Raw genomic sequence first — 57,671 nt, forward strand, 5'->3', positions numbered from 1 at the left:
GCGCGAACGAGGGGTCGCGCAGCGTGATCTCGGGCGGCAGCGTCTCGCGGTCGAGGACGACGATGCGGGCGGGGCGGCTGAACATGGCATGGTCCTTGGCGGCGCGACGGGTCAGCCATGCTAATCACTTATTTCACCGGGGCGTATAGCGTTTCGGTTTCGCTCCACGCCACGGCGTTGTCCGGGTCGGCGGCGGAATGACGGGGCCGTCGCCGAAGGCCCGGCGGGACGGCACGGCGGGGCTGCCGCCGTGCCGTGGTCCGTCAGTTGGACAGACCGGCGGCGCCGCGGGCGTCGCGAACCATGTCCAGGCACTTCTGGTACTCGCCCTGGATTCCGGCTTCGCCGGCTTCGGCAAGCATCGTGGCCAGCTCGTCCGACTTGTCGTCGTTGTTCTGCAGGTTGCCGTCGTTCTCCGCATCGGCCTGGGTCTGGCGGATGGCGGCCTCGCAGTCGGCCTCGGTCTGCGCGAACGCGGCGGTGCTGGTGACGAGGGCGGCGGCGACGGCGGCAACTTTGAAATACTGGAGCATGGTATGCACCTTATTTTGAGAGTGGCCGGAACAATAGATCAAAAGATTTTAAGTTCAATGACAGCGGGCCATCACAATTTCTGCGGGACGCGTCCGCCGGCTCGGCAAGATCAACGCAAGTATAGGTAGCGCCTCGGACATTCGAGGCGGCGACCGGCGCGGCGTCGGTCAGGGCGCGGCACCGGTCAGGGGGAAGTGGCACGCGCTCCGGTGCGCCGCCGTGGCGCCGTGGGCGGCCAGCGGCGGCTCGGTCTCGCGGCACACGTCCTGCGCCCTGGGGCAGCGCGCGGCGAAGGCGCAGCCGGGGGGCGGGTCGTAGGGGTCCGGCAGGGTCGCGTCGGCCTCCTCCGGCGCCTCCAGGGCGCGGCCGGGGGCAGGCGCCGAGGCGAGGAGCAGCGCGGTGTAGGGGTGCTGCGGGCGGGCATAGACCTCGCGGGCGGGCCCGATCTCGGCGAGCTTGCCGAAATAGAGGATCGCCACCCGGTCGCTCACGGCCTCGATCACCGACAGGTCGTGGCTGATGAAGACGTAGGTCAGCGACAGCCGTGCCTTGAGGTCGGCGAGGAGCTGAAGCACCTGCGCCTGCATCGAGACGTCGAGCGCGGAGACGGGTTCGTCGAGCACCAGGAGGTCCGGCTCGGCGGCCAGCGCCCGCGCGATGCCGATGCGCTGGGCCTGTCCGCCCGAGAGCTCGTGCGGGTAGCGCTCCAGGAAGGCGGGGTCGAGGTTGACGATCTCCATCAGCTCGCCGAGCCGGGCCTCCCGCTTCGCGCCGCCGAGCCCGGCGAGCTTCGTCAGCGGGACCGAGAGCGCCTCGCGGACCCGCTTGCGCGGATTGAGGGAGGCGACCGAGTCCTGGAAGACGTACTGCACGGCCGAGAGGCGCGCCGCATCGTCGGCGGCGCCCGCGACCTCGATGGTGCCGTCGGTCGGCGCGTCGAGGCCGACGATCATCCGCGCGAAGGTCGTCTTGCCGCAGCCCGATTCGCCGACGACGCCGAGCGTCTCGCCGCGCTCCACCGCCAGCGAAATCCCGCGCACCGCGTGCACCACCGGCCGATGGCGGCCGAGGAGGGTGCGCCCGCCGCCGAAGAGGCGCGTGACGTGGTCGATCCGGAGCATCGGGGCGGTCATGCCGGCGTCTCCAGCGGGTGGATGCAGCGGGCGGTCCGCGCCGGCCCGATCTCGGCGAGAGGGATCGGCGCAGCGCGGCAGGCGGCGTCGGCGCGCGGGCAGCGGTCGGCGAAGGCGCAGCCTCGCGGCGGGTCCACCAGCGACGGCGGGCGGCCGGGGATCGCGCTGATCTCGCGGTCAGGCTCGCCCAGAACCGGCACGCAGGCGATGAGCCGCTCGGTGTAGGGGTGGGCGGGCGCGGCGAGGACCGCACCGGTGGGGCCGGTCTCCACCACCTCGCCGGCGTACATCACAGCGACGCGGTCGGTTACGGCGGAGACGACGCCGAAATCGTGGGTGATGAAGACGACGGCGACGGTCTGCTCGCGCCGCAGGCGGTTGATGAGGGTGAGGATCTGCGCCTGCACCGTCACGTCGAGCGCCGTCGTCGGCTCGTCCGCCACGAGGACGTCGGCAGCGTTCGCGAGGGCCATGGCGATGCCGACGCGCTGGCGCATCCCGCCCGACAGCTCGTGCGGGTAGGCGTCGAGGCGGCGGGCCGCCCCGGGAATGCGCACCAGCTCCAGCAGCTCCAGCGCGCGCTCGCGCGCCGCCCGCCGCCCGACCGGGGCGTGCGCGCGGATCGCCTCGGCGAGCTGCTGGCCGACGGTGAACTGCGGGTGCAGCGTGGAGAGCGGGTCCTGGAAGACGTACGCGACGGCGGCGCCGCGCATGGCGGTCAGCGCCTTGTCCGGCAGGTCGAAGAGGTCCCGGCCGCGGAAGTAGGCCGCGCCCTCGGTGATGACACCAGGCGGCGAGGGGACGAGGCCCATCACGGACATGCCGGTGACCGACTTGCCGGACCCCGATTCGCCGACGATCCCGAGGCACTCCCCCTCCGCGACGTGGAGGTCGACGCCGCGGACCGCGTGGACCCGGCTCCTGCCGACGCGGAACATCGTGCGCAGGCCGACGATGTCGAGGAGTGCACCGTCGCGGGCCGGCGCAGGCGGGGCGCCGCGGTCGACGCGGGTGCGGGCGCCGGGCCGCGCGAGGGCGCCGGACTTGAGGCGCGGGTCGAGCACGTCGCGGACCCCGTCGCCCAGCAGGTTGATGCTCATGACGAGGATGAAGATCATCACACCCGGGATGATCGCGACGTGCGGGGCGTTGAAGAGCACCGTGCGCCCGTCGCCCAGCATCGAGCCGAGGTCGGCCTGCGGCGGCTGCGCGCCGAGGCCGAGGAAGGAGAGGCCCGCCGTCTCCAGGATCATCCAGCCGACGGTGGTCGACATGGTGATGACGATGACGGGCAGGACGTTCGGCAGCACCTCGAACAGCAGAATCCCTGTTCCGCCGCGACCCGAGAGGCGCGCGGCGTCCACGAACTCGCGCCGCGACAGGCCGAGGGCGAGGCCGCGCACGTTGCGGGCGAAGAAGGGGATGTTGACGATGGCGATGGCGTAGAGCGCATTTATCAGCCCCGGCCCGAGCGCGGCGACGATGGCGAGGGCGAGGAGGATGTAGGGGAAGGCGAGCACCATATCGATGCCGCGCATCAGGACGGCGTCGACGCGTCCGCCCACGAACCCGGCCACGAGGCCGATGGTGGAGCCGGCGAGCGCGGCGATGGCGGTCGCCGTCAGGCCGACCGCGAGGCTCACCCGTGTGCCCCAGACGAGCCGCGAGAGGATGTCCCGGCCGAGCGCGTCGGTGCCGAGGAGGAAGCCGTCGGTCAGCGGCGGCGTCAGGCGGGCGGCGGGTGCGGTGGCGTTGGGATCGGCGAGCGGCAGCCATGGGGCGAGGAGCGCCAGCGCCAGGATCAGCGCGATGACGACGAGACCGCCCGTCGCCAGAGCGTTGTTGAAGAGAAGCTGCCAGGAGGTCGGGCGGCTCGGCTGCGCAGCCGGCGCGATGGTGTCGGTCACGGCCATCAGCGCAGCCTCGGGTCGATCGCCATCTGCATCACGTCCGCGGCGAGGTTGAAGAGGACGTACGCCGCCGCGACCACGAGGACGCCGCCCTGGACGAGGAGGATGTCGCGGGTGGAGATCGCCGTCACCAGCATGGAGCCGATGCCCGGCCACTGGAACACCGTCTCCACGTAGACCGCGCCGCCGAGCACGAAGCCGGCCTGGATGCCGATCACCGGGATGACCGAGACCAGCGCGGCCTTGAACGCGTGCCTGGCGATGACCTTGCGCTCGGCAACGCCCTTGGCTCGCGCGGTGCGGATGAAGTCCTGGCGCAGCACCTCCAGCATGGCCGTGCGGGTGAGGCGGGCGATCACCCCCGTCGCGACCACCGCCAGGGTGAGCGCGGGGAGGACGAGATGGTGGGCGACGTCGAGCGGCCCGCCGCCGCCGTAGATCGCCGTCATGCCGCTCGCCGGGAAGAGCCGCCAGCGCACCGCGAAGCCGAGGATGAGGAGAAGGCCGAGGAAGAAGGCCGGCATCGAGATGCCGATGAGGACCAGCAAGGTCAGCACCTTGTCGGCGATCCCGTACTGCCGGACGGCCGAGACGACCCCGGCGAGGAGCCCGGCGATCGTCGCGACGACCAGCGCGGTTCCGGCGAGGAGCATGGTGGCGGAGAGACGCTCCAGCACCTCGTCGATGACGGGGCGGTTCAGCGAGTACGAGCGGCCGAAGTCGCCGTGCAGGATATTGCCGAGCCAGATGACGTACTGCTCCGGCAGCGAGCGGTCGAGGCCGAGCTGGGCGTTGAGCCGCTCGACGTTCTCCGGCGTCGCGTAGGAGCCGAGGATGGCGGTCGCGGGGTCGCCGGGGATCATCGCCATGATCGCGAACACGATCACGGTGAGTCCCAAGAGGACAGGGATTGCGGTGAGAAGCCGCCACACAATCGTCGAGGCCATCAGGGCGCCTTCTCCTGAAGGGTTCGAAGCAGTCGTCCGGGAGCAACTAGGGCGGAGCTGCGGATGACGAGGGTCCTGACGTCGTCCCGGTCCGGATCGCCGCCGAGCCGGACGCCCGCGCAGTGCCGGTGTCCGGCAAAAAGCGGGGCGGGGACGCGGCCCGGATCGGCACCGAGAAGGATGTCGCGGCTCCCCTCCGGCACGTTACCCCGGACCGACGGCACGTCCACCCGGAACGACGGGCGGCCACCGAGCGCCACGAGCAGCGCGAGGGGGGTGCCGCGGACGCGGAGGGCGGGATCGTCCCGGGCCGGGCGGCGCACCGCCTCGGGGAGCGCCGCGCAGATCGCCGCGAGGCGCGCCGGCGGCGCCAAGGCCGGGGTCCCGTCCGCCCTCAGTTCTTGGCCACCTCCTGCAGCATCAGGAAGAAGGAGGGCTGCAGCTTGAAGTTCTCGACGCGCGCGCTCGTCACCGCGTTCTGCTTCCAGTTGGCGATGAAGGCCCAGGGCGCGTCGTCGTGCACGATCTGCTGCATCTCCTTGTAGAGCTCGGCGCGCTTGCCCTGGTCGGTCGCGGTGCGGGCCTCCTCCAGCAGCGTGTCGACCTCCGGGTTGGAGTAGTAGCCGGAGTTGAAGCCGCCCTTGTCCGGCATGGCGTCGGTGCGCAGGGCGAGGAAGGGGAGCGTGTCCGGGTCGTTGGTCATCCAGGCCATCTCGGCCATGTCGGCCTTGCCTTCGAGGCCCGGGTTCACCTGGCCTAGGAAGGTGTTCCACTCGTAGGTCTCGATCCTGGTGGGCATCCCGACCGCCTCGAGGTCCGCCTGGATCGCGGTGCCCATGGCGATCGGATCCAGCATGCCCGAGCCGCCCTCGGTGACGTAGAAGGTCAGCTCCTTGCCGTCGTAACCGGCTTCCTTCAGCAGCGCCTTCGCCTTGTCCGGGTCGTAGGGATAGGGCTCGAGGCTCTCGTCGTAGGCCCAGGCGAAGGCCGGCGGGGTCGGTCCCGCGGCGACTTCGGCGGTGCCCTGCAGGATCGAATCGACGAGCGCGCCCTTGTTGATGGCGTAGTTGATCGCCTGGCGCACCTTCTTGTCCGCGAACGGGCCCTCTTTGGTGTTGAGGATCAGGAACCAGAGGTGCGGGCCGGCCTGCTCGTAGACCTTGAAGCTCGCGTCGTCCTCGAACTGGGCGAGCGCGTCGGGCGGGGTCTCGACCATGACGTCGATGCCGCCGGACAGCATCTCCGCGAGGCGGGTGTTCCCGTCGGTGATCGGACGGAAGACGATCGCCTGCAGCGGCGGCTCTCCGCCCCACCAGTCGGCGTTCTTTTCCACCACGACGCGGGAGTTGGATTGCCATTCGACGAAGTGGAACGCGCCGGTGCCGGAGGGATGGCGGCCGAAGTCCTTGCCGTATTCCTTGACGGCGGCGGGCGAGACGATGAGTCCGGTCGGGTAGGCGAGGTTCGACAGGAAGGGTGCGTATGGCTCCTTCAGGGTGAAGGTGACCGTCATCGGGTCCGTCGCCTCGACCGTGTCGACCGCGGAGAAGAAGAACGACAGCGGGAAGGGGCCGGTGTCGTGGAAGGGGTGGTCCTCGTTCAGCATCCGCTCGAAGTTGAAGACCACGGCCTCCGCGTCGAAGGGCGCTCCGTCGTGGAAGGAGACGCCCTCGCGCAGCTTGAACGTATAGGTGAGGCCGTCGTCCGACACCTCGTAGCTCTCCGCGAGCGCCGGCTCGACGTCGAGCGTGCCGTCGGCGAACCGCACCAGCCCGTCGTAGAGGTTGACGAGGATGCGGAAGTCGTTGACCGCGGTCACGGCGTGGGGGTCGAGCGACTTGGGCTCGGCCACCTGGCCGACCACCAGCACGCCGGGCGGTGTCTGCGCCGACGCCGGTCCCGACGGCAGCACGGTCGTTGCCATCACGGCAAGTGACAGGGCAATTGCGCCGGTGAGCGCGGCGAGAATGCGGGTCATGCCGTCGTCCTTTCGGTGCGAACGGCGGCAACTAACCATCAATAGCTGGCAGGGACAACCTTATACCCGGTCGGAGTGTTTTGCGCTCCGGCCGGATTCATCGAACGGCATGCCATCCGCCGGCGCGGATATTCAGCCGGCTCGCCATTGCAATATCGGCGAAATCTAGTCAGGCGACCAGGAATACACCGTGTCGACGCGCTTCAGGATCGCGCTCGGGCCGAGGCGCCGCATCGCCGCGTTCCGGATCCGGTCGAGCGGGAAGGCCATGTGATAGATGCGGCCCTGCTGCTCCGACATCGCTGCGAGGCGCCGGGTGCGGGCCTGCCGCATCGCGCCGTAGCGCGACACCGCCTCGGGCGTCGCCCCGTGGTCGGCGACGGCGCGCTTCAGGCAGGCGGCGTCCTCCAGTGCCATCGCGGCACCCTGGGCGAGGAAGGGGAGCATCGCGTGCGCCGTGTCGCCGGCGAAGGCGACGCGGCCGGCGCCGAACACGTGGTTCGGCCGCACCGAGATCGGCCACGGCGTCCACTGGGTGACGTCGGCGATGGCGGCACCCATCTGCGTGCCGGCGATCGCCGCCGGGCCGCGGTCCTTCTCGTGGGCGACGAGCACGCAGTTGGCGTCGGCGTCGTTGAGGCCGTAGCGGACGAGGTGGTGGCCGGCGCCGAGGATGAGCTCGGTCGACTGTCCGGAGCGGCTGCCCATGCCGCGCCAGGCGATCCACCCGGTGGCGACGGGCGCGTCCCCCGTGAGGGCGTGCCGCGTGGCCGAGTTCACGCCGTCCGCGGCGACGACGAGGCTCGCCTCCACGGCGGCGCCGTCGACGGTGCAGTGGTCGGCGGTCTGCCGGACGCTCTGGATCGGCCGGTCGTAGCGCACGACGACGCCGCGGCGCAGGCACGCGGTCAGGAGCGCCTTGTGGAGGGCGGAGCGGGAGAGCGTGAAGTACGGCGCGCCGTAGCGCTCGACCATCGCCTCGCCGTAGGGAAGGCGCACGAGCGGCCTGTCCTGCCCCGCCGCGCGCACGACGAGCGCGTCGGGACGGGTACCGACGGACGCGACGTCCTCCTGCGCGCCGAGGACGGTGAGCGCCTTGAACGCGTTGGGGGCGATCTGGATGCCCGCGCCGGCGTTGGCGGCTTCCTCGGCGCGGCGCTCGAGCACGAGCACCTCGCCGAAGTCGGCCAGCGCCAGCGCCGCGGCGAGGCCCGCGATGCCGGCTCCGATGACGACGAACAAGGTTAGACGCCGACCCCGCGGGCGATCTTCGCGTCGGTGATGCACTCGGACGGGTTGGCGTCATGCTCGCCGAGCGAGGGGTCGTAGGCGTAGACGGTGGAGCAGTACGGGCAGATCGCTTCCGTGTCGCCACCCATGTCGAGGAACTCGTGCGGGTGGTCGAACGGCGGCAGGGCGCCCATGCACATGAAGCGCTTGGCGCCGATCGTCACCTTCCGGACACCGATCGTGTTGTGGAAGAGCGGGGTCGCGTGATCTGCCATCGTCGTTCCTTAAGGCCTACATGCCGAGGTAGTTCGGGCCGCCGCCCCCCTCGGGCGGCACCCAGGTGATGTTCTGGTTCGGGTCCTTGATATCGCACGTCTTGCAGTGCACGCAGTTCTGCGCGTTGATGACGTAGCGCGGCTCCGTCCCCTCCGTGTCCCACTCGTAGACACCCGCAGGGCAGTAGCGCGCCGAGGGCCCTCCGTACACATCGAACTCGGATTTCTTTTGCAGTTCCATGTCCTGGACCTTGAGGTGGACCGGCTGGTCCTCCTCGTGGTTCGTGTTGGACAGGTACACCGACGACGCCCGGTCGAAGACGATCACGCCGTCGACCTTCGGGTACTCCTTCTTGCGGCACTTCGCGGCGGGCTTCAGCTGCGCGAAGTCCGGCCCCCTGTGGCTGAGCGTGCCGAGCGGGGACGTGCCGATGAGCTGGTTGACCCACATCTCCGCCCCCGCGACGGCGACGCCGAGCGCGGTGCCGAGGCGGGACCACAGCGGCTTCACGTTGCGCACCTTGTAGAGCTCGCGGCCGACCGGCGAGCCTCGCCAGGCGTCGTCGTAGCTCTGCAGCGTGTCGTTGGCGCGGCCCTCGGCGAGCGCCGCGACGATGTGCTCGGCGGCCATCTTGCCGGTCAGCATCGCGTTGTGGTTGCCCTTGATGCGCGGCACGTTGACGAAGCCGGCCGAGCAGCCGACGAGGCAGCCGCCCGGGAAGGCGAGCCTCGGCACCGACTGGTAGCCGCCTTCGGAGATGGCGCGGCCGCCGTAGGCCTCACGCGTCGCACCCTCGAAGTACTCGGCCATGTCGGGGTGGGTCTTGAACTTCTGGAACTCCCGGAAGAGGTCCAGATTCGGGTTCTTGTAGTTGAGGTGCACCACGAAGCCGACGGCCATCAGGTTGTCGCCGTAGTGGTACATGAAGGAGCCGCCGCCGGTCTGGTTGTCGAGCGGCCAGCCCATGGTGTGGACGACGAGGCCCTTCTGGAACACCTCCGGGCGGACGCGCCAGATCTCCTTCATGCCGAGGCCGTACTTCTGCGGCTCCCGGCCCTCGTCGAGCTTGAATTCCTTGATGATGCGCTTGGACAGCGATCCGCGCACGCCCTCGGCGAGGACGACGTACTTGCCGCACAGCTCCATGCCGGGCGTGTAGCCGTCCTTCTCTGAGCCGTCCCTGGCGACGCCCATGTCGCCGGTCACGACGCCGATGATCGTGCCGGCCTCGTCGCGCACCACGTCGGCGGCGGCGAAGCCGGGATAGATCTCGACGCCGAGCTCCTCGGCCTTCGCGCCCATCCAGCGGCACAGGTCGCCGAGCGAGCCGACGAAGTTGCCGTGGTTGTGCATGAAGGAGGGCATCGCGAAGTTCGGCAGCGACAGGCTGCCGGCGGGGCCGAGGTAGCGGAAGACGTCGCGCGTCACCTCGGTCTTCAGCGGGCAGTCCGGATCCTCGCGCCAGCCGGGCATCAGCGCGTCGAGGCCGGACGGGTCGATCACCGCGCCCGACAGGATGTGCGCGCCGATCTCCGAGCCCTTTTCCACCAGGACGACGGAAAGCTCTTCCTCGCGTTCGGCGGCGAGCTGCTTTAAGCGGATCGCTGTGGAGAGCCCGGACGGGCCTCCGCCTACGATCACAACGTCATAGTCCATGCGCTCGCGCTCGATAGCCATGGGCTCCCCTTGTCGTCGGCGCGGTTTGGAGGCCGCGTCATCATGCTTTAGCTTTGTCTACGTCGAAGGTAGGCCGCGATGGAAGAGCCTCAACACACTCGCGATCCGCTCCGTGGCTTCTTCAGCGCCTGCGGTGTGACGGTCATGCTCGCCGAAACGCCGCAGAACCGCTTCGCCGAGGGCGTCGCGGTGGAGGAACCGTCGTTCGACGATATGCCGCTGGCCGACAGCGACGACTGGGTCGACGAGCCGGCGCCGGCGGTGGAGGACGAGGCGGTCCACGCCGCCCGCGAGGTCGCGCGGACCGCCCCGGATCTGGCCGCGCTGCACCAGGCGCTGGCGCGTTTCGACGGGTGTCCGCTGAAGGCTCTGGCGCGCTCCACCTGTCACGGCGAGGGACCGGTGGGGGCGCCGATCATGTTCGTCGGCGAGGCGCCGGGGCGGGACGAGGACGAGGCCGGGCGCCCCTTCGTCGGCCGCTCGGGCCAGCTCCTCGAAAAGATGCTCGCGGCGATCGGGATGACGCGCGAGGCTGTGTATATCTCCAACGTCATTCCCTGGCGCCCGCCCGCGAATCGCACGCCGAGTCCGATCGAGACGGCGACGTGCGAGGTGTTCGTGCGCCGCGAGATCGCGCTGGTGCGGCCCAAGGTGCTGGTGGCGCTGGGCGGCGCGGCGGCGAAGACGCTGTTTTCCACCGATACCGGCATCATGCGTCAGCGCGGCAACTGGGTGCGGTTCGACACCGGCGACGGCGAGGTCGACGCGGTGGCGATGTTCCACCCCGCCTACCTGCTGCGAACACCCGGCGAGAAGCGGCGCGCCTGGCAGGACCTCCTCTCCATCCGCCGCAAGCTCAAGGAGCTCGGCGCACTCTGACGCCGCGCGGGGGGCCGGACCCGGAGCCGGCTCAGCCGTGGGGCACGCTGAGGAAGCGGTGGCGGCGGCCCGCCTCCAGCACGATCGCCGTGAGCGCGCCGCCGTAAACGGCGCCGGTGTCGACGTTGGCGCGCCAGGGCGTCACCTCGGGCGCGTCGACGGGCGTGTGCCCGTGGACGACGAAGGCTGGGAACGGGCCGGAGTGGGTGAGGAACTCCTCCCGGATCCAGATCATGTCGGAGCTCGACTGCTCCTCCAGCGGGACGCCGGGGCGGATGCCGGCGTGGACGAAGATGACGCCGCCGATACGGTGCGAGTAGGCGAGGCGCGTCAGCAGCTCGAGATCACGCCGGGGCAGCACCGACTGGACGATGGGCTGGAGCGCCTGCGGGTCGTGCTTCCAGTCGTTCGGCTCGATGCCGTAGGAGCGCAGCGTGGCATCGCCGCCGAAGGCGAGCCAGCGGCTCATCATGGTGCCGTCGGCGAGGGCGGCGATCATCGCCTGCTCGTGGTTGCCCATCAGGCGGACGCGCTCGCGCCCCGGCACCTCCTCGCCGACGCGCTTCAGGACCGCGGCGCAGTCCGGTCCACGGTCGACGTAGTCGCCGAGGAAGACCTCGACGACGCTCGTGGCGGGGTCCGCGGCGAGATCCTCGTCGATCAGCGCCAGCAGGCGGTCCAGCATTTTGGCGCAGCCGTGAACGTCGCCAATGGCATAGACACGGACGCCCTCAGGCAGGTCGGCGTTCATCGCCGGGATCCAGCAAATCGGTCCGGGACGCTTGCACCTTGGCGGGGTCCGGCGCACAAGGCCTGAGCCCTGCCTTTGAGGTCCATGTGCTCGATCTTCTCTTCTTCGCTGTCATCCTTGCAATCGCCGGCGCGATCGGCGGCATCATCGCCGGCCTCCTCGGGGTCGGTGGCGGTATCGTCATCGTGCCTGTCCTGTTCTATCTGCTCCCCGTCGCCGGTGTCGACGGCGAGATTCGGATGCATCTGGCCGTCGCGACCTCGCTGGCCACGATCATCACGACCTCCATCGTCTCCGCCCGGTCTCACTACAAACGCGGCGGCGTCGATGTGGATCTGTTGAAGCAGGTCGGCGGCGGCGTGGTGCTGGGCGTGGCGATCGGCGTCGTCGCCGGCACGGCCGCCAGCGCGCAGACGCTGACGGCCATCTTCGGCTCGGTGGCGCTGCTGGTCGCGATCCACATGGCCTTCTTCAAGGGCCGCCAGCTCGCCAGCCACCTGCCGGGCCAGCCCTGCATCACCGGGATCGGCATGATCATCGGCGGCGTCTCGACGATGATGGGCATCGGCGGCGGCTCCCTGTCGGTGCCGATCTTCTCGCTGTGCGGAGTTCCGATCCGCCGCGCGGTGGGCACGGCGGCGGCCATCGGCCTCATCATCGCGGTGCCCGGCGTGATCGGCTTTGCCATCGGCGGCTGGAACGTGCCGGACCTGCCGCCCGGCAGCGTCGGCTACGTGAACCTCATCGGCTTCGCGCTGATCGCGCCGCTGTCGATGCTGTGCGCGCCGATCGGGGCGAAGCTGGCGCACACGATCCCGCAGGAGTGGCTGAGCCGCATCTTCGCGATTTTCCTCGCGGTTACCGCCGTCCGGATGCTCCTGAGCCTCCTCTGAGGCTCTCCGGTCCGCCGATAGCCCCGCCGGGGGCTGCCGTCGGGGGACCCGCCCCCCTGAGGCGGCACCGGCAGAACGCCGCGATGGCCGCCTCAGGCCGATCCGGAACCGCCCCATGAAAAAGCCGGCCCGCGAGGATGCTCGCGGGCCGGCTTTTTCGTTTCCCGGCGTCCTGTGGGGCCCGGATCCCGCCAGTTGTCCGGCGGCACGTCGCGGGTCGCCCCGCCGCGGGGCCCCCCCGTGGGGGCCCTAGAAGCCGTCCTTGTTGGCATCGCCGCCGCCGGTGACCTCCTCGATGGCGTCGCCGATCCACTCGTTGTTCTCGCGCTGCGGCTCCCTCTGCGGGACGACGTCGACCGGGGTCCCGTCCTGCGCGAGGGCGACCGGCTTGGGCGCGATCATGTGCACGTCGCGTTGCGGGAACGGGATGGTGATGCCGTTCTGGGCGAAGCTCTTCACCACGCGCGTCAGCACCTGCGACTTCACCGTGAAGCCCGAGAAGTTGCCGTAGAGGTCGATGTAGTAGCAGACGCGCAGGTTGATCGAGTTGTCGCCGAACTCCTCGACCGTCACCATCGGCGCGGGCGACTTCAGGACGCCCTCGTGCTCCTGCAGCGCCTGATAGACCAGGTTGATCGCGAGCTCCGGATCGTCGTCGTAGGCGATCCCGACCATCAGGATGACGCGCATCACCGAGTTGGTGCGCGTCCAGTTCGTGAACGTGTCCGAGATCAGTGCAGAGTTCGGCACGATGAGGTCGAACTCGTCGAACGTCTTCATGCGCATCGAGCGGATGCCGATCTGCATCACCGTGCCGGAATTGGCGCCGACGGTGACGATGTCGCCGATCCGCAGCGGCCGCTCCACGAGGAGGAGGAGGCCGGAGATGAAGTTGTTGACGACGTTCTGCAGACCGAAACCGATACCGACACCCAGCGAGGCGGCGAAGACGGTGAGGGTGGTGACGTCGAAGCCGATGGCCGACAGCGTGAGCAGCACGCCGAGGACGACCACCACGTACTGGGCGAACACCGACAGCGACTGGCGGATGCCGATGTCCTTCAGGCGCCCGAAGATGATCGTGTAGGCGACGCGGCGGCTCCAGCCCGCGACCCAGAACACGAACGCGAAGGCGAGGACGGCGAGGATGACCTTGCCGATCGTGTACTGCGTGCTGCCGACCGTGAAGACGGTGGTGCGCCAGACCTGGACCGCTTCGTGGATGATCGGGGTCTCGACCGTCCAGTCGAACACCTCCATGCAGATCCAGGCGGTGATGACGACGAGGCCGAGCTGGGCCGCACGGTTGAGCGGCACCAGGAAGTTGGCGCGGGCGAAGTAGGCCCGGGCCGGGTCCCTGGCGCGGATCCGCGCGGTGACGCCCTCCATGAGGTCGTTCATGATGCCGAGCACCAGCGCCATCGCCGCCACGATGGTGATCGCGAAGGCGAGGTTCTCCAGCATCACCAGGGCGAGGCGGGTGTAGCCGAGGAGGCCGGTCACGCCCGTGGCGATGAGCGCCGTCGGCGGCAGTAGCGACAGGAAGGCCGCGACGATCCGCCGGATGCGCCCGTACGATCCGCCCCCGCGCGACGCGCTGAAGAAGAACACGAAGAGCAGCATCGGCAGGCCCGAGAGGACGAAGACCGAGTAGGCGAGGCGGTTGATGGCCGTCTCTGTCGTCGGCAGCAGGTCGACCTCGCCGAGCACGACGTAGGCGAGCACGAAGACCGCCGACAGCACCACCGCGATTTCCGTCGCGCGGGTGATGATCTTGCCGATGCGCCGCTGCTGTCCGTAGGTCTGGTACGAGACGATGACCTGCGTCAGGTCGCGGAGCGAGGCGGCGACGGCGGGAATGGCGAGGACCTTCAGGATCGCGAGCGTCGTCGACGTCGAGATCGAGAACATCGTCGCGAAACTGTACCAGACCGCGATCGGCAGCAGCCAGTAGAGGTTGCGCCGGACCACCTCGAGGGGAATCTCCGTCGCCCGGGTCGCATCCGACCGGACGAAGGACTTCAGCAGGAAGTGGCGCAGGTAGATCGTCGCCGCGAGGAGCAGCACGACGATTCCGCCGAAGACCGCGAGCATGCGCTCCGGCGCGACGGCGACGGCGGTGCGCACCTCGCGGTAGCGACCCTCGTAGATGTCGCGGAGCTCGTTCGGGATGGTGCGGATCTCGGCGGCGATGCGCTCGCGGGCCGCCTTGTCGGTCCGCGCGGTCTCGCGGGTGAGGAGCTCGGCGCGGTCGCGCGCGGTCCGCTCCCGGTCGAGCGCGGCGATCTCGTTGGCGAGCTCCTCGCGCAGGTCGGCGATCTCGCGCCCCTGGGTGCTGAGGAGCCTGCGCAGTCCGGAGATGCGTTCGCGCAGGGCCTCCGCCTGCGTGGCGTCCTGCGTCGGCTCGGAGAGGATGCGCGCGAGGTCCGACAATCCGTCGCGGTTGAGATCGATGGTCTCGGCCCGCTGCGCGAGGGTGGCGTCGGCGGCGTTCAGCTCGTCGATCGCCTCCACGAAGAGGCGGGTGGGGATCGACGGCTCCGAGCGGATCGGCCGCAGTGCGTCCAGCAGGCTGCGCGACTCGACGATGGCGATGTCGGTGAGGCGGGTGTTGGAGCGAAGCAGCGCCTCGTCGGCCCTCAGGCGCAGCAGGTTGCGGCGCTGCACGGCGATCGGGTTGCCGTCGTCGATGGCCGACGCCTCGTTGGAGAGGGTCAGCGCCTGCTGCCCGAGCTGGTCCACGAGCGCGCGAAGGCGCGTGACGACCGGGCTCTCCTCCATGTCGCCGACACCGTCCAGCGCGTCGAGGCTGATGTGGCGCTGGAGGATGTCGAGCTGCTCCTCGCGCAGGTTCAGGTACTCGGCCGACAGTGCCTGGTAGGTCTGCAGCCGCTCCATCATCTGGTTGGAAGCGTTGCGAATTCGGTCGCGCCAGTCGAGCGCGGCTTCATCCACAAGGCGCTGCAATGTGTCACGCTCGGTGGTTCGCATCGACGCGGAGGAGGAGACGATGGACGAGTTGAGCTGATCGATGCGCTGGCCGTGCTCGGTGATCCGGTGCGCCAGCGTGAGGAGCCGGGTCTGGGCGATGTCGACTTCGAACTGCGCCTGGCGCAGCTCCTCGAAGGTGACGTCGCCCTCATCCTCGGTCGTGCGGCTCAAATCCCTGATAATGCGGGAGTTCTCGGCCTGCTGGCGCTCGATCGCCGTGTCGATGTTGCGCAGGTCCCGCTCGATCCCGTTGAGATGCCGCTTCAGCGCGGCGAGATCCACGGTCTGGGCTGTCGCCGACCCCAGCAGAACCAGGGAAAACAGGAGGGCGAGGCACGTACGAAATACAGTGGGGACCATTGTGAACTCGCGACGCGGTCAGATCAGGGCGGACCGGCACCTTGTGGCGACGGCTAGGGTGGGACTAAGACGACCGGGCGGCGTAGACAACCTCTGCAAGGCGATCGTCGGGTCGCGCCTGTCGGGGTCCGCGCCGTTCCTTGGTGTGTGACTTGGAGTGTTTTGGCGTGCGTCTGCTTCTGTTTGCCGCGTTGGTTCTCGCCTCGCTACCGGCCCGTGCCGCCGATCTGACGCTGGTGTGCCTGTCGGTCGGACAGGCCGTGTCCGCCTGCAGTGACAGCGCATCGCGCTTCTCGCAGGAAACTGGGCACAACGTGCGCGTCGTCACGGCGGACGCGACCGGCCGCTACGCGCTGGAGCGTTATCGGGCCCTGTTCGACGTGCAGAGTACGCGAATCGACGTGCTGCAGTTCCCGGACACCTGGGTTCCCGCGCTGGGACCGGACCTTGCGACCTTGCCCACCCCGCCCGACGGGGAGGCTCTGCCGTCCGTGCTGAAGGCCGGGGAGGATGCGGGGCGGCTGGTCGGCCTGCCGCAGCACATGGCGGTGACGCTCCTGTTCCTGCGCGGCGATGTGGTCGCCGAGGACCTCCAGGCGTGGTCGGACCTGCGCCAGAGCCTTCTCGGCGCACCGGCGGACGGCGCCAACGGCCTCGCCTTCGGCGGTGCCGGGCCGACGCTCTTCCCGCTGTTCCTCGACTGGCTCTTCTCGTTCGGCGCCACGGACCTCACCGACCATGACGCGCTGCTGGAGGCGCTGAACCTCATGAACGGGGCGATCGGCTCGATCACGCCGGCGTCCATGGTGTCGACCAGCTCGCAGGAGGCGATCGCCGACTTCACCGGCGGCGGCGCGGCGGCGCTTGTGGCGCGGTCGACCGCGCTGACCTCCGTCCGCAGCTCGCCGCTGGCCGACAACTTCGAGGCGGTCCTGCGGCCCCAGGCGTCGAGCGCGGCCCCGCGTGCGCCGCTGCTGGTGACGACATGGTATACCGGCGTGTCGCGCCACTCGCGCAATTCCGAGGCGGCGGCCCAGCTCGCCCAGTTCCTCACCTCGGAGGCGGAGCAGCGCAGTGCGGCGCTCCAGTACGGGATCGCCCCGACCTGGCCGGCGCTCTATGATGATCCGGACATCCAGGCCCTCGGCCCCGTGTTCCGCCGGATCGGCCAGAACCTCGACCACATGGTGCCGCCGCCGATCCTGCGGTACGGCACGAACTATCTCGATCTCTCCGACGAAGTGGCTGCCGCGGTACGCGACATGCTGACCGGCAAGACCACCCCCGAGACCACGGCGCAGGTGATCGGTGGCGCCGTTCGCCGCGCGAGCCGACAGGTGGATTGATGCGACGTTGTATCGCTGGGCTGATCGCCCTCACTCTTTCGACGACGCTCGCTGCCGCGCAGACGCTCCCGCTCTCGCCGGACACAGCCGCCGGCGCGGCCGCGATCGGCCTCAGCGGTCCGCCCACTCAGAGCGACCGCGACATCGAGATCGCCGACAGCGAAACCGACCAGCCGGCCGCCGGCGCCCCCGCTCCGGAAGCGGCGGGCGCTGAACCCGGCACCGGAGCGGCGGCCCCCGTCGCTGCCGCGCCCGGCACCGCCGGTGCCTCCGAGGCCAGCCCCGCCGCCGCCGAGAGCGGCGCGGAGGATTCCGACGAGCCGGATTCGGCGGCGACGGCGGCAGGCGCGCTCGGCATCACCTCGCCCCCGGATGAGCCGGACGACGAGGGCGCCGAGCCGGATACCGCCGCGACCGCCGCGGGCGCGCTGGGCATCACCTCGCCGCCGGAGCAGCCGGGCGAGGCGGGCGACGAGCCCGACGGAGCGGCGACGGCCGCCGGCGCACTGGGGATCACCTCGCCGCCTGAGGCCGCCGATGGCGGGGAGGGGACCGAGCCGGACTCGGCCGCCACCGCCGCGGGCGCCCTCGGCATCAACTCGCCGCCGGACCAGTCCGGCGATGGCGCGGACGACGGGGCGGACGCCGCCGCGACGGCAGCCGGTGCGCTCGGCATTTCGACCCCGCCCGATACGTCCGGCAGCGACCAGGGCGCGAGCGATGCCGCCGCGGCCGCCGGTGCCCTCAGCGTGACCGCGCCTTCGATCAGTCAGGTCCCGGCGACGACCTCCGCGCCGACCTACGCCGTCGCCATCCTCGACGATGCGCCGCCGTTCTCCTACCTGGGCCGGTTCCGGGTCCGCACCGGGTTCGACGTCGACCTCGCCAACGCGCTCTGCCGCACGATGCAGGCGCGCTGCGAGCTGATGCCGATGTCGGCGGAGGATATCGTGCAGGCGCTCGTCGACCGCCGCGTCGCGTTCGCCGTCGCCACGACCGCGATCACCGCGCAGCCGGGCGCCTCGATCAGCTTCACCGAGCCTTACCTCGGCCTCACCGTGCGCTTCGTGACCCCGCGCGACCGGCGCCGCGACGTCGAGGACGACGACGCCACGTACGGGGCGATCGCCGGGACCGCGCAGGCAGAGTACCTGCGCAAGCTCTACCGCGACCCGCAGGCGGTGCACCTCTATCCCAACGCCGACGGGATGTGGATCGACCTCGCCCTGGGGCGCCTCGACGGCGTGCTCTCGCCGGCGATCACGGCGCGGCGGGAGTTCCTGTCGACGCCGATCGGCGACGGCTTCCGCTTCTCCTCCGCCGCCTCGGACGGGGAGAACAACCTCGCCCGCACCGCGGTGATCGGGGTGGGCGCGCAGGCCGGGGACCTCGTCCGCTCCCTCAACGAGGCGCTCGACCGGATGCGCGACAGCGGCGAGTTCGACGAGCTCCTCGCCCGTCACCTCGACAGCGACCTCGTCACCAAGGTCGGTGGGCGGCCGACCGCCGGCCGCTAACCCGCCCGGCCGCGCGCCGCCCCGACCCCGGATCGGGGACGCCCCCAACAAGGCTTGACAAATCGCTGGAACGAATCGCCCGAATCGCGGGTTGGTGATTCGTTCCGCGGAACGTTTGTGGATCGCAAGCGTGGTGAAGCCATGGCAAAGCAGGCGAAAGCAAAGCAGGCACGGCGCAACGACCCCGGGCCGTCGGTCAAGGACGATGAGACCTACGAGGCGCTGCGTCGCGACGGAGCCAGCAAGGAGAAGGCCGCCCGGATCGCCAACGCGAGGGCGAACGGCTCCCAGCCCTCCAAGAAGGGCGGCAAGGCGCCTCCCTACGAGGAGATGACCAAGGACGACCTCTACGAGCGCGCCCAGCAGATCGGCATCGACGGCCGCTCTAAGATGTCGAAGGGCGAGCTGATCGACGCCCTTAGGAATCACTGAGGCGGCGATGGCACCGCGCGCCTACTGGAAGGGTCACATCCGCCTCGCGCTGGTCTCGTTCCCCGTGCGCCTCTACGCGGCCACGACGTCGACCGAGCGCATCTCGCTCCACCGCATCCACAAGGAGACGCACGAGCGCGTGCGCATCCAGAACGTCGTCCCCGACGAGGGGCCGGTCGACCGCGACGACATCGTGATGGGCTACGAGTACGATCGCGACAAGTACGTGCCGGTGACGGAGGAGGAGCTCGACGCCATCGAGGTGGAGTCGAAGCACACGATCGACCTGTCCCGTTTCGTCAGACTCGACGACATCGACCCGATCTATTTCGACAAGCCCTATTTCGTCGCCCCCGACGGCGACATCGCGGCCGAGGCGTTCGTGACCATCCGCGACGCGCTGCGGGCGTCGAAGAAGGTGGCGCTGGGGCAGATCGTGCTCGCCAAGCGCGAGCGCGTCGTCGCCATCCAGCCCTGCGGCGAGGGCATGCTCCTCGAGACGCTGCGCTTTGCCGACGAGGTGCGCGAATCGAACACCTACTTCGAGGACATCGAGGACGTGAGCGTCTCCAGGGATCAGGTGGAGATGGCCGAATCGCTGATCGAGGCGCGCTCGGGCGCGTTCGATCCGAACACCTTCGTCGACCACTACCAGCAGGCGCTGAAGGCGCTGATCGAGTCCAAGCTGAAGGGCAAGAAGGTCGAGCCGCCGAAGCCGGCGAAGGGCAAGGGTTCCAACGTCATCAACCTGATGGACGCGCTGAAGGCGAGCCTCGAGAGCAAGGAGGGTTCGGCAGCGAACTCCAACCGGAAGTCGACGCGCAAGGCGAGCGCCAAGTCCCCGTCGAAAGCCTCCTCCTCGAAGAGCGCGGGCGCGAAATCGTCCAAGGCCGCGTCGGCGTCTTCCGCGGCGAAGGCGTCCGGCACCACGGCGCGCCGGACCACCGGCAAGACCGCCACCACACGGCAGAAGAAGAGCGCGTAGGTGGCCGGGAGCCTGCAGCGCTACCGCGAGAAGCGCGACTTCGCCATCACGCCGGAGCCGCCGCCCGGCGACGCCGCGCCCGCGTCCGGCGTGCTGACCTTCGTGGTGCAGAAGCACGACGCGCGGCGCCTCCACTACGACTTCCGCCTCGAGTTCGACGGTGTCCTGAAATCCTGGGCCGTCACGAAGGGGCCGAGCCGCGATCCGGGACAGAAGCGCCTCGCGGTGGAGACGGAGGACCATCCGCTCGCCTACGGCGGCTTCGAGGGGGCGATCCCCGAGGGCGAATATGGCGGCGGCACCGTCATGCTGTGGGACCGCGGCACCTGGGCGATGGCCGACGGCAAGGACGCCGAGGAGGGACTGAAGGCCGGGTCCCTGACGTTCGACCTCTTCGGCGAACGCCTGAAGGGCCGCTGGCATCTCCAGCGGATGCACGCCGAGAAGGGGCGCCCGCCGCAATGGCTCCTCATCAAGGTCCGCGACGAGGAGGCGGACGAGGATGGCGAGGTCACCGAGGCGTACGACAGGAGCGTCGCCTCCGGCCGCACCATGTCGGCGATCGCGGAGTCCGGCAGCGTGTGGCACTCCGACCGCCCGGCGGACGACCAGCCCGAGGCCGACCTCCCGTCCGGCAAGGGCAAGGCACCGGTCCGTCGCAAGGCGCCGCGGTCGTCCGCGAAAGGCGGGACGGGCGCCGCGTCGTCCGGCGGGGTGCCGGCGTTCGTCGCCCCCGCGCTCTGCGCCACCCGCGCCGCGCCGCCGAAGGGGGACTGGCTCGCCGAGGTGAAGTACGACGGCTATCGGGGCATCCTGCGCGCGGCGGACGGGGCCGTGAGCATCCTCACCCGCAGCCAGCAGGACTGGACGCACCGTTTTCCCACCATCGCCGAGGCCGCGCAGCCGCTCGCCGGGCGCGGCGTCATGCTCGACGGCGAGATCGTCGTCTTCGACGAGGCCGGGCGGACCAGCTTCGGCCAGCTCCAGAAGGCGTTTCGCGCCGCCGGTACGATCCACGCGGCGTACGTCGCCTTCGACCTCCTGTTCCTCGACGGCGAGGACTGGCGCGACCGGCCGATCGAGGAGCGCAAGGCCAGGCTGAAGTCGCTGCTCGCCGGGCGCGACGGGCCGATCCTCTATGGCGACCACGTCGGTCCGGGCAAGCAGGCGGCGCTCTACGAGGAGGCGGAGGCGCAGGGCCTCGAAGGCATCATCGCCAAGCGCGCTGGCAGCCGCTACCGCTCCGGCCGGCACGACGCTTGGGTGAAGGTCCGCGCGGTCCGGACGGCGCCGTTCGTCGTCGGCGGCTACACGGAGGGCGGTTCGGCCGGCCTCGGCGCGCTGCTCCTCGGGGCGTACCGGGACGGCAAGCTGGTCCCGGTGGGGCGCGTCGGCACGGGTTTCCGGCAGGACGAGGCGCGCGCGCTCTTGGCCGCGCTGAAGGAGCGGGAGCGCAAGACGTCGCCCTTTGCGCGCAAGCTCGAAGGCAAGGGGAACCTTTTCGTGCGGCCGGACCTCGTCGCCGAGGTCGGCTATCTCGCGATGACCGACGACGGGCAATTGCGCCACCCGACGTTCGAGGGCCTCATCGACATGGATCCGGCCGAAGTGGGGCTGCCGTCGGACCACCCGGATACCGAGGTGGACCGGTCCGAGGCCGGCGGAGGGGCGGGGCCGGTCAGGGCGAAGGCGGTTGCGGCAAAGGCCGGGGCGGCGAAGGCGAGATCCGCGCCGGCCGCCCGGAAGGCGGGGCGGGCAACCGGGGAGGGGGACGTGGAGACCTACGGCGTCACGCTCAGCCATCCGGAGAAGGTGCTCTTCCCCGAGCAGGCCATCACCAAGGCCGCGCTCGCGGCGCACTACGCGGCCTACATGGACCGGATGCTGCCCCACGTGATCGACCGCCCGCTGACGCTTGTGCGCTGTCCGCAGGGCCGCGCGAAGAAGTGCTTCTTCCAGCGCCATCCGGAGGGCATGCCGGACCGCATGCGCCGCCCCATCGGCGAGGACGACGGCGACGCCATCGTCGTCACCGCGCCCGGGGACATCATGGAGCTCGTCCAGCTCGGCGTCCTGGAGATCCACCTGCGCGGCGCCAGGGCCGACCGGCCCGACCGGCCGGACCGGCTCGTCTTCGACCTCGATCCCGGCGAGGGCGTCGACTTCGAGGCGGTGAAGGACGCCGCCGTCACCGTGCGCGAGGCGCTGGCGGAGCTGGACCTCCTCTCGTTCGTGAAGACGACGGGCGGCAAGGGGCTCCACGTCGTCCTCCCCATCGAGCGGCGCACGCCATGGGACGAGGCGAAGGCGTGGACGCGGGCGCTGGCCGAAAAGCTCGCCGCGGCCGAGCCCGACCGGTTCCTCACCAAGATGGCGAAGGCGCAGCGCAAGGGGCGGATCTTCATCGACTACCTTCGCAACGACACCAAGTCGTCCGCCGTCGCGCCGTACTCGACCCGCTCCCGCGAGGGGGCGCCGTTCGCGCTGCCGGTGAGCTGGGACGATCTCGCCCGGCTCAAAACGTCGCAGCCGGTCCATGTGGGCGAAATCGCGGGGGGCGATCCGTGGGCCGGGATCGACGAAACGCGCCAGAGTCTCACCAGTGCACGGAAAAGCGCCCTCGGAATTTAATGCACATTAAGAAGGCAACCAAAACCTGACTCTGCGCGTTTGGTTTGAAATCAAACAGATACGCGTTGGGCATAAACAATGTTGTGGCTCGACCAGGCGCGGATGGACAAGGCCGCGCAACCCGTGGCTCCCCCCGTCCTCGAGGGGCGTCTCATCGCGGTCTCGAACCGCGTCTCCCGACCCGCGAAGGGAGCGTCGCCGGGCGGTCTCGCCCAGGCTCTCTCGGAAGCGCTGCGAGGCGCGCAAGGCATGTGGATCGGGTGGTCCGGCGATCACGGCGAGTCCGGTGCCGAGCTTGAACTGGAAAAGCACGGCGACATCACCTTCGGCCTCCTCGACATCGAGGCCACCACGTTCCACCGCTACTACGAGGGCTACGCCAACAGCGTCCTGTGGCCGCTTTTCCACAGCCGCGCCGAGCTCGTCGAACGGACGACTGGCGACTTTGCCGCCTACACCGAGGTCAACGCCGCCTTCGCCGACCAGGTGGCTGCCATCGCCCAGCCGAACGACATCATCTGGGTGCACGACTATCATTTCCTGATCCTCGCCGAGGCGCTGCGCGAGCGTGGCGTCGACGGCACGATCGGCCTCTTCCTCCACATCCCGTTCCCGCCGCTGGAGATTTTCCGCCGCCTTCCCGAGGCGCGCACAATCGTGCGCGCGCTCGCGGCCTACGACACCATCGGCGTTCAGACCCGCCGCGACGCCGCCCGCCTCGCCGAGTGCATGGCGGCGATCGGCGAGGGCGCCATCCGCACCGCGCGCGGCGGATTCCGCGTCGACACCTTCGGCGAGACCGTCCACATCGCGGCCAAGCCGATCGGAACGCAGCCGGAGGAGATCCGCGCCAGCCTCGCCAAGCCGCGCCCGCCCGAGGTGGACGCCTACCTCAGGATGACGGCGGACCGCCTGACGCTGATCGGCGTCGACCGGCTGGACTATTCGAAGGGCATTCCCAACCGCCTGCGCGCGTTCGAGCGCTATCTGAGGGCCGATCCGTCTCGCGCCGCGACGACGATCTTCACCCAGATCGCGCCGCTGACGCGCGAGGGCGTCGCGGCCTACGGTGCGGTGCGGCAGGAGGTGGAGCGGCTCGCGGGGCGGATCATCGGCCAGTTCGGTGGTTTCGCGGCGAGCCCGCTGTCGCTGCTGACGCGTCCGGTCGATCGTGTCGGGGTCGCCCATCTCCTCGCCGGGTCGGACGTCGCCATGGTGACGCCGCTGGCGGACGGGATGAACCTCGTCGCCAAGGAGTACGTCGCGGCGCAGGACCCGAACGATCCGGGCGTGCTGATCCTCTCTAGGTACGCCGGTGCGGCGGAGGACATGACGGACGCGCTGATCGTCGATCCGGCCGACATCGAGGGGATGGCCCGGGCGATCGAGGCGGCGCGGCTGATGCCGAAGGGCGAGCGGCGCGAGCGGTACCGGAGCCTGATGGGGGTCGTCGAACGCACCCGCATCGACCGGTGGATCGACGCCTGCATGAAGGACTTCGTCGCCGCCTGACGGGTCCGGCGGGGCTCGAAGGAAAAGGGGCCGGGGAGCGATCCCCGGCCCTTCGCCGTATCAGGCGATGGCGATCGTCTTCACGTTGACGAACTCGCGGATGCCCTGTCCCGCCAGCTCGCGGCCGACGCCGGACTTCTTCACGCCGCCGAAAGGCAGGCGCGGGTCGGAGGCGACCATCGTGTTCACGAACACGCAGCCGGCGTTGAGGTCGCGGCCGAAGCGGGCGATCTCCGCCTCGTCGTTGGTGAAGGCGGCCGAGCCGAGGCCGAAGCGCGTCTCGTTGGCGACGCCGATCGCCTCGTCGATGGAGCCGACCTTGAAGAGCATCGCGGCGGGGCCGAACATCTCCTCGCGGCGCGCCGGGCTCTCGGGCGGCAGGTCGGCGAGCACGGTCGGCTCGTAGAACCAGCCCTTGCCGGAGGCCGCCTTGCCGCCGGTCAGCACCTTGGCGCCTTCCTTGACGGAGGTGTTCACCTGCTCGGCGAGCTCGCCGCGGATCGCCTCGGTCGCGAGGGGGCCGAGCGTGGTCGCCTCGTCCATCGGATCGCCGAGGACGTTGGCCTCCATGCCGGCGACGAACTTCTCGGCGAAGCTGTCGTAGATGTCGGCGTGGACGATGAAGCGCTTCGCCGCGATGCAGGACTGGCCGTTGTTGATCATGCGCGCCGCGACCGCGACCTTCGCCGCCTTCTCGACGTCCGCGGACGGCATCACGACGAACGGGTCCGAGCCGCCGAGCTCCAGCACGACGTGCTTGATCTCCTCGCCGCAGATCTTGCCGACGGACATGCCGGCGGGCTCGGAGCCGGTGAGGGTCGCGGCCTGGATCCGGTCGTCGCGCAGCACGCGCTCGACCTTGGAGCCGCCGATGAGGAGCGTCTGGAAGATCCCCTTCGGATAGCCGGCCTCCTTGAACATGTCCTCGATGGCGAGCGCCACCTGCGGCACGTTAGAGGCGTGCTTCAGGAGCCCGACGTTGCCGGCCGCCGTCGCCGGCGCGGCGAAGCGGAAGACCTGCCAGTAAGGGAAGTTCCAGGGCATCACCGCCAGCACCGGGCCGAGCGGCTGGTAGCTCACCCAGCTCTTCGAGGCGTTGGACGAGATCATCTCGTCGGCAAGGTAATCGGACGCCTTCTCGGCGTAGTGGCGGCACACGAAGGCGCACTTCTCCACCTCGGCGCGGGCGGAGGCGATGGTCTTGCCCATCTCGAGGGTGGCGAGGCGGGCGAGCTCGTCGCGGTCGCGGTCGAGGATGTCGGCGACCTTGTTGAGCATGGCCTGCCGCTCGGCGATGGGGACGAGGCGCCAGTCGGCGAATGCCGCGTCGGCGGCCGCGATCCTGGCGTCGACGTCGGCGTCGCTGTGCGCGTCGAACGTCTTCAGCGTTTCGCCGGTCGCGGGGTTGATGGTGGCGATCGCCATGGGGCCTCCGTCATATGGGGCTCGACCGGGTTCTGACCGGACCATCGCGCGATGGCGCCGGCCGGATCGAGCGTCGTTGCGTTTCGTTGCCGCACCTATACCGGCGCGGAGGGGTCTTGGGGGGATCTGCCCGCCAAATTGATTAAGGCAAGGGAACAGCGACCCAAGCTCACGCTTCCTACTCCATGTTGGAATTGTCCGTCACGACGGCGTGCGTCGTCTTTGCCGTTTCCGCTGCTGTCATTGCCGTCGCGGGTTCGTACCTTTCCAGGATCGCCGACAGACTGGCCGACCGGACCCGCCTCGGGGAGGCCGTCGCCGGGGCGGTGCTCCTCGGCGCGACGACGTCGATCCCCGGCACGGTGACGTCGGTGGTGGCCGCCGCCGACGGCAACGTCGACCTCGCCGCCTCGAACGCGCTGGGCGGGATTGCGGCGCAGACCGCCTTCCTCGCCATTGCGGACATGGTCTACCGCCGCGCCAACCTGGAGCATGCCGCAGCTTCCGCCGCCAACCTCACACAGTCGACGCTCCTCATCCTGATGCTCGCGATCCCCCTCGTCGCCGTCCACACACCGGCGGTGACGGTGCTCGGCGTCCACCCGGCGACGGTGGTGCTGCTGTTCGCCTACGTCGCCGGCCTCAGGATGGCGGGGCGCGACCGGGACAATCCCATGTGGCAGCCGATCGTGACGCGCCACACCCGGCGGGACGAGCCGGAGGACGACGGCGACCACCGCCCGCTCTGGCAGCTCTTCGCCGTCTTCGCGGCGCTGGCGGCGACGATCGGCGGCGCGGGGATGATGGTGGCGCGGACCGGCATCGTCATCGCCGAGCGGACGGGCCTCGGCGAGACGGTGGTGGGCACGCTGCTGACAGCGACCGCGACGTCGCTGCCCGAGCTCGTCACCACGGTCGCCGCGGTGCGCCAGGGGGCGCTGCAGCTCGCGGTCGGCGGGATCATCGGCGGCAACGTCTTCGACGTCCTGTTCCTGTCGGCGGCCGATGTCGCCTACCGCGACGGGTCGATCTACCACGCGATCGGCGCGGGGAGCCTCTTCTGGGCCATGGTGGGCCTGGTGATGACGGCGGTTCTGCTGCTCGGCCTCATCCGCCGGGAAGAGCACGGCGTGGCCAACATCGGCTTCGAGAGCGCGTTGCTGCTTTTGATCTATGCCGGGGCGGTGGCGCTCATGGTACTGTAAGCCACATCTTTGACATTAAGACGGCTTTAGAACTTGACCGCGTTCACGCTGTACGCTCACGGTGGCGTGAACATTCCGATGGAGACTCCGAGCCGGGTCATCGGCTCCGCCGGCGCAGGAGGTGCCGCCGCCCACGTCTCCGTTCCGGCCAACGATCTCCGTCTTTTGAACATGTGAGAGGAACTGTCGCCGTCGTGCTTGCCTATTCTTGCTATTCTCGGTTCGTTTCGGGCCACACCTCCATGGACATCTTTGCGCCGGGTCTGTCGGACCTTGTGGAGGCGACGGCATGATCGGCAACGGGGCCCTGCACATCCGCCCGGGTGTGCTGCCGCGCACCGCGCTCGTGACCGGCGGGGCAGGGGTTCTCGGCTTCGCCGTCGCACGGCGGCTCGCCGCGGACGGCAACCGCGTCGCCATCATCGACATCGGCAAGGACACGCCCGAGCGCGCGGGCGAGCTGCCGGAGGGGATCGGCATCACCTGCGACGTCGCCAACACGGTGGAGCTGGTCGACGCCTACCGCCGCGTGCGCGACGAGATGGGCCCGGTGGGGATCGTCGTCCACTGCGCCGGGATCGCGCCGATCGCGCCGTTCCTCGACATGGACCTCGCCTCGTTCGCCAAGTCGTTCGAGGTCAACGTCGTGGGCGGGTTCACCGTCTTCCAGCTCGCCGCGCGCGACCTCGTCAACGAGGGCCTGTCGGGCCGCTTCATCATGATCGCGTCCATCGCCGGGATGCGCGCCGGGTTCGGCCGCACCGCGTACGGCACCTCCAAGGCCGCCGGCATCCACCTCATGAAGCAGCTCGCGCTGGAGCTTGGGCCGTACGGGATCACCGCCAACGCGGTCTCGCCCGGCCCGGTCGACACGCCGATGTCCCGCGATTCCCACACCGCCGAGATGCGTGCCGACTATGCCCGCACGATCCCGATGGCGCGGTACGGGGAGGAGGACGAGACCGCCAACGCCGTATCGTTCTTCGCCAGCCCCGACGCCGGCTACGTCAGCGGGCAGACCCTGTCCGTCGACGGCGGCTATCTCGCCTCGGGCACCGGCGTTCCGATCGCCCAATCCGCCGCAGCGGTCCGCCGCGCGCCGCCCCGGACCTGACCGCACCGGGGGCCGGCGACCCCCGGGCCGCCACGGACGGGCCCCTCGCACCGGAGGGTGATGCCGGCGGGTGAGCCGGGCCGACGCAAGCCCGAGGTCTGCGAGCCTGCGTACCTTTCCCCGGACTGTTGAGCCACCGGGGCGGGTGACATGTTGAAGTACTTCAACGCGGCGCTGACGAAGCTGGGCCGTGCCCAGCCCTTCGATCACCTCGCCGGGATGGCTCAGCTCGCCCTCGATTCCGGTCCCGTCGCCCTCGTCGATCTCGCCCCCGCGCCGACGGTCATCGGCTGCAGCGACGATGCGGTGTCGATCTGCGAGCAGGTGGTGCGCATGGCGTGCGACGTCGACACGGTGGAGGTCGGCGACCTCGATGGCGTCGGCCTGCCCCTCACCGGCGCCGCGCTGCCGTTCGAGCCGCCGTGGAACGCGGTCCTGGTGCTGCCCATGGTCGGCGGCGGGCGGCGCCTCGCCTTCCTCGTCTTCGTGCCGCCGTCGGGGCTGGAGGCGCGCCGGGTGGCGCATTTCGTGACGGCGGCCCGGCGCCAGGTGGCGGAGAACGCGCTGACCCAGCGCTACCGCTCCGACCTCAAGCGCTACATCATGATGTTCGACCACCTGGAGCGGACCGCCAACATCGGCGTCTGGGAGTGCGATCTCGTCTCCGGGGCGATGTTCTGGTCGGACGAGATGTTCCGCATCCACGACCGCTCGCCGGGCGAGCCGATGCCCAGCGTCAGCGACGCGCTGAACTACTTCATCGCCCCCTACAACAAGCAGCTCGAGAAGCTGCTCCTGTCGGCGGCCGTGACGTCCGACCCGCTCGACGTGACGATGCCGATCCGCACTGCCTCGGGCCGCAAGCGGACCGTGCGCGTCATCGCCCAGCGCCAGCACGCCGACGACGACGGGACGGACCGGCTCGCCGGTGTCCTGCAGGACGTCACCGCCGCGCACGAGGCCAACGAGCGGCTCTGGTGGACCGCGAACCACGACGCGCTGACGCGCCTTCCCAACCGGGCCCTGTTCGCCGACCGGTTCCGCACCGCGCTCGACCGGCGCCGGCGCACGAAGCACGACGTCTGCCTCGTGCTGGTGGACGTCGACGACTTCAAGCAGGTCAACGACACGCTGGGTCATGCCGCCGGCGACCGCCTCCTGTGCCTCGTCGCCGAGCGCCTCCGGAAGACGGTGCGCACCAACGACACCGTGGCGCGCACCGGCGGCGACGAGTTCTCCATCCTGCTGGAGGACCTCGAGTCACCCGGCGCGCTCGACGCGGTGCTGGAGCGGATCCGCTCCAACCTCGACATCCATCTCGGCTGGGACGAGCAGACGGTGCTGGTCAACCTCTCGGCCGGGGCGGCGGTGGCGCCGGAGCACGGCGACAACGAGCACGACCTGACGTGCGCGGCGGACCTCGCCCTCTACCGCATGAAGGAGCAGCGGCGGTCGGCCCTCGCGCTCTACGACCCGAGCTTCGGCCAGGCGCAGCAGGAGCGGGCGCAGCTCATGGTGGCGGCCCGCAAGGCCCTCCGGGACGGCGCGATCGTCCCGCACTATCAGCCGCAGGTCGACATCGCGAGCGGGCGCATCGTCGGGGTCGAGGCGCTGGCGCGGTGGATCGACGGGGACGAGGTGCGCACGGCGACGGAATTCTCCTGCGCCCTCGACGACCACGAGCTCGGCGCCCAGATCGGCCTTGCGGTGGTGGACCGGGCGATCGTCGAGATCGCGCAGATCAACCGCGGCAGGGAGCGCAAGCTCGCCCTCGCCGTCAACGCGTCCGCCGGCGAGCTGCTGCGCGACAGCTTCCTGAAGCGGATCGGCAGCCGCGTCGAGGCGGTCGGCCGCGACGCCGCGCCGATCACCATCGAGATCACGGAAGGCGTGGTCTTCGACGACCCGCACGGCCGCCTCGCGCAGGAGATCCACGAGGCCAACAGGAAGGGGATCAATTTCTCGCTGGACGACTTCGGCTCGGGCGTCGCCTCGCTCCTGCACATCTCGACGTTGCCGATTTCCGAGCTGAAGGTCGACCGCCGGTTCGTCATCAACGTCGAGCACGACCTCGCCAAGCAGAAGGTGCTGCGCGGCATCATCGAGGTGGCGCGCACGCTCGGCCTGCGGCTCATCGTGGAGGGGGCGGAGACGGCGGAGCAGGTCCGTCTCATCACCGAGCTCGGCGGCCGGTACATCCAGGGCCACTACTACTCCAGGGCGATCCCCTTCGAGGCGCTGCAGCGTCTGCTCGCCGAGGAGGACGCGGGGATGCCCCTCAGCGTGGCCGCCGGCTGAGCGCCAGGCCGCCGACGGAAAGGTTCGCCGTCCGAACGGGACGCCGGGCGTCCGGGGCGGCGAGACCTCGCAACTGCGGCGGGTCTTCGGTTAGTGTGCCGCCGAGCCGGCACGTTCGCCGGACGGAGCACGCCATGGACGAAATCGACCTCGACGCCCGTCACGCGGAAAAGATGCGCAAGAAGAAGGAAGCGCGCGACAAGATCCTCGCCTCCAAGACGATCGAGAAGGGTCTCCTCATCGTCCACACCGGCAAGGGCAAGGGGAAGTCGACCGCGGCGTTCGGGATGGTCATGCGGGGCGTCGGCCACGGCATGAAGGTGGGCGTCGTCCAGTTCATCAAGGGCCGCATCGAGACCGGCGAGAAGGCCGTGCTCGACCGCTTCGCCGACCTCGTCACCGTCAGGCGCATGGGCGAGGGGTTCACCTGGGAGACGCAGGACCGCCAGCGCGACATCGCCGCGGCGAAGGCCGCGTGGGAGATCGCCAAGGAGATGATCACGTCCGGCGAGTTCCGCATGGTGCTGCTGGACGAGCTGAATATCGTCCTGCGCTACGACTACATCGACCTCGCCGAGGTCGTGGCGTTCCTGCGGGACGAGAAGCCGGACGACGTCCACGTCATCATCACCGGCCGCAACGCGAAGGACGAGCTGATCGAGATCGCCGACCTCGTCACCGAGATGACGCAGGTGAAGCACCCCTTCCGGTCCGGCGTGAAGCCGCAACAGGGGATCGAGTTCTAGCGCGAGCGTGCCGCTCCGGGCGATTCGAGCGCGGGCATCGGCCGCACGAGGGTCTGTGCCGCACGCCGGGTTCGTCCGGCCGCGCGGGCAGCAGCGTGGGTCGGGGGTCGTCGGGGACGGCCGCGCCATCGGCGATTGCGACGACGGGACGGTCTCACGCGGCCCCGATCACCCGTTCAGACGGTCAGGGGCACTGCACCGGCTGGTTGTACTGGTTCACGCAGCGGGGCGTCGTCGCCGCGCCGAGCACGGCACCGCCCGCGCCGCCGATCACCGAACCGGCGACCACGCCACCGGCGCTCGCACCGGTCAGCGCCGCGACGCCCGCACCGGTCGCCGCGCCGAGAGCGCCGCCCACCAGCGCACGGTCACCCGTGTTGTTGGCATTGCACCCTGCCAGGCCGGCGGCCAGGGCCACCGCAATAAGGATCTTTTTCATGCTCCACTCCAAGCTGATCCGCCAGAATCCGAACGCCTTGCGGCACTCTCGAGTAATGTGCCGACGGATGAATGGGAAATGAAGCAAGCTGCAGGAAGGCAAGGCCCCACTCCTGCCATCATGATCCAGGGCACGGGCTCGGATGTCGGCAAATCGCTGCTGGTCGCGGGTCTGTGCCGCCATCTCAAACGGCAGGGCCTGATCGCTAAGCCCTTCAAATCACAGAACATGTCCAACAATGCCGCGGCCACGCCGGACGGCGGCGAGATCGGCCGGGCGCAAATGTTGCAGGCGCGGGCGGCCGGAATCGAGCCTTCAGTTCATCTTAACCCTGTGCTCTTGAAGCCACAGTCCGAAACAGGGGCCCAGGTGATCGTGCAGGGCCGGCTGATGCAAAGCACATCAGCGGCGAATTATGCGTCGGTCAAAGAAAAGCTTATGCCTGCCGTGCGCGAAAGCTTCGCGCGCATTGCCGATGACGCCGATATCGTCATCGTCGAGGGCGCCGGCAGTCCCGCCGAGATTAACCTGCGGGCGAATGACATCGCCAACATGGGGTTCGCGAGGGCGGAGAACGTGCCCGTCGTGCTGGCGGCGGACATCGCGCGGGGCGGGGTGATCGCCAACCTCGTCGGCACCGCGGCGGTGCTCGACCCGGCGGACCGGGCGATGGTGGCGGGCTATATCGTCAACAAGTTCAGGGGCGACGTGCGCCTCTTCGACGGCGGGGTGGTGGCGATTACCGAGCGGACGGGCTGGCGCTCCTTCGGCGTCGTGCCATGGTTCGCGGACGCCGACCGGCTGCCGGCCGAGGACACGCTCGGCCTGCCGACCGCCGCGCCGCGCGCGGGCCTCCGCGTGGTGATGCCGCGCACGCCGCATATTTCCAACTTCGACGATTGCGACCCGCTGCGGCTGGAGCCGGGCGTCTCCTTCACGCTCGCCTCCCTCGCCGAGCCGATGCCGGAGGCGGACCTCGTCGTGCTGCCGGGCTCGAAGTCGACCATCGCCGACGCGAAGGCGCTGGTCGCGGCGGGCTGGCACATCGACCTCGCGGCGCACGTCCGCCGCGGCGGGGCGGTGATCGGCCTGTGCGGCGGCTACCAGATCCTGGGCCGTGGCATCCGCGATCCGGCGGGCCACGAGGGGGCGCCGGGCGAGACGCCGGGGCTTGGGCTCCTCGACGTCGAGACGGAGATCAGGGCGCCCAAGGTGACGCGGCAGAGCGAGGGGGTCTGCGCCCTGCCGGGCCTCGAGGACGTGCCGGTGCGCGGCTACCAGATCCACATGGGCCGCACCGTCGGTCCCGACTGCGCGCGCCCGGTGGTGCGGCTCCCGGAGGGCGACGACGGGGCCTCGTCCGCCGACGGCCGGGTGATCGGCGCCTACCTGCACGGCCTTTTCGGCAGCGATGATTTCCGTCGGGCGGTGCTGGGCAGGTTCGGCGTCGCGTCCTCGCTCGCCTACGAGGAGGGGATCGATCGCACGCTCGACGCGCTCGCCGACCATGTGGCGGCGGCGGTGGACGTCGAGGCGCTGCTTGCCGTCGCCCGGCGGCGGGGATCAGAGGGCTAGGGCGAGGAGAGCGTACACCGCGCCGTGGATCAGCGCGGCGCGGCCGATGATCTCGACGCCGCGGCGGATGTCGCCGCGCCGCGCCTCGCGCCCTCCCGCGTTGAGTCGCACGCCGTCGACGCTGCGCACGCCGTACTGCCTCGGGCCGCCGAGCTCGACGCCCGTCGCCACCGCGAGCGCCGCCTCCGGCCAGCCGGCGTTGGGCGAGACGTGCGCCCGCGCGCCGGCCGTCACCGTCTCCCAGCGGCGGAACACACGCGGATGGGCGAGCGCCACCGTCACCGCGGCGAGGCGCGCGGGGATGAAGTTGACGGCGTCGTCGGTGCGGGCGGCGGCCCAGCCGAACGCCTCGTAACGGGGCGTGCGATGCCCGATCATCGAGTCGGCCGTGTTGATCGCCTTGTAGATGACGATGCCGGGGAGCCCGGCGACCGCGAACCAGAAGGCCGGGGCGACGACCCCGTCCGACCAGTTCTCGCCCAGCGATTCCAGCGCGGCGCGCGAGACGGCGCCCTCGTCCATCGCGCTGGTGTCGCGCCCGACGATCATCCCGACGGCCCGCCGGGCGTCGCTCAGCCCGTCGGCGCGGACGACGGCCCTCACGTGCTGGACCAGGCTGCGGTAGGCGATCAGCGTCGACCCGAGCGCCGCCTCGATGAGGAGACCGATCGGCCCGTCGGCGATCAGCGCGTCGATCACCACCGCGACCCCGCCGAACACCGTGACGAGCACGAGGAGGGCGAAGACACCGTCCGCGCGCCGCCCGCGGTTGAGGCGGCCGTCCAGCCGGTCGATGAGGTTGCCCATCCAGGTGACGGGGTGGCCGACGCGCGACCAGGCCCAGCCCGGCTCGCCGAGGATGGCGTCGAACGCGAGCGCGAAGGGGACGGGGCCGAAGCTCATGACGGGGTCCGGGTGGCGATGGATGCGTGCGTGACGGCTTCGAGGGCGGCGGCGAGACGGGGCAGCGCGGCGCCGGGGAGGCCGATGCGCAGCCAGCGCGGCGCGTGCTCGAAGCGGCGCGTCCAGATGCCGTGGCGGGCGAGCGCGCGGTGGAGGCCGGCGGCGTCACGGCATTCGACGAGGCGGAAGAGGTCGGTGCCGCCGATGACGGTGAGGCCCGCCGCGCCCAGCACCGCATCCAGCGCGGCCCGTTCGTCGGCGAGCTGGCGGCGCATGGTGGCGATCCACGCGGCGTCGGCCAGCGCGGCGGCGCCGATCTCGATCGCCGGCCCGCTGACGGCCCAGGAGCCGAGGGCTGCCGACAGGCGGCCCATGACGTCCGGCGCGCCGATGGCGAAGCCGAGCCGTACGCCCGGGAGGCCGAAGAACTTGCCGAAGCTCTTCAGCACCAGGGTCCCGGGCGCGCCTGCGATCGACGCCTCGGGGGCGAGGTCGCCGAACGCCTCGTCGACGATCAGCGCCACGCCGTCCGGGGCGTCACGCGTGGCGGCTGCCCGAAGCGTACCGGGGGCGTGGACGCGCCCGGTCGGATTGTTGGGGTTCACCACGACGGCGAGGCCCTCCGCCGGCAGCTCGTCCGCCTCGGCGGTCGCGGCGTGCGGGTGCCAGGCGGCGGCGTGCTCGGCATACGTCGGGCCGACGACGGTGACGCGTTCGGCGGGGACGAGGCGCGGCAGCCACTGGATGATGGCCTGCGTTCCGGGCGCTGCGACGATCCCCGCGCCGGGCGGCACGGCGTAGGCGGTGCGGGCGGCGGCGAGGAGGGCGTTGAGGCGACTGCGTTGCGGCAGCCGCGTCAGCGCCTCGGGCGGGATCGCGGCAGGGTAGGCGTGCGGGTTGATCCCGGTGGAAAGGTCGAGCCAGCCGTCCTCGGGAGGCGCGGCGAGGCGGGCGGCATCGGCGAGGTCACCGCCATGAGGCACCGCGCTCACGGTCGGCGACACGAATCGCTGCGTCGCCGCGGCAGGGGGCGGAGCCCCCCGGCACAGGGATCAGTTGGCGGGAGGCGGGACGGCGGCTGCCGCCTCGGGACCGAGCATGAGCGCATAGAGACCATAGTAGGCGATGAAGATGACGTTCATCGCCAGCATCCACAAGCCGGTCATGAAGTACGCCTCCGTCCAGCGGCTGCGGTCGGAGAGGACGAGGAACTCGCGCGCCTTCGTCGGCCCGCGGATCGTCAGCACCAGCAGCACGGCGATGATCATCAGGTGCCCGACCGCGTCGATCAGGCCGAAGATGTAGATCGCCAGCAGGAAGATCATGTTGAAGGCGAACGCCACCAGACGCGAGACGATGGAGGCGCTGGAGAGCAGGACGAACGTCAGGTTGAACTCGACGAAGCCGGCCAACATCACGAACAGCTCCGGCGGAAAGCCGAAGGTCAGGAAGGGCAGGTCGTCGAGCAGCGGGTAGAACCAGTTCGGGTAGGCGAACTTCTCCACCGCGCCCCACAGCAGCGAGATCCCGGTGGTGGCGAAGAGCGCGACGTAGCGCAGCGTCATCCACCCGTCGCCCTTCATGGTGCTGAAGAGCAGGAACACGGCGAGCCCCAGGAACAGGGGGTAGTCCATCATGTGGTAGTAGCCGTAGTCCTGCCCGGCCATGAAGTAGAGGCCGATCATGCCGATCGCGGCGAGCGGGACGGTGGGACGGAACCACACCACGGCGGCGATCGCGAGCTGGACCCATTTCACCAGCGGGTTCGCGGTCTTGAGTTCCGGCGTGAGGTACATCGCCTCGCTGAAGAGGCCGTAGAGGAAGAGCGCCAGGAACATCACCGAGACGCAGATGCGGATGATCCAGTAGGCTTGGTCCTCGGAGATCATCAGCCTGGAGAGCGGCGCCCGGAGGAAGCCGGTCCGGTAGAGCGTGCGGTCGACGACGAAGAAGACGTAAATCGCCACCGCCGAAGCGATGTACAGGATGACGAAGTTGCTCTGCAGGACCTGGCCGATGTCCCGCGGCGCCTGGGTCAGGTCGTAGGGGTAGAACCACTTGATGTGGGCCGAGGCCTCGGTGGCCGGCAGGATGACCGCGCAAAGTGCGGTGAGTAGAAGCAATCGGCAGCGCTGAAACATGAGTGTCGCCCGCTGAGTAATGTCCGTGAATCATTAGTCTTCGCGGCGTTCGTTTGCCACCCGCCAATGGGTGGGACGGCATCACCATGGCGCGCATCCGATCACAAAATTGAAACGCACCGTCTAGCGCCGCCGGCCGCCGCCGGCATCGGCCGGCGGGGCGTGCCCCGGGTCCGTCGGGCAACAGAACCTCTGGTTAGTATCGTCAGGCTCATGCGAAGAATCTCAAGAGATTAACGTGACCAATTCCGGCCTTAAAGTGTTCGAGTATGGTGTATTCGTTGCCGGGTGAGTCGAAATCGTGTTATATAGAAAACCTATTTCATAATGTTTATTTGAATGATCTTGCTTCGAGATCATTCGCGCATGGAGGATAAGCGATGGGGACTGGTTCTTCCCCGGCCGCGACCATTTCCGGCACGAACGGCAATGACACTCTGGCCGCACTCATGGATCTCGACCTCGTCGACGGGCGCGCCGGTGACGACCTGCTGACCAGCCTGTTCAACGGCACGGTCCTGCGGGGCGGCAGCGGCGACGACGTGCTCGAGACGGCCCTGTCGCTGAGCGGCTCGGCGGCGGCACCGGTCGTCGGCACGGCCGAGCAGGTCGGCGGCTCCGGCGACGATGCGCTGACGCTCGACCTCCTCGCCGAAAACGACCTCGGTGACGCCGAGGCCCGCGCCGACCTGACCGGCCAGAGTGGCGACGACGTCATCGACGCCGTGGTGACGGCGCAGGCCGACTTCCTCGCCGACGCGTATAGCGAGGTGACGGCGACGGGCGGCTCCGGGGCGGACGTCATCACGGTGGCCGCCCGGGTCGGGACCACGCTGGGCGTCATGACGGCGCGCACCTCGGTCAACAGCGGGTCCGGCGACGACATCATCGCCGTCACGGCGGAGGCGGCGGACGAGTTCATCTCGCCCGACGACGAGCTGCTCGAGAATATCGTCAAGAGCGGGTCCGGCGACGACGTCGTCACCGCGCTCGCCGACAGCAGCTTCGACGGTGGCAACAGCACCGCGCACAACAGCATCGCCACCGGCGATGGCGACGACATGGTCGACGCCGAGGCCGTCGTGGAGTCGAACTCGGCCGACCTCGCCTGGAACGAGATCGCCGGCGGGGCGGGAGGCGACGTGCTCACCGGCCGCGCCTTCACCAACTCCAACACGAGCTCTCCGGTGGGGCGCAACGACATTGCCGGCGGCGACGGCGCGGACGCGATCACCGGCCTGCTGTTCGGCAATTTCCAGAACGGCACCACGGCGCTCTACAACGTCCTGAAGGGCGGCGCCGGGGGCGACACGATCATCGGCGAGCTTCACGCGGGGGCGGAGTTCTCCACCGAAGGCGTCAACGAGATTTACGGCGGCGACGGGGACGACGACATCAAGGCGCTGGCGGTGGGCGCGGCCGTCTCCGACGAGGTCATGGTGTTCAACGACGTCGCCGGCGGGGCGGGCGACGACACCATCACCGCGACGGCCGACGCCAGCCCGCTGGAGCCGGCGAACACGGCCGGGCTGAGCGCGGCCAACGAGGTCCGCGGCGCGGACGGGGACGACGTTCTCACCGCGATCATCGCCGGCGACCCGGACGGCTCGAGCTTCGTCGCCGGCGGGAGCGGAAACGACACGATCGTGCTGGTCGGCGGCTCGGGCAACACCGCGCAGGGCGGCAGCGAGATGGACACGGTGACCGGCGGCGATGGCGCCGATTCCATCCTCGGCGGCTCGGGCAACGACGTGCTCGCCGGCGGCGGGGGCGACGACACGCTGATCGGCGGGAACGACGACGACCGCCTGGAGGGCGGCGAGGGCGACGATCTCCTCAACGGCAACAGCGGGGCGGACGTCCTCGCCTTCGCGGCGGCGGGCGGCGGGACCGACCGGATCGTCCAGTTCCGGGCGGCCGAGGACAGCCTCGATTTCGCGTCGGTGGCCGACCTCGGCGCGGCCGGGCTGGCGGACGATCTCGACGCGATCTCGACCCTGACAGACGGCGGCCCCGGCGGGGACGTGGTGGTCGAGTTCGACGCCGGGACGACGCTCGTCTTCCTCGGGCTCGGGACCGGCACCTTCACCAGCTTCGCCGATCTCGTCGACGATCCGATGGCGCAGCTGATGTCGACGTTCTGAGGGCCGCCTCGCGCCTGGCGGGCCGGGGCGCCGAGGCGCCGGAATCAAAATGCGGACGCGGTGTGAGCCGCGTCCGCATCGAGTGAACCGGGTGACGCGGCGGCGGGGCCGTCGCGCCAGGGGTCGGTCTTAGACCGAGTAGTACATGTCGAATTCGACCGGGTGCGGCGTCATCTCGTACCGCATGTTCTCTTCCATCTTCAGCTCGATGTAGGCGTCGATCTGATCGTCGTCGAACACGCCACCGGCCTTCAGGAAGTCACGGCCGGCGTCGAGCGAGGCGAGGGCCTCACGCAGCGAACCGCAGACGGTCGGGATGCCGGCGAGCTCCTCGGGCGGCAGGTCGTAGAGGTCCTTGTCCATCGGCTCGCCCGGATGGATGCGGTTCTTGATGCCGTCGAGGCCGGCCATGCACATCGCGGCGTAGGCGAGGTACGGGTTCGCGGACGGATCCGGGAAACGCACTTCGAGACGCTTGCCCTTCGGCGAGGACGAGATGGGGATGCGGCAGGAGGCCGAGCGGTTACGCGCCGAGTAGGCGAGCAGAACCGGCGCTTCGTAGCCCGGGACCAGACGCTTGTAGGAGTTGGTCGACGGGTTGGTGAAGGCGTTGAGGGCCTTGGCGTGCTTCAGGATGCCGCCGATGTAGAAGAGGCACTCTTCCGACAGGTCCGCGTACAGGTTGCCCGCGAACATCGGCTTGCCGTCCTTCCAGATGGACTGGTGGACGTGCATGCCGGTGCCGTTGTCGCCGAAGACGGGCTTCGGCATGAACGTGGCGGTCTTGCCGTAGGCGTTCGCGACCTGATGCACGACGTACTTATAGATCTGCATCGAGTCGGCGATCTTGGTCAGCGTGTCGAACTTGAGACCAAGCTCGTGCTGGGCCGCGGCCACCTCGTGGTGGTGCTTCTCGACGGCGACGCCCATCTCGGTCATGACCGAGAGCATCTCGGAGCGCATGTCCTGGCAGGAGTCGATCGGCGGGACGGGGAAGTAGCCGCCCTTGGTGCGCGGACGGTGGCCGAGGTTCCCGGTCTCGTACTCGGTGTCCATGTTGGACGGCAGCTCGGTGGAGTCGAGCTTGAAGCCGGTGTTGTACGGGTCGGCCTTGAAGCGGACGTCGTCGAACACGAAGAACTCGGCTTCCGGGCCCATGGTGATGGTGTCACCGAAGCCGCCGGACTTCACGTACGCCTCGGCCCGCTTGGCCGTGGAGCGGGGGTCGCGGTTGTAGCCTTCGCCGGTGCCAGGCTCGAGGATGTCGCAAACGACAGCCATCGTGGTCTGCGCAAAGAACGGGTCGATGTAGGCCGTCTCCGGATCCGGCATGAGGATCATGTCGGACTCGTTGATGGCCTTCCAGCCGGCGATGGACGAGCCATCGAACATCGTGCCGTCGGCGAACAGGTCCTCGTCGACGATGGAGGTGTCCATCGTGACGTGTTGCAGCTTGCCGCGCGGGTCGGTGAAGCGCAGGTCGACGAACTTTACGTCCTTGTCCTTGATATCCTTCAGGATTTCTTGCGCTGTGCTCATTCGCGTATGGCTCTCTCTCTTGCGCTTCTGTGGTTAGATGGCGTCCTCACCGATTTCACCGGTGCGGATGCGGATTGCGTCCTCGACGGGGAGGACGAAGATCTTGCCGTCGCCGATCCGGCCCGTCTGGGCAGCGTTGCGGATGGCGTCGACGGCGGCGGGAAGAAGGCTGTCGGGAACGATCAGCTCGATTTTCACTTTAGGCAGGAAATCGACGACGTACTCGGCACCGCGATAGAGTTCGGTATGCCCCTTCTGGCGGCCGAACCCGCGCGCCTCAAGCACCGTGATGCCCTGGAGCCCGACTTCTTGCAGCGCCTCCTTCACCTCGTCCAACTTGAACGGCTTAATAATGGCTTCGATCTTCTTCATGACACCCCGCTCAGCGGCGGACGGACGACCCGGCCCGCTGGACTGGCGCGATGATGCAGGGACCATGCCAAGCTCACCACTGCCGGATTGGCTCATTTCCAAGCATTTGCCGCGAAGGCAGGCAAATGTCCTGCTGATATTGCGAGCAAGCTGCTAAACGTTTGGGCATCAATGAGAATCTCTACCGATTTTGAGCTTCCAACGCCGACCGAAATGAGTGCGATCGACCGGGCCGCCGTGGCGGAGGGGATCCCATTCGAAACGTTGATGGAGCGCGCCGGAGGCGCCGTCGCCGACGTGGTCATTCGGCAGGCACCCGTCGGGGCGCCGATCCTGGTCCTCGCCGGACCCGGCAACAATGGCGGCGACGCGTTCGTGGCGGCGCGGCATCTCCTGGAGGCGGGGCATCCGGTCTCGCTTCTCGACCTGTCGGGCGGTCAGGGAACCGGCGCCGCGGCGGAGGCGCGCGCCGCCTATACAGGTCCGGAGGTCGGCGCGGAAGATGAATTCCTCGACCGTGCCGAAGTCATCGTCGACGGGCTCTTCGGAGGCGGGCTGGCGCGTGACGTGACGGGCGTCTTCGCCGACGTCATCGCCCGGCTGAACCGTCGGCACCGCGAGGTGGTCGCGATCGACATGCCGAGCGGCGTCGACGGCGCGACGGGCCTCGTCCGGGGCATCGCCATCGAGGCGCGGCGCACGGTGACCTTCCAGCGCCGCCGACCCGGGCACCTCCTCCTGCCGGGCCGCGACTTCTGCGGCGAAGTGACCGTGGCCGACCTCGGGATGTCGGACACGGCGGTCGGCTCGGCCCTGTGTCAAACCTTCGTCAACACGCCGGCCCTGTGGCGGGACGCGCGGCCGATGCTGGCGCTGGCCGGCCACAAGTACGACCGCGGCCATGCCGTCGTCGTCTCCGGGCCGATGACGGCGACCGGGGCAGCGCGCATGGCCGCCGGCGCGGCGCTGAGGACGGGGGCGGGGCTCGTCACCGTCGCCTCGCCGAGCGAGGCGCTCCTCGTCAACGCCAACCACCTGACGGCGGTGATGCTGGTGCGGGCCGACGGGGCGGAGGGGATCGCCGAGGCGCTTGCCGATCCGCGCCGCAACGTCGTCTGCCTCGGCCCGGGCCTGCCGGCGGACGACGAGACCCGCGCCAAGGTCAGGGCCGCGTGCGCCTCCGGGGCGTCCACCGTCATCGACGCGGGGGGCCTCAGCGCCTTCGCCGGCGACGCCGCCGGACTTGCCGCGGCGATCGGCCCGAAGGGGGCGGTGCTGACGCCGCACGCCGGCGAGTTTTCCCGCGTCTTCGGCAAGGGCCTCGTCGACGAGGCGGGGCGGCTCGAGGCGGCGCGGCGGGCGGCGGTCGATGTCGGCGCGGTCGTGGTCCTGAAGGGGCCCGACACGGTGATCGCGGCGCCCGACGGCCGGGCTGCGATCACCGAGAACGCCCCGCCGTGGCTCGCGACGGCCGGGGCGGGCGACGTCCTTGCCGGGATGATCACCGCGTTCATCGCCCAGGGCGTGCCTCTTTTCGAGGCAGCGGCCATGGGCGTGTGGCTCCACGGTGACCTCGCCCAGCGGGTCGGCCCGGCGCTGATCGCGACCGATCTGATCGCCAACCTGAGAACTGCGCGCGCCGCGTTCGATCACGTTTGACCCGAGAGGCTGGAGGGCCTTAGAGGTGTGCGCGCGCGGGTGTGGCGGAACTGGTAGACGCACCAGATTTAGGTTCTGGCGCCGCAAGGTGTGGGGGTTCGAGTCCCTCCACCCGCACCATACGTCCGGCGCTGCCGGGTTCCCATCGTCTGCGCTACCGCCTCTTGTCTGCGCTACCGCGCTTCGCGCTGCTTGAGCGCGTGCTACCGCGGCACCCGTCTGCCCCACCGCGCCGGCCTGAGGCCGCGAGGCGTGATTCCGGAGTGCTCGCTGCCTCCCCCGTCCTGCGACGGAGCCGCCGCGATCGGCGGTCGGCCGCGACCAATGTCGGGGCGGCTGCGCGCGGGGGTCTTCATGTCGCGAATGCGACACTTAGATATGCGGGCGCCGGTGGGCGGACGGTGCGGGGTGCGCCGGACGGGTCGCCGTGGATGCCGCGAGGGGGGGCCAGTGAATTTCTTGAGCCGGCTGCAACCCTTGTTTTGCCCGTCATCGGGCCGCTTCATGGCGCGGCGGGGCGACAAAGCCTCTGCTGATCGCGTCGAACGCCATTGACAGCGCTCCCTCGCGGGGCGACATGGAGCGTCCTCCCCGACAACGAATATTGGTGCTGCGGAAAGTGAACCCGATGGAAGTGACGGAAACCCGTGCTGAGGGTCTCGCGCGGGAACTCAAAGTGACGGTTCCCGCAGCGACCCTCGACGCTCGTCTCAATGCCTACCTGGACGATCTGCGTCAGAAGGTCCGACTGAAGGGATTTCGCCCGGGCAAGGTGCCCATGGCGCACCTGAAGAAGATGTACGGCCGCTCGGCCATGGCCGAGGTCATCAACGACGTGATGACCGAGTCCGTGCGCGGCGCCGTCGAAGAGCGCTCCGAGAAGCCGGCCCTCCAGCCCGATGTCGACATCGACGAGACGTCGATGGCGGACGTGATGGACGGCAAGAGCGACCTCTCGTTCGCCGTCAAGTACGAGATCCTGCCGGAAATCGAGGTCAGCGGTCTCGACGAGATCACCGTCGAGAAGCCGGTCTACGAGGTCCCGGCCGAGGAGCTCGACGCCGAGCTCGCCAAGCTCGCCGAGAACTACAAGGACTACGAGGCCGTCGAGCGCGCCGCGCAGGACGATGACCGCCTGAAGATCGACTTCGTCGGCAAGATCGACGACGTGCCGTTCGAGGGCGGCTCGGCCGAGGGTATCGACATCGTGCTCGGCCAGGGCCGGTTCATCCCCGGCTTCGAGGAGCAGCTGACGGGCGCCACCGCCGGCCAGCCGGTCACCGTGACCGTGACGTTCCCCGAGGACTACGGCGCGGCCCACCTCGCCGGCAAGGAAGCGGTCTTCGACGTGACGGTGCAGGAAGTCGCCGCCCCGAAGGAGACGGTGCTCGACGACGCCTTCGCCGAGAAGCTCGGCATGGAGAACCTCGAGAAGCTGCGCGAGGCCCTCAAGGGCCAGATGCAGGGCTCCTACGACCAGGCGAGCCGCGCCAAGGTCAAGCGCGCGCTGCTCGACGCCCTCGACGAGAAGTTCAAGTTCACCCTGCCGCAGAAGCTGGTCGACACCGAGTTCGACTCGATCTGGCGCCAGGTCGAGCACGAGATGAAGGACAAGGGCGAGGAATTCGACGCCTCGCTCGCCGCGGACGCCGACGGTTCCGAGGCGAAGACCCGCGCCGACTACCAGACGATCGCCGAACGTCGCGTGCGCCTGGGCCTCCTCCTGTCGGAGGTCGGCCAGAAGGCCGAGGTGCAGGTGACCGACGAGGAGGTGCAGCGCGCGCTCCAGCAGCGCATGCAGCAGTTCCCCGGCCAGGAGCGGCAGGTTCTGGAGTACTACCAGAAGAACCCGCAGGCCGTCGCCAGCCTGCGCGCGCCGATCTTCGAGGACAAGGTCGTCGACTACATCCTCGAGCTCGCCACCGTGAACACCCTCCCGGTGTCCAAGGAAGAGCTCCTGAAGGGAATGGACGAGGACGAGCACGATCATGCGCATGATCACGACCATGATCACCACCATCACGACCATGATCATGATCACCACCATGATCACGATCACCACCACGATCACTAGGTCCGGCGCATGAAAGACCCTGTAGACTTCTATATGTCGACGCTCGTGCCGATGGTCGTCGAACAGACGAACCGCGGCGAGCGCGCGTACGACATCTTCTCGCGTCTGCTTTCGGAGCGCATCATCTTTATCACCGGTCCGATCGAGGACACGGTGGCGACCCTGGTGTGCGCCCAGCTCCTCTATCTGGAAGCGGACAACCCGAACAAAGAGATCTCGCTCTACATCAACTCCCCGGGCGGGATCGTGACGTCCGGCCTGGCGATCTACGACACGATGCAGTTCGTGCGGCCGACGATCTCGACGCTGTGCATCGGCCAGTCGGCCTCGATGGGCGCGCTGCTCCTGGCGGCGGGCGAGAACGGGATGCGCTTCGCGCTCCCCAACGCCCGCATCATGGTGCATCAGCCCTCGGGCGGCTTCCGCGGCACGGCGGCGGACATCCAGCTTCAGGCCAACGAGATCCTGTCGCTGAAGCGCCGGCTGAACGAGATCTACCGCAAGCACTCCGGCCAGGAGCTCGACAAGATCGAGAAGACCCTGGAGCGCGATCACTACATGACCCCGGATCTGGCCAAGGAATTCGGGATCATCGACCGCGTGATCGAGAGCCGTGCGGCGCTGGACGCTTGACCGGGGTGTTCAACCCGAGCGTGCGGACCCTTGCGGTCGGCGGCTTTGCCGGCTAGCTGGTATGAAGGCGGACTGATGGTCGCGGCTTGGGCCAGAAACGGCCCAAGACAGGCTTTCGGTTTTTATGTTTGGTAACGCATGGGACCGTTGACTATCCCGTGACGGGGGTTTGCATCGGGGTCGGCGCCGTCCCAATATGTCTGGCGAGGCGATCGGTTGTCCCCGGATCGCTCCAGTGGCGGCGACATCCCGACAGGTGCGGTCGATCGGGCGACGAAAGGGTGAGTTGATGAGCAAAGCGACCAGCGGCGACGGTAAGAACACCCTCTACTGCTCGTTCTGCGGCAAGAGCCAGCATGAGGTTCGCAAGCTCATCGCTGGACCGACCGTCTTCATCTGCGATGAGTGCGTAGAGTTGTGCATGGACATCATCCGCGAGGAGAACAAGTCCTCGCTGGTGAAGTCGCGCGACGGGATTCCGACCCCGCTCGAGATCCGCAAGGTGCTGGACGACTACGTGATCGGCCAGCAGGGCGCCAAGAAGGTCCTCTCCGTCGCGGTCCACAACCATTACAAGCGCCTGAGCCACGCGTCGAAGCAGAACGACGTCGAGCTGGCGAAGTCGAACATCCTGCTGATCGGCCCGACCGGCTGCGGCAAGACGCTGCTCGCGCAGACGCTCGCCCGCATCCTCGACGTGCCCTTCACCATGGCCGACGCGACGACTCTGACCGAAGCCGGCTACGTCGGCGAGGACGTCGAGAACATCATCCTGAAGCTCCTTCAGGCGGCGGACTACAACGTCGAGCGGGCGCAGCGCGGCATCGTCTACATCGACGAGGTCGACAAGATCTCCCGCAAGTCCGACAACCCGTCGATCACGCGCGACGTGTCCGGCGAGGGCGTGCAGCAGGCGCTGCTGAAGATCATGGAAGGCACCGTGGCGTCGGTGCCGCCGCAGGGTGGCCGCAAGCATCCCCAGCAGGAGTTCCTGCAGGTGGACACGACGAACATCCTGTTCATCTGCGGCGGCGCGTTCGCCGGCCTGGACAAGATCATCTCCGACCGCGGCCGCGGCACCTCCATCGGCTTCAACGCCCAGGTGTTCGCCCCGGAAGACCGCCGCACGGGCGAGCTCTTCCGCGAGGTGGAGCCGGAGGACCTGCTGAAGTTCGGCCTCATCCCCGAGTTCGTCGGCCGCCTGCCGGTCCTGGCGACCCTCGAGGACCTCGACGAGGCGGCGCTGGTGCAGATCCTCTCCGAGCCGAAGAACGCCCTGGTCAAGCAGTACCAGCGCCTCTTCGAGATGGAGGGCGTGGAGCTGACGTTCCACTCCGACGCGCTGAACGCGATCGCTCGCAAGGCCATCGAGCGCAAGACCGGCGCCCGCGGCCTTCGCTCGATCCTCGAGGCGATCCTCCTCGACACGATGTACGAGCTTCCCGGCCTCGACGGCGTGCGCGAGGTGGTGATCTCGGACGAGGTGATCGGCGGCACCGCGCGTCCGCTCTACATTTACGAGGACCGCGCGTCGGAGCCCTCGCGCACCTCCGCCTGAGCCGGAGCGCGGGACGGTAACCGTCGCGGAGACCCCCGGATGCGTCAGCGCAGCCATGCGCTGTCGCGACGCTTGTGCGCGTCAACGTAGGGGTGATCGGCGGAGTTGTTCGCGACCGGACGATGTGCTTTTCTGGTCGCCGCGGTGCTTCGAGTTGCGGCAATTTCGCGTAGTTCGCGACGTGTTCGTGGCAAATTTCGGTATGCAGTTGAGTAGGCGTGTCGCCGCTGTCAGTGTTGGGAGTACGGCGCTCTCAGGTATCGGTCAGCTTGCAGGTGAACGCCTAAGCGACGCCTTTGGCGCGACGAGGCCAGCCCGGGTCAAGCCTTGAAGTCGGCCCGTGTGAGGGCCACCTCGTCGCCAGTGATGCGATGGTGCATCCACGACGTTCGCCGGCGTACCACCTGACAATCACGTGGGTGGCTGACAGAATGAACAGACGCGTGCGGTGGACGGTGGCTCGACTCGTGCATGATGTGGCGAGCTCGGGCCAAGCTGAAAGGACAGTTCATGGCAAAGTCGGACGACAATCGCGACACCGGGCCGAACGTGGCCGCGGGCACATACCCGGTTCTGCCGCTGCGGGACATCGTTGTCTTCCCGCACATGGTCGTGCCGCTTTTCGTGGGTCGCGAGAAGTCCATCCGCGCGCTTGAGGAAGTCATGCGTGCGGACAATCAGATCCTCCTGGTAACCCAGCGCGAGGCCGGGGACGACGATCCCAAGCCCGAGCGCCTCTTCACCATCGGCACGCTCGCGACCGTGCTGCAGCTCCTCAAGCTGCCCGACGGCACCGTCAAGGTGCTCGTCGAGGGGACGGCGCGCGCCGAGATCGACAGTTTCACCGACCGCACCGAGTTCTTCGAAGCCGAGGCCGAGCTGGTCGCCGAGCCGCCGTACGACGAGACCGAGGCGCAGGCCCTCGCACGCTCGGTTGTGTCGGAGTTCGAAAATTACGTCAAGCTGAATAAAAAGATCTCTCCCGAGGTCATCTCCGCGGTCAGTCAGATCGAGGACCACGCGAAGCTCGCCGACACTGTCGCGTCGCACCTGGTCGTCAAGATCCCGGTCAAGCAGGAGATCCTGGGTACCGCGTCGGTGATCGAGCGCTTCGAGAAGGTGCTCGGGATCATGAACGGCGAGATCTCCGTCCTTCAGGTGGAGAAGCGGATCCGCTCGCGCGTCAAGCGCCAGATGGAGAAGACGCAGCGCGAGTACTATCTGAACGAGCAGATGCGCGCGATCCAGAAGGAGCTGGGCGACGGCGAGGACGGCAAGGACGAGCTGGCCGAGCTGGAAGAGCGCATCAAGACCACCAAGCTCTCGAAAGAGGCGCGGGAGAAGGCCGAGGCGGAGCTGAAGAAGCTGCGCCAGATGAGCCCGATGTCCGCCGAGGCGACGGTGGTGCGCAACTACCTCGACTGGCTGCTGTCGATCCCCTGGAAGAAGCCGTCCAAGGTCAAGAACGACCTGGATAATGCCCAGCAGATCCTCGATATCGACCACTTCGGCCTGGAGAAGGTGAAGGACCGCATCATCGAGTACCTGGCCGTGCAGGCCCGCGCGAACAAGCTGAAGGGGCCGATCCTGTGCCTCGTCGGCCCTCCGGGCGTCGGCAAGACCTCGCTGGCGAAGTCCATCGCGAAGGCCACGGGCCGTGAGTTCGTGCGCATCTCGCTGGGCGGCGTGCGCGACGAGGCCGAGATCCGCGGTCACCGCCGGACCTACATCGGCTCGCTGCCGGGCAAGATCGTCCAGTCGATGAAGAAGGCCAAGAAGTCCAACCCGCTCTTCCTGCTCGACGAGATCGACAAGATGGGCATGGACTTCCGCGGCGATCCCTCGTCGGCCCTGCTCGAGGTGCTGGATCCGGAGCAGAACGCCAACTTCATGGACCACTACCTGGAGGTCGAGTACGACCTCTCGTCGGTGATGTTCGTGACCACGGCGAACACGCTCAACATCCCCGGTCCGCTGATGGACCGCATGGAGGTGATCCGCATCGCCGGCTACACCGAGGACGAGAAGGTGGAGATCGCCCGTCGCCACCTGATCTCGAAGTCGGAGTCCGACCACGGCCTGAAGAAGGGCGAGTTCTCGATCGAGGACGAGGCCCTGCGCCAGCTCATCCGCCGCTACACGCGGGAGTCCGGTGTTCGTAATCTCGAGCGCGAGATCGCGACCCTGGCCCGCAAGGCGGTGAAGGAGATCCTGATCTCCAAGGGCAAGACGAAGTCGATCAACATCGACATCGAGAAGCTCGAGGAGTACCTCGGCCCGCCGCGGCACCGCTACGGCCAGGCGGAGATGGAGGATCAGGTCGGCGTCGCCACGGGTCTCGCGTGGACCGAGGTCGGGGGCGAGCTGCTCACGATCGAAGGCCTGATGATGCCGGGCAAGGGCAAGATGACCGTCACGGGCAACTTGCGCGACGTCATGAAGGAGTCGATCTCGGCTGCCGCGTCCTACGTCCGCTCGCGGGCGCTCGATGTGGGCGTCGCCCCGCCGATGTTCGACCGGCGCGACATCCACGTCCACGTGCCGGAAGGCGCGACGCCGAAGGACGGCCCGTCCGCCGGTATCGCGATGGCGACCGCCGTCGTGTCCGTGCTGACCGGCATCCCGATCCGCCGCGACGTGGCGATGACGGGCGAGATCACGCTGCGTGGTCGCGTCCTGCCCATCGGCGGCCTGAAGGAGAAGCTCCTCGCGGCGCTGCGCGGCGGGATCGCCACCGTTCTGATCCCGGAAGAGAACGCCAAGGACCTGGTGGACATTCCGGACAACGTGAAGAACGCGCTGGAGATCGTGCCGGTGTCGCGGATGGACGAGGTCCTGCAGCGCGCCCTGGTGCGCATGCCCGAGCCGATCGAGTGGACCGAGCCGGAGTACCCGGCGGAGACCGCAGGCAAGGGGAGCGCAGACGATGACGAGGCCACCTTTCGCGCCCACTGAGGCGTTGGCCAAGCGCAACACCTGACCTCCGGTCGGGTCACATGTGGAAAAGGCGGGGGAAACCCCGCCTTTTTTGCGTTGAAGGCTCGCCCAAACTCTGAAATGTCTGTCAGAGGCTGAGGGGCAGGACCGGTTGTCGCACGCGATGGCGACTCCCGGCCACGAGAGCCTTGCGACTGTCGTAGAATATCTCCGGCAAGACTTATTGTTGCTCGGTGATTACCATCGTTCCGCCCCGCTTGGCTTGGAGGCGAATCGATCGGGTTTCGCGAATCGCCAGCAGATCCGGCCTCCGCGATTCGCGAGCCGCCTCATGCGGCCAAACTTTGATTCGCGATTTCTTGGCTTTTGCGCGCCTAAAGCGACCCATCGCGCGTCAAACGGGCGCACCTTTCGCATTTTCGTAAGGTTTGAGGGTCAATTTCCCAGGGAAATAGGGCTCTTTTCATCGAAATCGTCTAGGCGTAGGGCGATAGTGATGACAGGGTAGCCCGGTCATCCGCAAAGGGAGAGACGGAATGAAGAAAGCCGAACTCGCCGCCGAGGTGGCGGAGCAAGCCAACATCGACGCCAAGGCCGCGGCCAAGGCGGTCGACGCCACCTTCAACGCCATCGTCAACGCAATGAAGGCCGGCGACGAAGTGCGCATCACCAACTTCGGTGTGTTCAGTGTGACGGACCGGCCCGAGTCTCAGGGGCGCAACCCCCAGACCAAGGAGCCGATCACGATCAAGGCGGCCAAGGTCCCGAAATTCAAGCCGGGCAAGCCGCTGAAGGACGCTCTGAACGAGGGTTGATGCTGCGACCGGCAAGGTCGCAGCCGGACCGACCGGACCCGGCAAGGGTCCGGCGGTCCAGCTCGCTCACGGCAGGCGCGGGAGCTCCAGCTCGGGCGCCGGCTCGTCCTCTTCGGCAATCGACGTCGTTCCCGACAGGAACGTGCCGAAGAGCTGCATTTCGGGGATATTGTCGCTCATCACCTTCACGATGATGAGGATCGGCACCGCCAGGATCACTCCGGCCACGCCCCAGATGAATCCCCACAGCGCGATCGAGAGCAGGATGGCGACCGGGTTCAACTCCAGTCGCTGTCCCAGGACGCTGGGCGTGATGAAGTGCCCCTCCAGCGTCGTCAGCGTGAAGTAGGCGAGGCCCGGCGCCAGCGCCCAGATCGGGTCGTTGTACGTCAGCAGCCCGATGAGCATCCCCGACCCCGTGCCGATCAGCGACCCGACGAACGGCAGGTAGTTGAGGAGGAAGGCCGCAAGACCCCACAGCGCGGGGCTCGGCATGTCGAGCAGGTACATCGTGATGGCGATGCTGACGCCGAAGCCGGCGTTGATGATCGTGATAGTCAGCAGGTACTTCGAGACGGTGGTGACGATATTGTTCACCACCAGCAGCGAGCGCTTCTTGTCCGACAGCTTCGGCGAGGCGTGGACGATCTTCTCGTAGATCAGGCGGTTGGTGACCAGCAGAAAGTAGGTGAGGGCGATCGCGACCACGAGCGTGGAGGCGATGTTGCCGATGTTCGAGGCTGCCCGGTTGAGGAGGCCCGGCTGGCGCACCACGACCTCGCGCACCATCGGGTCGGACGCGGCCTTGGTGATCTGCTCGACCTCCTTGCTGGCCTCGGTGATCGTCTCGAGGGGATTGCGGAACTCTTCCAGGCGAAGCTTGAGCTGACGACCGATGGTCGGGGCGTCGTCGATGAAGCTGGTGACGGGCTGCGCGAGCGTCAGCGCGGCAATGCCGAGCGCCATCGTCACGGCGGAGACGAGCAGGAACGCCGACAGTCCCGGCCAGATGCGGCGCTGAAGCCACAGGTTGATCGGCGTCAGGGTCAGGGAGATGACGAACGCGAGCACCACCGGCAGGACGAGGCTCTCGGCATAGTCGAAGGCGGCCAGGACGCTGAGGGTGGCGAGAATGATGAGCGGCGCCTTGACGCCCGATCCCACGTGAACCGGGACCTTCTTCGGGAATTGTTCCTCGTCGAGGCGGATTTGATCGTCGGCGGACAAGCGAGCGGCTCCTTCCGTGAGGGCAGCGGGTCGGGTAGGTCTACCCATCAACGCCGCAACCCTGAGCAACGTTCGTCTCAACCTGACGTGATCGGTAAAAAAAGGACCTGACTTTGGATGCATCATCGCGACTGACATCACTGAATCAGGATCCGGAGCGGCGCAAACCTGTCCCTCCAAGCAAACTTCCTTACCACGAGCGCCTCAGGGGGCGGGCCGCGCACAACCCGTTCCAGATCGGCTGGCGCGGCTGGTGGGACATCCTCCTTCGGGTCATTCAGCGGGTCAGCATCGACAATCTCGGGCTCATCACGGCGGGCGTGACGTTCTACGTCTTCCTGGCGCTGATCCCGGCGATGATCGCGGTTGTCTCCTTCTACGGCATCACGACCTCGTCGCTGACGCTGGAGACGCACGTCTCCTTCCTGCACGGCTACCTGCCGGATCAGGCGATCGAGTGGATCTCGCATGAGATCGGGCGCGTGTCGAAGGCGCAGGAGAACGGGCTCACCCTCACCTTCGTGCTCAGCTTCGGGCTGTCCCTGTGGTCCATGAACAATGCCGTGATCGCGCTCTTCGGGGCGATGAACATCGCTTACGGGGAGGTGGAGAAGCGCGGGACCATCGCGCTCTATCTGCGCGCCTTCGGCGTGACGCTGGCGGCGCTGATGGTGGGGATCGTCATGATCGGCGCCATCGTCGTCGTGCCGCTGGTGTTCGGCGCGGCGAACGGCGGGCTCGACTATGGCGGGCGGCGTGTCACCGCGCCGCTTCTCTTCGTGGCGGTGGCGATCGCCTCGGCGATGATCTACCGGCTGGGACCGAGCCGGCGGGCGGCTCGGTGGCGCTGGATCTCGGTCGGCGCGGTCACCGTGGCGGCGGGGTGGCTCGCGGCCTCGACGCTGCTCTCCTGGTACCTGTCGAACATCGCCAACTACGCGGCGATCTACGGCTCGCTCGGCACCGTGATCGCGCTCATGTTCTGGTTCTACATCTCCATCTACATCCTGCTCCTCGGGGCGGAGCTGGCGGCGGAGGTGGAGCACCAGACGATGGTGGACACCACCGTCGGTCCCGAGCAGCCCGTCGGCCGCCGCGGCGCGTACGTTGCCGACACCGTGGGCAGGGCGTCTAACGTCTAGTCACTGAGGGAAGGTTGCCGCGACATGGTTGCATAGGCGGTGATGCAACAAATCCCGTTCTTGCCCGTTTGCTCACCACAGACCCAAAGTAAGCGGAGAAAGTCATGAATTGGGATCAAATCTCTGGTCAGTGGAAGCAGATGGCCGGTCGCGTGCAGACCGAATGGGGTGAGCTCACCAACGACGACGTCAATCAGGTCGAGGGCGACCGGCTCCGCCTCGAGGGCATCATCCAGGAACGCTACGGCAAAACCAAGGAAGAAGCTCGGCAGGCGGTCGACGCGTGGCTCGACCGGCTCTAGATGAGATTATAACCAGATTAAGATCGTGAGGGGCAAAGTCCCCGAAGTTCTGATCAGTATCGATCCCGGGCATCGAGCATATTTGCTCGGTGCCCGATGAAACAGGGTTGTCGTGCATGAACGGGTCGGCTGACGCCGCCACAACTATTGCGATCGCTCAGCTCGGCACTGTAGCCGCGTTGGTGATTTTTGCGATTGTGGGGCGGGGCGTGACCGCTCGGTGTCTTGCACTGCTCGCGGGTTGCGTCCTGTTCCTGTCGAGCGACCTCGTGTGGCAGGTGGCGGGGTGGGCGAGCGACGTCCCCGCGTCCCTGCCGGCGAGCGTCGGAATCGCGGATTTCGCCACCGCAGCCACGGGAACCCAGCTCGCAGTCGCGATGGCGACCGCTGCTGCGGCGATCGGCGGCGTCGTGCTGGTGCTCGCCTACGCCGTGCGGCGCGTGGCCGGCGCGCATGACCGCACGGGCGTCAAGCCCGACCTGACGGCGACGCCGCAGGCGGCCGAGGCGCGCAACAAGCGGCTCATGGGCATCCTCCAGCGGGAGCACGAGAAGTTGCGTTCCGTGCGCGAGATGCACCGCTATCTCGAACTCGCCACACGCAATTCCCAGATTACCGTCCTCTTTCAGGATTTGGATTTACGCTACCAGTGGGTCGTCAATCCGCGCCCGTACCTGATTCCCGAGGACATCGTCGGCAAGTCGGACGAGGAGATCCTGCCCGAGCAGGTCCGTCCGCTGGTGATCGGCCACAAGACGCGCGCCCTCCAGACCGGCACCACACAGACATTTGAGATCGAGATCCCCGGCAACGACGAGCGGGCGTGGTTCCGCATGGACGTCGTGCCGATCTCCAACGATGACAACCGCCTGACGGGACTCGTCTGCACCGCGATCGACATCTCCCGCTCCAAGCGGCTCGACATGATGCGGACGGACCTGTCGCGGCGTCTGGCCGAGACGCTGCAGCGGTTCAATCTGGCGCTGCGGTCGGAAAAGATCATGGTGTTCAGCCAGGATACGGACCTGCGCTACACGTGGGCGAATTCCGACGAGACGCAGATCGGCTCCATCATCGGGCGGACCGACGACGAGGTCGTGCCCGAGCCGGACCGCGCGCAGATCATGGGCCTCAAGAAGCGCGTCATCGAGACGAAGCGGCCGGTGTCGGGCGAGATCGGCGTGGGCGAGGGGGCGGACCGGCGCTGGTACGACCTCCATATCGAGCCGAACCTCAAGCCCGACGGCACCGTGCTCGGCATCACCTGCGCGTCGATCGACATCACCCACCGCAAGCGCAACGAGGAGCAGATGCGCCTCGTGATGCGTGAGCTGACGCACCGCACCAAGAACCTCCTGACGGTGGTGATCGCGATCGCCCGGCAGACGAGCACGCAGTCGCCGACGGTGGAGGCGTTCGTGCCGGCGCTGATCGCCCGGCTGCGGGCGCTGTCGGCGGCGCAGGACCTGATCGTGGCGGACGAGTGGGCCGGCGTCGACATCGGCGACCTCGTCCGCGTCCTGGTGGGCCAGTTCATCCCGCCCCATTCCTCGCGCGTGACGATCTCCGGCCCGCCGGTGATCCTCTCGCCGGAGGCCTCGCAGAACCTCGGCCTCGCGATTCACGAGCTGGCGGCGAACGCGGTCCAGTATGGCGCGTTTGCCAATGCGAAGGGCTCGCTCGACGTGTCGTGGGCGGTGAAGACCGTCGACGAGAAGGAGGTGCTCTCCTTCACGTGGGCGGAGACCGGCGGCCCGGCGGTCAGCGAGCCGACGCGCCGCGGCTTCGGCATGACGGTGATCGAGCGCAACCTCTCCCGCGCGCTGCGGGCGGACGTGGACCTCGCGTTCACACCGGGCGGGCTCGTCGCGAACATGACCCTGCCGCTCGAGGGGATCGTGCCGTTCGCCAGTCCCGACCGGGCTCTCCTGGCCCAGGCGAGCTGAGGTCCAAAGGGCCCCGCGCGGAACGCCGCCGGGGGCCCGAAGTTCCGCCACCGCAACAATTTCATTTAACGTAGAGTCCTGTGATTCTACGCGTTTTCTGTCGATTTCTGCGGACATCGCGGAACGTCGTCCCCGACTCGCGGATTGATCTCACGAATGGTCACGCGGGACCCAAGGGTCGTTCGAGTGCGACCCGTGAGCCCCGTGTGCAATGCTGGAGATGCAAATGACAAAGGACGAAATCGACCTCGTCTGGCGAGAGATCAGTCGCATCGAGACCTGCATGATGGTGACCCAGGACGGGTCCTTGGTCCGCGCCCGCCCCATGGTGGGGGTCGCGGATCGCTCCGCCGGGACGATCTGGTTCGTGACGAGCCGGGCCGACCACAAGGACGACCAGCTCCGCCGGGATCCGCGCGTGTGTCTCTCCTATGTGGACACCGAGAGGAAGACTTACGTCTCGGTATCCGGAAAGGCGTCGCTGCTGTCCGACCGGCAGAAGATCGAGGAGCTCTGGACGCCGAACATCGAGGCCTGGTTCGACCGCGGTCCGGACGATCCGGCGGCGCTGCTGATCGCGGTGCGGCCGGAGGTCGCCGAGGTGTGGGACGACCCCAACGCCGAGCTGATCGGCGCACTGGAACTCCTCACGGCGTCCTCGGGCGCCGACGAGCCGGGCTTCCGCCCGGGCAACAAGATCAAGCTATGAGGGGAAGGGCGCGCTCGGTTCGGGCTCGCGAAGCCGGGCACGGGTGCGCAAGCGGCGTCCGTCGCGGGATCGTCGAGGTCGGCGATGAGGCGCCGGGCCGTCGACGATCTCGTGGCAGGTCAGAACTTGCGGGCGTCGACGACGGAACGGCTCTGGTGGTCGGGTCCGTAGTCGGCGCCTGACTGCAGCGACAGCAGCTCGGCGAGGCGCGTGCGGGCGCGGTTGACGCGGCTCTTCACCGTGCCGACGGCGCAGCCGCAGATCTCCGCCGCCTCGTCGTAGGAGAAGCCGGAGGCGCCGACCAGGATGAGCGCCTCACGCTGGTCCGCGGCGAGCTTGTCGAGCGCCTCGCGGAAATCCACCATGTCGAGGTGCCCGATCTGTTCGGGATGGGTGGAGAGGTTGGCGGCGAGCTTGCCGTCCGCGTCCTCCACCTCGCGGCGCTTCTTGCGAAAGTCCGAATAATAGACGTTGCGCAGGATGGTGAAGAGCCATGCCCGCATATTGGTGCCGGCCTCGAACATGTCGATCGAGGCCCAGGCCTTCATCAGCGCTTCCTGAACCAGATCGTCGGCCCGCTCGGCGTTGCCGCACAGGCTGACCGCGAACGCGCGCAGGTTCGGGATCTGGCGAATGAGCTCCTCTTTGACGCTCATTGCTGATCCGCGCTTTCGTCGTCGTTCGAAGGATGCGTCGCGTCGTCCGACTTGTCCGCGCTCACCTGGTCGAGTTTCATGAGAAGCTCGACCAGCTTGTCGGGGATTGGCTCGACCAACACGGAATCGTACAAAGTTCGCAACTGCTTTCCAATCAACGACTGCATCGCATCGTCCTGGGGGGTGCCCGGCCTATCGTCGTCAGTCATCGCGCACCGTCGGGCATTCCTTCACAATTCAATTTCCATCCTCCGGTTCCACGCCGCTGCCGCTTTGCCCGAAAACCAGCCATCCGGGCCTGGGATCGGAACAATCGTGCGGGGCGGACGTTAGAACGCATACCTTGTCGGAACGGTTTGGCGCTTCGTTCGTTCCATCAGTTCTAGACCGATCGAGGCACTTGCTGATTTGGTGCGTGTGGGGTCGCGCACGCAAGGTAGTGAGTCTAATCGGTTTAGGAATCGAACTCGTCAAGGAACGGTCATGTCGCTTGCCAGAACCATCGCGCCGCATATCCCTTATATGCGTCGCTTCGCCCGCTCGCTTACGGGCAGCCAACCCAGCGGGGACGCCTACGTCCAGGCCGCGCTCGAGGCTCTCATCGAAGATCCCTCGATGTTTGACGAGTCCATTCCGCCGCGCGTCGCGCTGTACCGGATCCTGATCCGCATCTGGGATTCGATCGACCTCAACCACGAGACCGCGCCGCGGACCGCAGTGTTCGAGAAGCGCCTCGACGCGATGGTGCCGCGCGCGCGGCAGGCCTTCCTGCTGACGACGGTGGAGGGCTTCTCGCTGCAGGAGGCCGCCGCGATCCTCGACACCGACATGAACGGCGTCCGCAAGCTCATCGACGAGGCGGGCCAGTCGATCGCCGAGCAGGTCGCGACCAGCGTCCTCATCATCGAGGACGAGCCGATGATCGCGATGGACCTCGAGGCGCTGGTGGAAGGGCTCGGCCACGAGGTCGCCGGCATCGCCCGCACGCACACCGAGGCGGTCGAGGCCGTCAAGGCGCGCCGCCCGGGCCTCGTGCTGGCGGACATCCAGCTCGCCGACGGCTCCTCCGGCCTCGACGCGGTGAACGAGATCCTGGCGTCGATGACGGTGCCGGTCATCTTCATCACCGCCTATCCGGAGCGGCTGCTGACGGGCGAGCGGCCCGAGCCGGCGTTCCTCATCACCAAGCCGTTCGAGACCGACACCGTGAAGGCCGTCGTCAGCCAGGCGCTCTTCTTCTCGACGGGCGAGACCGAGGCCGGCGGCGACAGCGCCAGCGTCCAGCCCTCGGCGGTCTGACGCCGGGCGCCGGTACGGGCCAACGCCAACGACATGACGAGTGGCCGCTGCCTCGCCCTGGCGGCGGCCGTTACAGCGCGTTGGCCCACTTCACGCAGGCGTCGATATCGAACTTCCGCTCCAGGCCGCTCGCGGTCATGGTGCGGACCTTGCCGAACACGTTCCGCTCCGGCCAGCCCCGGTCGTGCAGCCCGAAGAGCCAGCCGACGTTGGCGTACGAGTTCGCATCCCGGCCATCCAGGAAGTACTTGTTGTTGAGGTAGAGGGCGGTCGCGTAGGCCGTCTTCGGCGTGTTCGTGTACGCGATGATGCGCTTGCCCCAGTACATGCGCAGCGCGTTGTGGAGGTAGCCGGTGACGCGCATCTCCCGCATCGCGGCGTTCCAGTAGGGATCGTCGGTCTTCCCCTCCTCGAGCTGCCTGCGCGTGAAGGTCCTGTCACGGGGGTCGCCGGCATGGTGCTCCAGCGTCTCGCGGGCCCAGACGGGGAGTGCCTTATAGCTGTCGTACTCGGGAGAATAGTGGACGAAATTGATGGCAAGTTCGCGGCGGACCAGCATCTCCTCCACGTAGGACGCGCGGCTTTCGTCATGTCCCTTCACGTCCTGGACGGCGTGGTAGATCTCGAGCGGAGAAATCTGGCCGAAGTGCAAATAAGGGCTCATCACGGAAACGTGACGATTAATAATGTCTAAACGTTTGTCTCCGTAGTAAGGAAAATCGTCCTGCAGAAACGCCTTCAGATGCTTGCGTGCCTCTGAAATCCCACCTCTGATTTGGGTGACGGCGGGGACCGACATGTCGCATCCGAGGCCTTCGGCGAAGGCGGTGA

Annotated in this window: 47 protein-coding genes and 1 tRNA gene (1 of these 48 running past the window's edge); 26 read left to right on the forward strand and 22 right to left on the reverse strand. The window is 68.5% G+C overall.

The features are described 5' to 3' along the window. Nucleotides 1-263 precede the first annotated feature (263 nt). The 9 genes from DLJ53_RS14275 to DLJ53_RS14315 form a co-directional block, all read right to left on the reverse strand. The gene (locus DLJ53_RS14275) at nt 264-533 is read right to left on the reverse strand and encodes a hypothetical protein (RefSeq protein WP_111346353.1); all 270 of its coding nucleotides are present in this window, start codon (nt 531-533) and stop codon (nt 264-266) included. A 168-nt stretch (nt 534-701) separates the two neighbouring features. Then, nucleotides 702-1,667 carry an ABC transporter ATP-binding protein gene (locus DLJ53_RS14280; protein WP_111346355.1) on the reverse strand — a complete coding sequence of 322 codons (966 nt, stop codon included), beginning with the start codon at nt 1,665-1,667 and terminating at the stop codon, nt 702-704. Further along, the gene (locus DLJ53_RS14285; RefSeq protein WP_111346357.1) at nt 1,664-3,580 is read right to left on the reverse strand and encodes a dipeptide/oligopeptide/nickel ABC transporter permease/ATP-binding protein; all 1,917 of its coding nucleotides are present in this window, start codon (nt 3,578-3,580) and stop codon (nt 1,664-1,666) included. The genes DLJ53_RS14280 and DLJ53_RS14285 overlap by 4 nt, the downstream gene beginning before the upstream one ends. Further along, nucleotides 3,580-4,524, reverse strand: coding sequence for an ABC transporter permease (locus tag DLJ53_RS14290; protein ID WP_111346359.1), 945 nt, complete (start codon nt 4,522-4,524; stop codon nt 3,580-3,582). Before DLJ53_RS14290 ends, DLJ53_RS14285 begins: the two co-directional genes overlap by 1 nt. Next, complete coding sequence (locus DLJ53_RS14295) at nt 4,524-4,898, reverse strand: MmcQ/YjbR family DNA-binding protein (RefSeq protein ID WP_111346361.1); 375 nt, start codon at nt 4,896-4,898, stop codon at nt 4,524-4,526. The genes DLJ53_RS14290 and DLJ53_RS14295 overlap by 1 nt, the downstream gene beginning before the upstream one ends. 20 nt (nt 4,899-4,918) lie before the next feature. Continuing rightward, the gene (locus DLJ53_RS14300) at nt 4,919-6,502 is read right to left on the reverse strand and encodes an ABC transporter substrate-binding protein (RefSeq protein ID WP_111346363.1); all 1,584 of its coding nucleotides are present in this window, start codon (nt 6,500-6,502) and stop codon (nt 4,919-4,921) included. A gap of 165 nt (nt 6,503-6,667) precedes the next feature. Further along, nucleotides 6,668-7,744, reverse strand: coding sequence for an FAD-dependent monooxygenase (locus tag DLJ53_RS14305; protein WP_162409219.1), 1,077 nt, complete (start codon nt 7,742-7,744; stop codon nt 6,668-6,670). A 2-nt stretch (nt 7,745-7,746) separates the two neighbouring features. Beyond that, a complete protein-coding gene (locus tag DLJ53_RS14310) occupies nt 7,747-8,007 on the reverse strand; it encodes a zinc-finger domain-containing protein (RefSeq protein WP_111346367.1) in 261 nt (86 codons plus the stop codon). A 16-nt stretch (nt 8,008-8,023) separates the two neighbouring features. After that, nucleotides 8,024-9,685, reverse strand: coding sequence for an electron transfer flavoprotein-ubiquinone oxidoreductase (locus tag DLJ53_RS14315; RefSeq protein ID WP_111346369.1), 1,662 nt, complete (start codon nt 9,683-9,685; stop codon nt 8,024-8,026). Nucleotides 9,686-9,763: 78 nt separating this feature from the next. Between DLJ53_RS14315 and DLJ53_RS14320 the strand changes: the two genes are divergently transcribed. After that, nucleotides 9,764-10,564, forward strand: coding sequence for a uracil-DNA glycosylase (locus DLJ53_RS14320; RefSeq protein ID WP_111346371.1), 801 nt, complete (start codon nt 9,764-9,766; stop codon nt 10,562-10,564). 31 nt (nt 10,565-10,595) lie between these two features. On the opposite strand, the gene DLJ53_RS14325 is transcribed toward DLJ53_RS14320, so the two are convergent. Next, the gene (locus tag DLJ53_RS14325; RefSeq protein WP_111346373.1) at nt 10,596-11,315 is read right to left on the reverse strand and encodes a metallophosphoesterase family protein; all 720 of its coding nucleotides are present in this window, start codon (nt 11,313-11,315) and stop codon (nt 10,596-10,598) included. An 86-nt stretch (nt 11,316-11,401) separates the two neighbouring features. Between DLJ53_RS14325 and DLJ53_RS14330 the strand changes: the two genes are divergently transcribed. Then, a complete protein-coding gene (locus tag DLJ53_RS14330) occupies nt 11,402-12,208 on the forward strand; it encodes a sulfite exporter TauE/SafE family protein (RefSeq protein ID WP_111346375.1) in 807 nt (268 codons plus the stop codon). Between the two features lie 249 nt (nt 12,209-12,457). Here DLJ53_RS14330 and DLJ53_RS14335 read toward each other — a convergent pair whose 3' ends face one another. Then, a complete protein-coding gene (locus DLJ53_RS14335; RefSeq protein WP_111346377.1) occupies nt 12,458-15,559 on the reverse strand; it encodes a mechanosensitive ion channel domain-containing protein in 3,102 nt (1,033 codons plus the stop codon). Nucleotides 15,560-15,726: 167 nt separating this feature from the next. Between DLJ53_RS14335 and DLJ53_RS14340 the strand changes: the two genes are divergently transcribed. From DLJ53_RS14340 to DLJ53_RS14365, 6 genes are all read left to right on the forward strand, one after another. After that, complete coding sequence (locus tag DLJ53_RS14340; RefSeq protein WP_162409221.1) at nt 15,727-16,905, forward strand: extracellular solute-binding protein; 1,179 nt, start codon at nt 15,727-15,729, stop codon at nt 16,903-16,905. Then, on the forward strand, nt 16,905-18,422 hold the full coding sequence (locus DLJ53_RS14345) for a substrate-binding periplasmic protein (protein ID WP_111346381.1): 1,518 nt from the start codon (nt 16,905-16,907) through the stop codon (nt 18,420-18,422). The genes DLJ53_RS14340 and DLJ53_RS14345 overlap by 1 nt, the downstream gene beginning before the upstream one ends. A gap of 141 nt (nt 18,423-18,563) precedes the next feature. Next, entirely contained in the window at nt 18,564-18,854 is a 291-nt protein-coding gene (locus tag DLJ53_RS14350) for a Rho termination factor N-terminal domain-containing protein (protein ID WP_111346383.1), read from the forward strand. 7 nt (nt 18,855-18,861) lie between these two features. Continuing rightward, on the forward strand, nt 18,862-19,839 hold the full coding sequence (gene ku, locus DLJ53_RS14355) for a non-homologous end joining protein Ku (protein ID WP_111346385.1): 978 nt from the start codon (nt 18,862-18,864) through the stop codon (nt 19,837-19,839). Next, nucleotides 19,840-22,470 (forward strand): DNA ligase D, encoded by a 2,631-nt coding sequence (ligD, locus tag DLJ53_RS14360; protein WP_111346387.1) that lies wholly within the window; start codon nt 19,840-19,842, stop codon nt 22,468-22,470. It begins immediately after the preceding gene. A gap of 78 nt (nt 22,471-22,548) precedes the next feature. Then, nucleotides 22,549-23,982 (forward strand): alpha,alpha-trehalose-phosphate synthase (UDP-forming), encoded by a 1,434-nt coding sequence (locus DLJ53_RS14365; RefSeq protein WP_111346389.1) that lies wholly within the window; start codon nt 22,549-22,551, stop codon nt 23,980-23,982. Nucleotides 23,983-24,042: 60 nt separating this feature from the next. On the opposite strand, the gene DLJ53_RS14370 is transcribed toward DLJ53_RS14365, so the two are convergent. Next, a complete protein-coding gene (locus DLJ53_RS14370) occupies nt 24,043-25,407 on the reverse strand; it encodes an NAD-dependent succinate-semialdehyde dehydrogenase (RefSeq protein WP_111346391.1) in 1,365 nt (454 codons plus the stop codon). 185 nt (nt 25,408-25,592) lie between these two features. Between DLJ53_RS14370 and DLJ53_RS14375 the strand changes: the two genes are divergently transcribed. From DLJ53_RS14375 to cobO, 4 genes are all read left to right on the forward strand, one after another. After that, nucleotides 25,593-26,612 carry a sodium:calcium antiporter gene (locus DLJ53_RS14375; protein ID WP_111346393.1) on the forward strand — a complete coding sequence of 340 codons (1,020 nt, stop codon included), beginning with the start codon at nt 25,593-25,595 and terminating at the stop codon, nt 26,610-26,612. A 289-nt stretch (nt 26,613-26,901) separates the two neighbouring features. After that, entirely contained in the window at nt 26,902-27,726 is an 825-nt protein-coding gene (locus tag DLJ53_RS14380) for an SDR family NAD(P)-dependent oxidoreductase (protein WP_111346395.1), read from the forward strand. 150 nt (nt 27,727-27,876) lie between these two features. After that, on the forward strand, nt 27,877-30,024 hold the full coding sequence (locus tag DLJ53_RS14385) for a putative bifunctional diguanylate cyclase/phosphodiesterase (RefSeq protein ID WP_111346397.1): 2,148 nt from the start codon (nt 27,877-27,879) through the stop codon (nt 30,022-30,024). A gap of 134 nt (nt 30,025-30,158) precedes the next feature. After that, nucleotides 30,159-30,770 carry a cob(I)yrinic acid a,c-diamide adenosyltransferase gene (gene cobO, locus DLJ53_RS14390; protein WP_111346399.1) on the forward strand — a complete coding sequence of 204 codons (612 nt, stop codon included), beginning with the start codon at nt 30,159-30,161 and terminating at the stop codon, nt 30,768-30,770. Between the two features lie 184 nt (nt 30,771-30,954). On the opposite strand, the gene DLJ53_RS14395 is transcribed toward cobO, so the two are convergent. After that, nucleotides 30,955-31,209, reverse strand: coding sequence for a bacteriocin (locus DLJ53_RS14395; protein ID WP_111346401.1), 255 nt, complete (start codon nt 31,207-31,209; stop codon nt 30,955-30,957). A gap of 78 nt (nt 31,210-31,287) precedes the next feature. On the opposite strand from DLJ53_RS14395, the gene DLJ53_RS14400 reads away from it, so the two are divergent. Further along, on the forward strand, nt 31,288-32,784 hold the full coding sequence (locus DLJ53_RS14400) for a cobyric acid synthase (RefSeq protein ID WP_202913172.1): 1,497 nt from the start codon (nt 31,288-31,290) through the stop codon (nt 32,782-32,784). Here the strand turns inward: DLJ53_RS14400 and cbiB are convergent. The 3 genes from cbiB to DLJ53_RS14415 are packed head-to-tail and all read right to left on the reverse strand — an operon-like array spanning nt 32,773 to nt 35,810. Then, nucleotides 32,773-33,687 carry an adenosylcobinamide-phosphate synthase CbiB gene (cbiB, locus tag DLJ53_RS14405; RefSeq protein ID WP_111346405.1) on the reverse strand — a complete coding sequence of 305 codons (915 nt, stop codon included), beginning with the start codon at nt 33,685-33,687 and terminating at the stop codon, nt 32,773-32,775. The two genes, DLJ53_RS14400 and cbiB, sit on opposite strands and share 12 nt — an antisense overlap. Continuing rightward, nucleotides 33,684-34,691, reverse strand: a complete 1,008-nt coding sequence (gene cobD, locus DLJ53_RS14410) for a threonine-phosphate decarboxylase CobD (protein WP_244935078.1) — start codon at nt 34,689-34,691, stop codon at nt 33,684-33,686. Before cobD ends, cbiB begins: the two co-directional genes overlap by 4 nt. Nucleotides 34,692-34,739: 48 nt before the next feature. Beyond that, nucleotides 34,740-35,810, reverse strand: a complete 1,071-nt coding sequence (locus DLJ53_RS14415; RefSeq protein ID WP_111346407.1) for a hypothetical protein — start codon at nt 35,808-35,810, stop codon at nt 34,740-34,742. Between the two features lie 398 nt (nt 35,811-36,208). Here DLJ53_RS14415 and DLJ53_RS14420 point away from each other — a divergent pair, with 398 nt between their 5' ends. Next, complete coding sequence (locus DLJ53_RS14420; protein WP_111346409.1) at nt 36,209-37,972, forward strand: calcium-binding protein; 1,764 nt, start codon at nt 36,209-36,211, stop codon at nt 37,970-37,972. 129 nt (nt 37,973-38,101) lie between these two features. On the opposite strand, the gene glnA is transcribed toward DLJ53_RS14420, so the two are convergent. Together glnA and DLJ53_RS14430 are read right to left on the reverse strand one after the other, a co-directional pair. Then, the gene (glnA, locus tag DLJ53_RS14425) at nt 38,102-39,511 is read right to left on the reverse strand and encodes a type I glutamate--ammonia ligase (RefSeq protein WP_111346411.1); all 1,410 of its coding nucleotides are present in this window, start codon (nt 39,509-39,511) and stop codon (nt 38,102-38,104) included. A 33-nt stretch (nt 39,512-39,544) separates the two neighbouring features. Further along, complete coding sequence (locus tag DLJ53_RS14430) at nt 39,545-39,883, reverse strand: P-II family nitrogen regulator (RefSeq protein ID WP_111346413.1); 339 nt, start codon at nt 39,881-39,883, stop codon at nt 39,545-39,547. Nucleotides 39,884-40,096: 213 nt separating this feature from the next. On the opposite strand from DLJ53_RS14430, the gene DLJ53_RS14435 reads away from it, so the two are divergent. The 7 genes from DLJ53_RS14435 to DLJ53_RS14465 all read left to right on the forward strand — a co-directional run bounded on the left by DLJ53_RS14435 (nt 40,097) and on the right by DLJ53_RS14465 (nt 49,559). Further along, nucleotides 40,097-41,542: an NAD(P)H-hydrate dehydratase gene (locus DLJ53_RS14435; RefSeq protein ID WP_202913173.1), complete on the forward strand. Its 1,446-nt coding sequence runs from the start codon at nt 40,097-40,099 to the stop codon at nt 41,540-41,542. 35 nt (nt 41,543-41,577) lie between these two features. Continuing rightward, nucleotides 41,578-41,662 (forward strand) — tRNA-Leu (locus DLJ53_RS14440). 508 nt (nt 41,663-42,170) lie between these two features. Continuing rightward, entirely contained in the window at nt 42,171-43,616 is a 1,446-nt protein-coding gene (gene tig / locus DLJ53_RS14445; protein ID WP_111346418.1) for a trigger factor, read from the forward strand. Nucleotides 43,617-43,625: 9 nt separating this feature from the next. Further along, nucleotides 43,626-44,249, forward strand: coding sequence for an ATP-dependent Clp protease proteolytic subunit (locus tag DLJ53_RS14450; RefSeq protein ID WP_111346420.1), 624 nt, complete (start codon nt 43,626-43,628; stop codon nt 44,247-44,249). 289 nt (nt 44,250-44,538) lie between these two features. Beyond that, nucleotides 44,539-45,807, forward strand: a complete 1,269-nt coding sequence (gene clpX / locus DLJ53_RS14455) for an ATP-dependent Clp protease ATP-binding subunit ClpX (RefSeq protein ID WP_111347774.1) — start codon at nt 44,539-44,541, stop codon at nt 45,805-45,807. A gap of 510 nt (nt 45,808-46,317) precedes the next feature. Continuing rightward, nucleotides 46,318-48,762 carry an endopeptidase La gene (gene lon, locus DLJ53_RS14460; RefSeq protein ID WP_111346422.1) on the forward strand — a complete coding sequence of 815 codons (2,445 nt, stop codon included), beginning with the start codon at nt 46,318-46,320 and terminating at the stop codon, nt 48,760-48,762. 518 nt (nt 48,763-49,280) lie between these two features. Further along, complete coding sequence (locus DLJ53_RS14465; protein WP_111346424.1) at nt 49,281-49,559, forward strand: HU family DNA-binding protein; 279 nt, start codon at nt 49,281-49,283, stop codon at nt 49,557-49,559. A gap of 66 nt (nt 49,560-49,625) precedes the next feature. Here DLJ53_RS14465 and DLJ53_RS14470 read toward each other — a convergent pair whose 3' ends face one another. Continuing rightward, nucleotides 49,626-50,786, reverse strand: coding sequence for an AI-2E family transporter (locus tag DLJ53_RS14470; RefSeq protein WP_162409223.1), 1,161 nt, complete (start codon nt 50,784-50,786; stop codon nt 49,626-49,628). Nucleotides 50,787-50,899: 113 nt separating this feature from the next. Between DLJ53_RS14470 and DLJ53_RS14475 the strand changes: the two genes are divergently transcribed. From DLJ53_RS14475 to DLJ53_RS14490, 4 genes are all read left to right on the forward strand, one after another. Next, nucleotides 50,900-51,928 (forward strand): YihY/virulence factor BrkB family protein, encoded by a 1,029-nt coding sequence (locus DLJ53_RS14475; protein WP_162409225.1) that lies wholly within the window; start codon nt 50,900-50,902, stop codon nt 51,926-51,928. A 104-nt stretch (nt 51,929-52,032) separates the two neighbouring features. Beyond that, on the forward strand, nt 52,033-52,230 hold the full coding sequence (locus tag DLJ53_RS14480; protein ID WP_111346430.1) for a CsbD family protein: 198 nt from the start codon (nt 52,033-52,035) through the stop codon (nt 52,228-52,230). A 209-nt stretch (nt 52,231-52,439) separates the two neighbouring features. Then, complete coding sequence (locus DLJ53_RS14485; protein WP_162409227.1) at nt 52,440-54,176, forward strand: sensor histidine kinase; 1,737 nt, start codon at nt 52,440-52,442, stop codon at nt 54,174-54,176. A 226-nt stretch (nt 54,177-54,402) separates the two neighbouring features. Continuing rightward, nucleotides 54,403-54,885, forward strand: a complete 483-nt coding sequence (locus tag DLJ53_RS14490) for a pyridoxamine 5'-phosphate oxidase family protein (RefSeq protein WP_162409229.1) — start codon at nt 54,403-54,405, stop codon at nt 54,883-54,885. A gap of 119 nt (nt 54,886-55,004) precedes the next feature. Here DLJ53_RS14490 and DLJ53_RS14495 read toward each other — a convergent pair whose 3' ends face one another. Both DLJ53_RS14495 and DLJ53_RS14500 read right to left on the reverse strand, forming a co-directional pair. Further along, nucleotides 55,005-55,541, reverse strand: coding sequence for a sigma-70 family RNA polymerase sigma factor (locus tag DLJ53_RS14495; protein ID WP_111346436.1), 537 nt, complete (start codon nt 55,539-55,541; stop codon nt 55,005-55,007). Next, nucleotides 55,538-55,750 (reverse strand): NepR family anti-sigma factor, encoded by a 213-nt coding sequence (locus DLJ53_RS14500; RefSeq protein WP_111346438.1) that lies wholly within the window; start codon nt 55,748-55,750, stop codon nt 55,538-55,540. The genes DLJ53_RS14495 and DLJ53_RS14500 overlap by 4 nt, the downstream gene beginning before the upstream one ends. 274 nt (nt 55,751-56,024) lie before the next feature. Here DLJ53_RS14500 and DLJ53_RS14505 point away from each other — a divergent pair, with 274 nt between their 5' ends. Continuing rightward, on the forward strand, nt 56,025-56,840 hold the full coding sequence (locus DLJ53_RS14505; RefSeq protein WP_111346440.1) for a response regulator: 816 nt from the start codon (nt 56,025-56,027) through the stop codon (nt 56,838-56,840). 70 nt (nt 56,841-56,910) lie between these two features. Here the strand turns inward: DLJ53_RS14505 and DLJ53_RS14510 are convergent, their stop codons facing one another. Continuing rightward, nucleotides 56,911-57,671, reverse strand: partial view of a deoxyribodipyrimidine photo-lyase gene (locus DLJ53_RS14510; protein WP_111346442.1) — the 3' portion only. It continues 601 nt past the right edge of the window; the window shows 761 of its 1,362 coding nt (coding positions 602-1,362); its start codon lies off the right edge, out of view; its stop codon occupies nt 56,911-56,913.

The organism is Acuticoccus sediminis (assembly GCF_003258595.1).
GTDB lineage: Bacteria > Pseudomonadota > Alphaproteobacteria > Rhizobiales > Amorphaceae > Acuticoccus > Acuticoccus sediminis.

What these genes read in the sequence shown, in the direction of transcription:
- DLJ53_RS14275 (WP_111346353.1), bottom strand. Translation starts at nt 533, where the DNA reads ATGCTCCAGTATTTCAAAGTTGCCGCCGTCGCCGCCGCCCTCGTCACC.
- DLJ53_RS14280 (WP_111346355.1), bottom strand. Translation starts at nt 1,667, where the DNA reads ATGACCGCCCCGATGCTCCGGATCGACCACGTCACGCGCCTCTTCGGC.
- DLJ53_RS14285 (WP_111346357.1), bottom strand. Translation starts at nt 3,580, where the DNA reads ATGGCCGTGACCGACACCATCGCGCCGGCTGCGCAGCCGAGCCGCCCG.
- DLJ53_RS14290 (WP_111346359.1), bottom strand. Translation starts at nt 4,524, where the DNA reads ATGGCCTCGACGATTGTGTGGCGGCTTCTCACCGCAATCCCTGTCCTC.
- DLJ53_RS14300 (WP_111346363.1), bottom strand. Translation starts at nt 6,502, where the DNA reads ATGACCCGCATTCTCGCCGCGCTCACCGGCGCAATTGCCCTGTCACTT.
- DLJ53_RS14310 (WP_111346367.1), bottom strand. Translation starts at nt 8,007, where the DNA reads ATGGCAGATCACGCGACCCCGCTCTTCCACAACACGATCGGTGTCCGG.
- DLJ53_RS14315 (WP_111346369.1), bottom strand. Translation starts at nt 9,685, where the DNA reads ATGGCTATCGAGCGCGAGCGCATGGACTATGACGTTGTGATCGTAGGC.
- DLJ53_RS14320 (WP_111346371.1), top strand. Translation starts at nt 9,764, where the DNA reads ATGGAAGAGCCTCAACACACTCGCGATCCGCTCCGTGGCTTCTTCAGC.
- DLJ53_RS14325 (WP_111346373.1), bottom strand. Translation starts at nt 11,315, where the DNA reads ATGAACGCCGACCTGCCTGAGGGCGTCCGTGTCTATGCCATTGGCGAC.
- DLJ53_RS14335 (WP_111346377.1), bottom strand. Translation starts at nt 15,559, where the DNA reads ATGGTCCCCACTGTATTTCGTACGTGCCTCGCCCTCCTGTTTTCCCTG.
- DLJ53_RS14345 (WP_111346381.1), top strand. Translation starts at nt 16,905, where the DNA reads ATGCGACGTTGTATCGCTGGGCTGATCGCCCTCACTCTTTCGACGACG.
- DLJ53_RS14350 (WP_111346383.1), top strand. Translation starts at nt 18,564, where the DNA reads ATGGCAAAGCAGGCGAAAGCAAAGCAGGCACGGCGCAACGACCCCGGG.
- ku (WP_111346385.1), top strand. Translation starts at nt 18,862, where the DNA reads ATGGCACCGCGCGCCTACTGGAAGGGTCACATCCGCCTCGCGCTGGTC.
- DLJ53_RS14365 (WP_111346389.1), top strand. Translation starts at nt 22,549, where the DNA reads ATGTTGTGGCTCGACCAGGCGCGGATGGACAAGGCCGCGCAACCCGTG.
- DLJ53_RS14370 (WP_111346391.1), bottom strand. Translation starts at nt 25,407, where the DNA reads ATGGCGATCGCCACCATCAACCCCGCGACCGGCGAAACGCTGAAGACG.
- DLJ53_RS14375 (WP_111346393.1), top strand. Translation starts at nt 25,593, where the DNA reads ATGTTGGAATTGTCCGTCACGACGGCGTGCGTCGTCTTTGCCGTTTCC.
- DLJ53_RS14380 (WP_111346395.1), top strand. Translation starts at nt 26,902, where the DNA reads ATGATCGGCAACGGGGCCCTGCACATCCGCCCGGGTGTGCTGCCGCGC.
- DLJ53_RS14385 (WP_111346397.1), top strand. Translation starts at nt 27,877, where the DNA reads ATGTTGAAGTACTTCAACGCGGCGCTGACGAAGCTGGGCCGTGCCCAG.
- cobO (WP_111346399.1), top strand. Translation starts at nt 30,159, where the DNA reads ATGGACGAAATCGACCTCGACGCCCGTCACGCGGAAAAGATGCGCAAG.
- DLJ53_RS14395 (WP_111346401.1), bottom strand. Translation starts at nt 31,209, where the DNA reads ATGAAAAAGATCCTTATTGCGGTGGCCCTGGCCGCCGGCCTGGCAGGG.
- DLJ53_RS14400 (WP_202913172.1), top strand. Translation starts at nt 31,288, where the DNA reads ATGAAGCAAGCTGCAGGAAGGCAAGGCCCCACTCCTGCCATCATGATC.
- cbiB (WP_111346405.1), bottom strand. Translation starts at nt 33,687, where the DNA reads ATGAGCTTCGGCCCCGTCCCCTTCGCGCTCGCGTTCGACGCCATCCTC.
- DLJ53_RS14420 (WP_111346409.1), top strand. Translation starts at nt 36,209, where the DNA reads ATGGGGACTGGTTCTTCCCCGGCCGCGACCATTTCCGGCACGAACGGC.
- glnA (WP_111346411.1), bottom strand. Translation starts at nt 39,511, where the DNA reads ATGAGCACAGCGCAAGAAATCCTGAAGGATATCAAGGACAAGGACGTA.
- DLJ53_RS14430 (WP_111346413.1), bottom strand. Translation starts at nt 39,883, where the DNA reads ATGAAGAAGATCGAAGCCATTATTAAGCCGTTCAAGTTGGACGAGGTG.
- DLJ53_RS14435 (WP_202913173.1), top strand. Translation starts at nt 40,097, where the DNA reads ATGAGTGCGATCGACCGGGCCGCCGTGGCGGAGGGGATCCCATTCGAA.
- tig (WP_111346418.1), top strand. Translation starts at nt 42,171, where the DNA reads ATGGAAGTGACGGAAACCCGTGCTGAGGGTCTCGCGCGGGAACTCAAA.
- DLJ53_RS14450 (WP_111346420.1), top strand. Translation starts at nt 43,626, where the DNA reads ATGAAAGACCCTGTAGACTTCTATATGTCGACGCTCGTGCCGATGGTC.
- clpX (WP_111347774.1), top strand. Translation starts at nt 44,539, where the DNA reads ATGAGCAAAGCGACCAGCGGCGACGGTAAGAACACCCTCTACTGCTCG.
- lon (WP_111346422.1), top strand. Translation starts at nt 46,318, where the DNA reads ATGGCAAAGTCGGACGACAATCGCGACACCGGGCCGAACGTGGCCGCG.
- DLJ53_RS14465 (WP_111346424.1), top strand. Translation starts at nt 49,281, where the DNA reads ATGAAGAAAGCCGAACTCGCCGCCGAGGTGGCGGAGCAAGCCAACATC.
- DLJ53_RS14480 (WP_111346430.1), top strand. Translation starts at nt 52,033, where the DNA reads ATGAATTGGGATCAAATCTCTGGTCAGTGGAAGCAGATGGCCGGTCGC.
- DLJ53_RS14490 (WP_162409229.1), top strand. Translation starts at nt 54,403, where the DNA reads ATGACAAAGGACGAAATCGACCTCGTCTGGCGAGAGATCAGTCGCATC.
- DLJ53_RS14495 (WP_111346436.1), bottom strand. Translation starts at nt 55,541, where the DNA reads ATGAGCGTCAAAGAGGAGCTCATTCGCCAGATCCCGAACCTGCGCGCG.
- DLJ53_RS14500 (WP_111346438.1), bottom strand. Translation starts at nt 55,750, where the DNA reads ATGACTGACGACGATAGGCCGGGCACCCCCCAGGACGATGCGATGCAG.
- DLJ53_RS14505 (WP_111346440.1), top strand. Translation starts at nt 56,025, where the DNA reads ATGTCGCTTGCCAGAACCATCGCGCCGCATATCCCTTATATGCGTCGC.